At 70.6% G+C, this 57671-nt stretch carries 44 protein-coding genes and 1 pseudogene; 21 read left to right on the forward strand and 24 right to left on the reverse strand.

What is annotated here, in order from left to right:
• Window positions 1-133: 133 nt before the first annotated feature.
• The 3 genes from ABH926_RS39930 to ABH926_RS39940 form a co-directional block, all read right to left on the reverse strand.
• Window positions 134-2689 carry an FtsX-like permease family protein gene (locus ABH926_RS39930; protein ID WP_370371345.1) on the reverse strand — a complete coding sequence of 852 codons (2556 nt, stop codon included), beginning with the start codon at window positions 2687-2689 and terminating at the stop codon, window positions 134-136.
• 14 nt (window positions 2690-2703) lie between these two features.
• Window positions 2704-3519 carry an ABC transporter ATP-binding protein gene (locus tag ABH926_RS39935; RefSeq protein ID WP_370371347.1) on the reverse strand — a complete coding sequence of 272 codons (816 nt, stop codon included), beginning with the start codon at window positions 3517-3519 and terminating at the stop codon, window positions 2704-2706.
• Between the two features lie 137 nt (window positions 3520-3656).
• On the reverse strand, window positions 3657-5120 hold the full coding sequence (locus ABH926_RS39940; RefSeq protein ID WP_370371349.1) for an MFS transporter: 1464 nt from the start codon (window positions 5118-5120) through the stop codon (window positions 3657-3659).
• 340 nt (window positions 5121-5460) lie between these two features.
• Here ABH926_RS39940 and ABH926_RS39945 point away from each other — a divergent pair, with 340 nt between their 5' ends.
• Window positions 5461-5826: a nuclear transport factor 2 family protein gene (locus ABH926_RS39945; protein ID WP_370371351.1), complete on the forward strand. Its 366-nt coding sequence runs from the start codon at window positions 5461-5463 to the stop codon at window positions 5824-5826.
• A gap of 186 nt (window positions 5827-6012) precedes the next feature.
• Here ABH926_RS39945 and ABH926_RS39950 read toward each other — a convergent pair whose 3' ends face one another.
• Window positions 6013-7143 (reverse strand): NlpC/P60 family protein, encoded by a 1131-nt coding sequence (locus ABH926_RS39950; protein ID WP_370371352.1) that lies wholly within the window; start codon window positions 7141-7143, stop codon window positions 6013-6015.
• Window positions 7144-7396: 253 nt separating this feature from the next.
• Between ABH926_RS39950 and ABH926_RS39955 the strand changes: the two genes are divergently transcribed.
• The 6 genes and pseudogenes from ABH926_RS39955 (at window position 7397) to ABH926_RS39980 (ending at window position 14432) form a co-directional block, all read left to right on the forward strand.
• Window positions 7397-7732: a hypothetical protein gene (locus ABH926_RS39955; protein ID WP_370371569.1), complete on the forward strand. Its 336-nt coding sequence runs from the start codon at window positions 7397-7399 to the stop codon at window positions 7730-7732.
• Between the two features lie 147 nt (window positions 7733-7879).
• Window positions 7880-8788 carry a hypothetical protein gene (locus ABH926_RS39960; protein ID WP_370371353.1) on the forward strand — a complete coding sequence of 303 codons (909 nt, stop codon included), beginning with the start codon at window positions 7880-7882 and terminating at the stop codon, window positions 8786-8788.
• A complete protein-coding gene (locus ABH926_RS39965; RefSeq protein ID WP_370371355.1) occupies window positions 8778-10130 on the forward strand; it encodes a hypothetical protein in 1353 nt (450 codons plus the stop codon). The genes ABH926_RS39960 and ABH926_RS39965 overlap by 11 nt, the downstream gene beginning before the upstream one ends.
• 222 nt (window positions 10131-10352) lie before the next feature.
• Window positions 10353-11882, forward strand: a complete 1530-nt coding sequence (locus ABH926_RS39970) for an SCO6880 family protein (protein WP_370371356.1) — start codon at window positions 10353-10355, stop codon at window positions 11880-11882.
• A gap of 15 nt (window positions 11883-11897) precedes the next feature.
• Window positions 11898-13283 (forward strand): annotated as a pseudogene (locus tag ABH926_RS39975) (ATP-binding protein); the annotation flags it as partial.
• 231 nt (window positions 13284-13514) lie between these two features.
• A complete protein-coding gene (locus tag ABH926_RS39980; protein ID WP_370371358.1) occupies window positions 13515-14432 on the forward strand; it encodes an arginase family protein in 918 nt (305 codons plus the stop codon).
• On the opposite strand, the gene ABH926_RS39985 is transcribed toward ABH926_RS39980, so the two are convergent.
• Window positions 14421-15434: a GNAT family N-acetyltransferase gene (locus ABH926_RS39985; protein ID WP_370371359.1), complete on the reverse strand. Its 1014-nt coding sequence runs from the start codon at window positions 15432-15434 to the stop codon at window positions 14421-14423. The two genes, ABH926_RS39980 and ABH926_RS39985, sit on opposite strands and share 12 nt — an antisense overlap.
• Window positions 15435-15746: 312 nt before the next feature.
• Here ABH926_RS39985 and ABH926_RS39990 point away from each other — a divergent pair, with 312 nt between their 5' ends.
• The 11 genes from ABH926_RS39990 (at window position 15747) to ABH926_RS40040 (ending at window position 30796) form a co-directional block, all read left to right on the forward strand.
• Window positions 15747-16745 carry an aldo/keto reductase gene (locus tag ABH926_RS39990; protein WP_370371361.1) on the forward strand — a complete coding sequence of 333 codons (999 nt, stop codon included), beginning with the start codon at window positions 15747-15749 and terminating at the stop codon, window positions 16743-16745.
• A gap of 236 nt (window positions 16746-16981) precedes the next feature.
• Window positions 16982-17155 carry a hypothetical protein gene (locus ABH926_RS39995; protein ID WP_370371363.1) on the forward strand — a complete coding sequence of 58 codons (174 nt, stop codon included), beginning with the start codon at window positions 16982-16984 and terminating at the stop codon, window positions 17153-17155.
• 34 nt (window positions 17156-17189) lie between these two features.
• Window positions 17190-20339 carry an AAA family ATPase gene (locus ABH926_RS40000; protein WP_370371365.1) on the forward strand — a complete coding sequence of 1050 codons (3150 nt, stop codon included), beginning with the start codon at window positions 17190-17192 and terminating at the stop codon, window positions 20337-20339.
• Between the two features lie 232 nt (window positions 20340-20571).
• Window positions 20572-22158 carry a SpoIIE family protein phosphatase gene (locus ABH926_RS40005; protein WP_370371367.1) on the forward strand — a complete coding sequence of 529 codons (1587 nt, stop codon included), beginning with the start codon at window positions 20572-20574 and terminating at the stop codon, window positions 22156-22158.
• Between the two features lie 479 nt (window positions 22159-22637).
• Window positions 22638-23171 carry an RNA polymerase sigma factor gene (locus ABH926_RS40010; RefSeq protein WP_370371571.1) on the forward strand — a complete coding sequence of 178 codons (534 nt, stop codon included), beginning with the start codon at window positions 22638-22640 and terminating at the stop codon, window positions 23169-23171.
• 190 nt (window positions 23172-23361) lie between these two features.
• Window positions 23362-25008 (forward strand): ABC transporter substrate-binding protein, encoded by a 1647-nt coding sequence (locus tag ABH926_RS40015; protein ID WP_370371369.1) that lies wholly within the window; start codon window positions 23362-23364, stop codon window positions 25006-25008.
• Between the two features lie 15 nt (window positions 25009-25023).
• Entirely contained in the window at window positions 25024-26973 is a 1950-nt protein-coding gene (locus tag ABH926_RS40020) for an inner-membrane translocator (protein WP_370371371.1), read from the forward strand.
• Entirely contained in the window at window positions 26970-27809 is an 840-nt protein-coding gene (locus ABH926_RS40025; RefSeq protein WP_370371372.1) for an ABC transporter ATP-binding protein, read from the forward strand. The genes ABH926_RS40020 and ABH926_RS40025 overlap by 4 nt, the downstream gene beginning before the upstream one ends.
• Window positions 27809-28519, forward strand: coding sequence for an ABC transporter ATP-binding protein (locus ABH926_RS40030; protein ID WP_370371374.1), 711 nt, complete (start codon window positions 27809-27811; stop codon window positions 28517-28519). The genes ABH926_RS40025 and ABH926_RS40030 overlap by 1 nt, the downstream gene beginning before the upstream one ends.
• Before the next feature lie 95 nt (window positions 28520-28614).
• Window positions 28615-30279 carry a hypothetical protein gene (locus ABH926_RS40035; protein WP_370371376.1) on the forward strand — a complete coding sequence of 555 codons (1665 nt, stop codon included), beginning with the start codon at window positions 28615-28617 and terminating at the stop codon, window positions 30277-30279.
• Window positions 30280-30403: 124 nt separating this feature from the next.
• Complete coding sequence (locus ABH926_RS40040; protein WP_370371377.1) at window positions 30404-30796, forward strand: hypothetical protein; 393 nt, start codon at window positions 30404-30406, stop codon at window positions 30794-30796.
• 59 nt (window positions 30797-30855) lie between these two features.
• Here ABH926_RS40040 and ABH926_RS40045 read toward each other — a convergent pair whose 3' ends face one another.
• From ABH926_RS40045 to ABH926_RS40115, 15 genes are all read right to left on the reverse strand, one after another.
• Window positions 30856-32586, reverse strand: a complete 1731-nt coding sequence (locus ABH926_RS40045) for an ABC transporter family substrate-binding protein (RefSeq protein WP_370371378.1) — start codon at window positions 32584-32586, stop codon at window positions 30856-30858.
• A 56-nt stretch (window positions 32587-32642) separates the two neighbouring features.
• The gene (locus ABH926_RS40050) at window positions 32643-34796 is read right to left on the reverse strand and encodes a dipeptide ABC transporter ATP-binding protein (protein WP_370371379.1); all 2154 of its coding nucleotides are present in this window, start codon (window positions 34794-34796) and stop codon (window positions 32643-32645) included.
• Complete coding sequence (locus ABH926_RS40055; protein ID WP_370371381.1) at window positions 34793-35728, reverse strand: ABC transporter permease; 936 nt, start codon at window positions 35726-35728, stop codon at window positions 34793-34795. Before ABH926_RS40055 ends, ABH926_RS40050 begins: the two co-directional genes overlap by 4 nt.
• Before the next feature lie 58 nt (window positions 35729-35786).
• Window positions 35787-36770, reverse strand: coding sequence for an ABC transporter permease (locus tag ABH926_RS40060; RefSeq protein ID WP_370371383.1), 984 nt, complete (start codon window positions 36768-36770; stop codon window positions 35787-35789).
• A gap of 338 nt (window positions 36771-37108) precedes the next feature.
• On the reverse strand, window positions 37109-39133 hold the full coding sequence (locus tag ABH926_RS40065) for a dipeptide ABC transporter ATP-binding protein (protein WP_370371385.1): 2025 nt from the start codon (window positions 39131-39133) through the stop codon (window positions 37109-37111).
• Window positions 39134-39140: 7 nt separating this feature from the next.
• Complete coding sequence (locus ABH926_RS40070; RefSeq protein WP_370371386.1) at window positions 39141-40076, reverse strand: ABC transporter permease; 936 nt, start codon at window positions 40074-40076, stop codon at window positions 39141-39143.
• Window positions 40076-41023: an ABC transporter permease gene (locus ABH926_RS40075; protein WP_370371388.1), complete on the reverse strand. Its 948-nt coding sequence runs from the start codon at window positions 41021-41023 to the stop codon at window positions 40076-40078. Before ABH926_RS40075 ends, ABH926_RS40070 begins: the two co-directional genes overlap by 1 nt.
• A gap of 43 nt (window positions 41024-41066) precedes the next feature.
• On the reverse strand, window positions 41067-42998 hold the full coding sequence (locus ABH926_RS40080; RefSeq protein ID WP_370371390.1) for an ABC transporter substrate-binding protein: 1932 nt from the start codon (window positions 42996-42998) through the stop codon (window positions 41067-41069).
• A 459-nt stretch (window positions 42999-43457) separates the two neighbouring features.
• Window positions 43458-44429 carry a porphobilinogen synthase gene (hemB, locus tag ABH926_RS40085; RefSeq protein WP_370371392.1) on the reverse strand — a complete coding sequence of 324 codons (972 nt, stop codon included), beginning with the start codon at window positions 44427-44429 and terminating at the stop codon, window positions 43458-43460.
• Between the two features lie 105 nt (window positions 44430-44534).
• Complete coding sequence (locus tag ABH926_RS40090; protein ID WP_370371394.1) at window positions 44535-44993, reverse strand: DUF5709 domain-containing protein; 459 nt, start codon at window positions 44991-44993, stop codon at window positions 44535-44537.
• 54 nt (window positions 44994-45047) lie between these two features.
• Window positions 45048-46826 (reverse strand): uroporphyrinogen-III synthase, encoded by a 1779-nt coding sequence (locus ABH926_RS40095; protein ID WP_370371573.1) that lies wholly within the window; start codon window positions 46824-46826, stop codon window positions 45048-45050.
• A 5-nt stretch (window positions 46827-46831) separates the two neighbouring features.
• Window positions 46832-47785: a hydroxymethylbilane synthase gene (gene hemC, locus ABH926_RS40100; RefSeq protein ID WP_370371395.1), complete on the reverse strand. Its 954-nt coding sequence runs from the start codon at window positions 47783-47785 to the stop codon at window positions 46832-46834.
• Window positions 47782-49104, reverse strand: coding sequence for a glutamyl-tRNA reductase (locus ABH926_RS40105; protein WP_370371396.1), 1323 nt, complete (start codon window positions 49102-49104; stop codon window positions 47782-47784). The genes hemC and ABH926_RS40105 overlap by 4 nt, the downstream gene beginning before the upstream one ends.
• Window positions 49101-49871 (reverse strand): redox-sensing transcriptional repressor Rex, encoded by a 771-nt coding sequence (locus tag ABH926_RS40110; RefSeq protein WP_370371575.1) that lies wholly within the window; start codon window positions 49869-49871, stop codon window positions 49101-49103. The genes ABH926_RS40105 and ABH926_RS40110 overlap by 4 nt, the downstream gene beginning before the upstream one ends.
• 390 nt (window positions 49872-50261) lie before the next feature.
• Entirely contained in the window at window positions 50262-50549 is a 288-nt protein-coding gene (locus tag ABH926_RS40115; RefSeq protein ID WP_370371576.1) for a glutaredoxin family protein, read from the reverse strand.
• Between the two features lie 70 nt (window positions 50550-50619).
• Here ABH926_RS40115 and ABH926_RS40120 point away from each other — a divergent pair, with 70 nt between their 5' ends.
• The 3 genes from ABH926_RS40120 to ABH926_RS40130 all read left to right on the forward strand — a co-directional run bounded on the left by ABH926_RS40120 (window position 50620) and on the right by ABH926_RS40130 (window position 54100).
• Entirely contained in the window at window positions 50620-51438 is an 819-nt protein-coding gene (locus ABH926_RS40120; protein WP_370371398.1) for an HAD family hydrolase, read from the forward strand.
• 348 nt (window positions 51439-51786) lie between these two features.
• Window positions 51787-52644 (forward strand): ECF subfamily RNA polymerase sigma factor, BldN family, encoded by an 858-nt coding sequence (locus ABH926_RS40125; RefSeq protein WP_370371400.1) that lies wholly within the window; start codon window positions 51787-51789, stop codon window positions 52642-52644.
• A 256-nt stretch (window positions 52645-52900) separates the two neighbouring features.
• Entirely contained in the window at window positions 52901-54100 is a 1200-nt protein-coding gene (locus ABH926_RS40130) for a DUF5667 domain-containing protein (protein WP_370371402.1), read from the forward strand.
• Window positions 54101-54190: 90 nt separating this feature from the next.
• Here the strand turns inward: ABH926_RS40130 and ABH926_RS40135 are convergent, their stop codons facing one another.
• The 4 genes from ABH926_RS40135 to ABH926_RS40150 all read right to left on the reverse strand — a co-directional run bounded on the left by ABH926_RS40135 (window position 54191) and on the right by ABH926_RS40150 (window position 57462).
• The gene (locus ABH926_RS40135; protein WP_370371403.1) at window positions 54191-55204 is read right to left on the reverse strand and encodes a hypothetical protein; all 1014 of its coding nucleotides are present in this window, start codon (window positions 55202-55204) and stop codon (window positions 54191-54193) included.
• On the reverse strand, window positions 55201-55557 hold the full coding sequence (locus ABH926_RS40140; RefSeq protein WP_370371405.1) for a PadR family transcriptional regulator: 357 nt from the start codon (window positions 55555-55557) through the stop codon (window positions 55201-55203). Before ABH926_RS40140 ends, ABH926_RS40135 begins: the two co-directional genes overlap by 4 nt.
• Window positions 55541-56377, reverse strand: coding sequence for a hypothetical protein (locus ABH926_RS40145; protein ID WP_370371407.1), 837 nt, complete (start codon window positions 56375-56377; stop codon window positions 55541-55543). The genes ABH926_RS40140 and ABH926_RS40145 overlap by 17 nt, the downstream gene beginning before the upstream one ends.
• A 407-nt stretch (window positions 56378-56784) precedes the next feature.
• Window positions 56785-57462 carry a Crp/Fnr family transcriptional regulator gene (locus ABH926_RS40150; protein WP_370371409.1) on the reverse strand — a complete coding sequence of 226 codons (678 nt, stop codon included), beginning with the start codon at window positions 57460-57462 and terminating at the stop codon, window positions 56785-56787.
• Window positions 57463-57671 lie beyond the last annotated feature (209 nt).

Consider the following 57671-nt stretch of genomic DNA (forward strand, 5'->3'; position numbering starts at 1 on the left):
CCTGCTTATCCTATGTTTCTTCTGTGGGGCGGGGGGGGCGCCGCCCCGGCCCCCGCCCCCCCCGACTCGCTTTTCCGCCGCTGTGCGGACGCCCCCTCCGCGCCCGCCGCCCGGCGAAGCCGTCGACCGCCGCTCACTCCTGGGCGATCGCCGCCAGCAGGTCCAACCGGGCCGCGCGACGGGCCGGCCGGGCCGCGGCGATGACTCCGGCGACCGCACCGGCCGCCAGGATCAGCGCCAGCGTCGCCGGCGAGGCCGCGAAGCCGATCGCCGTCGAGCTGCCGGCGGCGCGGACCAGGGACCAGGCCAGGAAGGTGCCCAGGCCCACACCGCCGAGCGTCCCGAACAGCGCCACCAGCAGCGACTCCCAGCGGACCAGGGCTCGGGTCTGCCGCCGCGTCAGGCCGACCGCGCGCAGCAGACCGAGCTCGCGGGTGCGCTCGTGGACCGACAGCGCCAGCGTGTTCGCGATCCCCGCCAGCGCGATCACGATCGCCAGCACCAGCAGCACGTACGAGATGGTGAGGACCACGTCCACCCCGGACGCCTGCGCGTCCGCGTACTGCTGCCGGTCCTGCACGTCCGGGCTGCCGTAAGGCGCCACGGCGGCCGTGATCGCCGGGCGCGCCGCCGCGACCGGCGTCCCCGGCGCCAGCTTCACGATCACCGAAGTGTCGGTGACCTGGTTCGCGTGCGCGGACCAGGCCGCGGCGTCGATCAGGTAGGCGTCGAGGGAGCCGCGCGGTCCGTAGACGAAGCCGACCGGGAACGTGCCGGCGGTACCGTCCGGGAACACGACCGTCACGGAACTGCCCAGCGGATGCTTCTTCGCCTCCGAGGCCGAGACCCCGATCCCGCGGCCCCCGGCCAACGCCGCCGCCGAACCGCCCCGGACGTCCAGCGCCACCGCCTGGTTCAGCTTGCCCGTGTCGGCGAACGAGACGTCCGTCGCGGCGCCGCCGATCGAAGCCGTGCCCTGCCCGATGCCCACGGCGGCTGCGACCCCCGGGACCTTCCGCAGATCGGAGGCCAGCTGCGGGCTCAGTCCGCCGCCGCCGAAGGACGGCGAGGAGACGGCGAGGTCTCCGACGAACGACCTGTCCACGTCAGACTTCAGCGACGTCTTCACCGACGTGGCGAACACCGTCAGCAGCGTCACCACCGCGACGCCCACCATCAGCGCCGTCGCGGTCGCGGACGTCCGTCGCGGATCCCGGGCGGCGTTGCGGCGCGCCAGGACGCCGGTCGTCCCGGCGACCCGTCCGCCGCCGGTGACCAGGGGACCGAGCACCCGGACCGCCGCGCGCGCCGCGACCGGACCGAGCATCACCACGCCGACGGTCGTGGCCGCGGCCCCGGCTCCGACCACCGCGAGCGATCCGCCCGCGACGGCCAGCCCGATCCCGCCGGCCACCAGCACCGCGCCGATCGGCGTCCGGACGCGCCCGAACCCGGACTGCGTCTCCCCCACCGACGCCTCCCGCAGCGCCGCGAGCGGAGCGACGCGCGAGGCACGGACCGCCGGGGAGAGCGCGGCCAGGGCCGTCACGCCGACACCGACCAGCAGCGCCAGGGCGATCGTCGGCCCCGTCACCGCCAATCCCCCGGCGGGCAAAGCGAATCCGGCCGCGTCGAACAGCGCCTTCAGCGCTTGCGCGATGCCCAGTCCCCCGACGACACCGGCCGCCGATGCCGCGAGTCCGAGCGCCGCCGCCTCACCCAGCGACGAGCGCAGGACCTGGCCACGCGAGGCCCCGAGGGCGCGCAGCAAGGCGTTCTCCCGCGTCCGCTGCGCGATGAGGATCGTGTAGGTGTTGTGGATCGAGAACGACGCCACCAGCAACGCCACGGCGGCGAAGACCAGCAGGAAGCCCTTGAAGAAGGTGAGGAAGGCCGTCCCGATCGCGTCGGTGTTCGCCTTCGTATACGCCGCGCCGCTCATCGCCGTGACGCCCGGCGGAAGCACCTTCGACACCGCCGCCACGACAGAGTCCTGCGACACTCCCGGCTTGCCGGCGATCAGGATCTGCGATGCCTGGCCGGGGCGCGCGATGTACTTCTCCGCGACCGTCTGCGTGAACCCGGCGTAGGTCACCTGCCCGATCCCGCCCTGCGTTCCGAACCCGGCGATCCCGACGATCGTGACCCGCACCGGCAGCGGCGTCTGCACGGTCGTGGTGTCCCCGATCCTCAGGTGCCCGGAATCCGCCGCGCCTTTGTTGATGACCGCTTCCACCGGCTGCCCGGTCGGCACGTCGCGCGGCGCGCGCCCGGTCACCAGGTGATACGAGTTCAGCGCGGTGGACGGGATCCAGTTGCCGGCGGTGCGCGGCGGGCCGTTCCCGCCGACCGCCTTGCCGTCGGCGCCCAGCAGCTGGCCGTAGCCCAGGATGTCGGGCTGCGCGTCGGCGACGCCGGGGACCGTGCGCAGCGAATCAGCGAGCTGCGCCGGGACCGGGGCCCGCAGTCCGCCGAAACCGGAACCATGCTGGGAGATCAGCGTGTCCGAATGGACCACCGCGGCCATGCCGGTGTCGGCGGTCGCGAAGAGGTTGGCGAAGTTGCGGGACAGCGTCGCGTTCAGGGTCAGGGTGCCGGCCAGGAAGGCGACGCCGAGGAACACCGCGAGGAAGGTGCCGATCAGCCGGCGGCGGCGGGCGGTGAGGTTGCGCAGGGCGATGGTGAGCATGGCTGTCAGCCTCCTTATTCGCCCGACGTGCCGGACTCGCCGGACCCGTGGGATTCACCGGATTCACCGAACTCACCGAAGCGCTGCATGCGGGCCAGGACGGCGTCGCGCGTGGGCAGCTCCAGGCGGTCCACGAGGCGGCCGTCGCCCAGGAACAGGACCTCGTCGGCGTAGGCCGCGGCCGAGGGGTCGTGGGTGACCATCACCAGGGTCTGGCCGAGGTCGGTGACCATGGTCCGCAGCAGGCCCAGGACCTCCGCCGCGGACCGGGAATCGAGGTTGCCGGTGGGCTCGTCGGCGAACACCACCTCCGGGCGCGAGGCCAGGGCGCGTGCGACCGCGACGCGCTGCTGCTGGCCGCCGGAGAGCTCGGCGGGGCGGTGCTTCAGGCGGTCGGCGAGGCCGACGGTGCGCACGACGGTGTCCAGCCAGTCCCGGTCCGGAGCGCGGCCGGCGAGGTCCAGCGGGAGCGTGATGTTCTCCGCCGCCGAGAGGGTCGGGAGCAGGTTGAAGGACTGGAAGACGAAGCCGAGCTTCTCCCGGCGCAGGAGCGTCAGCTGCTTGTCGGAGGCGGAGCCGAGTTCGACGTCGCCGATGTACACCTGGCCCGAGGTCAGCCGGTCCAGGCCGGCCAGGCAGTGCATGAGCGTCGACTTGCCCGATCCGGAGGGGCCCATGACCGCGGTGAAGCGGCCGGCGGGCAGCGCGACCGTGACGCCGTCGAGGGCGCGGACGGCCGCGTCGCCGCCGCCGTACTGCTTGACCGCGGCCACCGCGCGGGCGGCGGGCGCCGTGAGGGTGCTGGAGGTGATGCCGGTCGTGGTGGTCATACCTTCGATTCCACCTTCGGGGCGCCTGCGGTGTAGTCGTACGACGGGAGTCACCCGGGCTACTTCGCGGGGAGACAACGAAACGGCGTGACCGCCGGGGCCTGGGCCCGACGGTCACGCCGTTCTGCGCGCCGGCACTAGTCCCTGTCGAACTGGAGCAGGACCGTCACCGCGACCGACACGGCGACCAGGAGTTCCAGCCCGGCGGTGAAGGCGTGGGCGTAGGCGGCGGGGGTGGTCGAGGAACCGAGGGCGGAGTAGAAGACGATCCCGATCACCGCGACCCCGACGGCCCCGCCGACCTGCATCACCGTCGACACCACGCCCGAGGCGGCACCGGTGTGGTGCGGCGCCACCCGGCCCATCGCCCCGGCGGCCAGCGGGCCGATCGCCAGGCCCATGCCCGCGCCGTCGCCGACCAGTGCCGGGACCATCCACAGCAGCGAGCCGTGGGTACCGGTCAGGTGGATGGTGACGATCAGGTCGACCAGGCTCAGGGCCATCAGCAGCGTCCCGACGGCGGCGGTCTGCCGGCCCAGCCGCTCGGTGACCTTCTGCGCGACCATCGAGGTGAGCAGGTACCCGACCCCGATCGGGGTGAAGATCAGGCCGGCGTGCAGGGCGTCCAGACCCCGGCCGAGCTGCACGTAGAGGGCGAAGACCAGGAAGAACGAGCCCTGGCCCATCCAGAACACGATCTGCGCGACGATGCCGCGGGCGAAGCCCTTGGTCCGGAACAGCGCCGGGTCGATCAGCGGCGACTTCTCAGCGGCGGCGAGCCGGCCCTGGTACCACCCGAAGACCCCGAACAGGACGAGCGCGGCGCCGAAGCTCAGCCAGGTCCACAGCGGCCAGCCCTGGCTCTGCCCCTGGATCAGCGGCAGCACGGTGGCCACCAGCGCGGCGCTGACCAGCGCGACCCCGGGCACGTCCAGCCGCGTCCGACCCTCGGCCCGCGACTCCGGCACCACCCGCGGCACCAGCGTCAGCGCCACCGCACCGACCGGCACGTTGATCAGGAAGCAGCTACGCCATCCCAGCCCGGAGAAGTTCATGTCGATCAGCAACCCGCCGATCAACTGCCCGAACACCGCGGCCAGCCCCATCGCCAGGGCGTAGGCGGTGAAGGCACGGACCCGCTTGGCCCCCTCGAAAGCGGTCCCGATGATGGCCAGCGTCTGCGGACTCAACAACGCGGCGCCGATCCCCTGCACCACCCGCGAAGCGATGAGCACGTTCGCAGTAGGCGCCATCCCGCACGCGGCCGACGCGGCGGTGAACAACGCCATGCCCAGCGCGTACATCCGCCGCCGCCCGAACATGTCCCCCAGCCGCCCGGCGGTGATGACCCCGGCGGCCACGGTGAGGCCGTACCCCGCGACGATCCACTGGATCGCGGCCGGCGAGGCGTGCAGATCGCGCTGCGTGGCCGGAATCGCGACGTTGACGATGAAGATGTCGAGGGTGGTCATGAAGACCCCCGCGAGCAGGACCAGGAGGGTCAGGTTCTGGGCCCGGGCGCTGTCGCGCCGGGTGCGCTCCGCCGGCGCCTCGTGCGCCGCGCTGGCCGGTGTCGCCGGCCGGATCTGTGTAGCGGTCATGGGGACAACGATCGGTGCGTGGGGGTCATGGTGACGATTACCTGGTAGGTAAGGCGGTGGTTGAGCTGGGGGTTCGGCGCGGATCACGCGGGGCGAGGTTTCGCTGACGTGGCCGTGGTGGCGGCGGGATCCCGACGACGAGATCCCTGGCCTCTCGCTCTGCTCAGCCGCGACGGCGAGCCGGAGCCGGATCCAGATGCCGCCGCGCAATCCAGATGCCGCCGCGCAGCCGCCGGCGCGATCATTACCTGCCGGGTAATCGCGAGGTCATGGCCCCGGGCCGCATCGTTGAGGGCACAGGCCGCCGGGCAAGCCGGAGGCCGCAACGGAAGGCTCAGCCATGACTGACATCAAGAACCTCGTCAACGGCTACATCGCCGCCTGGAACGCGACCGACGCCGAGGCCCGCGCCAAGAAGGTCGCCGAGGTCTTCGTCGAGGAGATCGAGTACACCGACCCGCTGGCCTCGGTGCACGGCCACGACGAGCTCAGCGCCCTGATCGGCGGCGCGCAGGCGCAGTTCGCCGGGCTGGCCTTCCGGCTCGCCGGGGAGCCGGACGCGCACCACGACGTGGTCCGCTTCACCTGGGAGCTGGCGGCGGGCGACGACGAGGCGCTGGTGGTCGGCTTCGACGTGGCGCTCATCGCCCCCGACGGGCGGATCGGGGCGGTCGCCGGGTTCCTGGACAAGGTGCCCGCGATGTGAACGGTGGCAGACGCGCCCGACACGGAAGCACGCCGGAGGGCGGCGGTCAGGAGCTTCGGCTCCGGCCGCCGCCCTCGGCGCGTGGGTGCACTGGGGGCGCGCAGGGGGCGCGAACAGCGGCTATACCTCAAAATCTCTTGAGCGGCCGCCCTTTGCCTTCCCGTATCAGCGCTTTGAGCCAAGCTCTCAGCGCTTTGAGCCCGGTGCCACCGCGGGATTCTGGTTGCCGGTCGGCGTGGGCGTCGTCGGGGCCGGGTTGTTCGGCGGGTTCTGCGACGTGCCGGCCGGGTTCTGGTCCGGGTTCTGGCTCGCCGTGCGCTTCGCCTGCGGCGTCGCGGCGTCCACGGCGGCGCCGACGACCAGCGGCTGCGGGCGGGTGGCGCCGAGGTAGTCGGCGGCGCCGATCGGGTCGAAGCGGATCACCGCGCCGGTGTGCGGGGCGTCGATCATCACGCCGCCGCCGACGTAGATGCCGACGTGGTGGATGCTGCCGGGGTTGGACAGGTCGGTGGCGTAGAAGACCAGGTCGCCGGGCTGGAGCTGGTCGACGGGGACGTGCGGGCCGGTGTACCACTGCTCGGAGGCGGTGCGGGGCATGGTGATGCCGACCGAGGTGTAGGCGGCCTGGACCAGGCCGGAGCAGTCGAAGCGGCCGTCGGTGCCGTCGCCGCCCCACTCGTAGGGGGTGCCGAGGCGGTTGTAGGCGTAGGCGATCGCGCGCACGGCCATGTCGGACGGCGCCAGCGTCGGGTCGGGGGCGCGGAAGGCCTGCTCCAGCGCCTCGATGTTCTTCACGTAGTTCTGGGTCTCCGCGTACGGCGGGATGCCCTGGTACTGCTCGACCGCGCCGGGCCCGGCGTTGTAGCCGGCCAGCATGTTCGCCACGGCGTCACCGCCTATCCCGGAGACCTGGCGGGCGATGGCACAGTCGTAGCGCGCGGCGGCCGGGATCGCGTCGGCCGGATTGCGCGGATCCTGTTTGCCGTCCCCGTCTTGCGGTGAAGACCAGTTGGGCCAGGTTCCGGGCATGAACTGGGCGATCCCGACGGCGCCGGCCGGGGAGACGATGGTCGGGTCGAAGCCCGACTCCTGATACAGCTGGGCGGCCAGCAGCGAGGGGGTCAGCGTCGGGCACATGTGGCCGACCTGGTCCATGATCGCGGCGTCGGCGGCCGGGACGGTGCCCTCGGCGATCCGGCCGACGGTACCCAGGCTGGAACTGCCGGAGGCCACGCTCATGGTCCCGACGACGATCGCGCCTACCAGAAGGAAGGGGGTGGCCACCAGCGACGCGCCGACGACGATCGATGTCTTCATCAGAACCCTTCCTCCCTTCAGTTGATCATCGGATCACCCGATAACCAAGGTGTGCCGCAGACTGATAGAGGAAAACGACACCATAGACAAGGTATCTGCCGTCCGCATCATCCTCGTAGACTGAGTTCCCTACGCTACCGGCAGCGACACCACCACATCGTGAGTACGACGAACACCACCGTTATAAACACAGGACTGGAGGCAGGCGGTCATCGTGTCTGCACTGCAAATTCTGCATGGCGCGGCGCACACCGTGGCCACGTTCCTCACCGACCCGACGCCGGCGCCCCCGTCCGCCGGCAACGACATCAACACGATCATCGGCGGGATCGCCCCGAACTGGGGCCCCTTCGGCAAGGTGGGCAACGAGGCCCGGGTGATGATCGAGGTCATCATGGCCACCGCGATCATCATCTGCCTGGGCATCGCGGTCTGGGGCGCGGCCAAGCAGCGCATCGGCGCCACGGCGCTGCGCGACACCTTCTCCGCCGAGCAGGGCAAGGGCCTGATCGTGGCCGGCCTGACCGGTGTGTTCATCATCGGATCCCTCGGCACCCTGTTCACCATCGTCTACGGCATGGCGATCTGACCGGCGGCCGCGGCCGACCGGAAGAGGTGCCGCCTCGCGCCGCCCGGCAAACCCGCACGAAGCCATCCGGGTATTTGTTAGGAACTGGTGGCCCGACACGACGACGATGTAACACGACCGGGGCGTCCGGGGTGGGGAGACTTGAACATGGTTATCGACGGCGGTAGCGGCGGTCCGGGCCGCACGGGCGACGGCGGCCCGCGCCGCGGCCGGCCCGGACGCGCACCGCGCATCGAGCAGCCGCAGACCGTCATCCGCCTCCCCAAGGACCCCTACGACGGCGAGTTCAAGGCCCCCCGCGCCCGCCGCGGCCGCGGCGTCCTGGCGCTGGCCGCGGTCGTCGTGGTGGTCGCGGCGGTGATCGCGATCAACAGCAGCAAGCACAACAGCGGCGCCGCGAGCCAGGGCGCCAGCACCGGCGTCGGCGGCGGGGTGCCGCCGGCGACGGCCACGGTGGGGCAGAGCGCCCCGGCGGGGGCGGCTTCGAGTCCTGCTTTTCCGGCGCAGTCCGGGGCGAACGGCGTGCTGACCGGGTATCAAGACACGCAGAGTGGGGCGGAGTCAGCGGCGACCAATTACGTGGCCGCCTACGTGTCCGAACCGATGGTCCACACCGACCAGCGGCACTCCATGATCCAGACCATCGCGGACCCCGCGATAGTGGCGCACCTCCAAAGCGAACTCGATACTGCTTTCGGTGCCGCCGCACGCGGGTATGGCCTAGATGCAAACGGGAATCCCCCTGCGGGCCAGACGCTTGTGTACCGCGGTGTACCGGCGGGAGTTCGAGTGGATTCGTACACGAACACCAAGGCCGTGGTCGACGTCTGGACCTGCACCATCGACGGTATCGCCGGCACCGGCTCGACCTTCCCGGTGAGCGCCACGTGGTCCACGCTCACGATCACCTTGACCTGGGTCAACAACGACTGGCGCTGGAACGACTTCAGACAGGCCGACGGACCGACACCTGTCGGGGGCACGCAGCAAGCCTCCACACCCGAAGATCTGCAGAAGGCTGCCCAGCAGTTCGCGAGGCTCCGCTATGCGCCTTGACATCGCACCGCTGCCGGCGGCGCCGTCAGACCCCTGCGCGCTTCTCTTCGGCGCGGTCAAAAAGGCCTGCGAGAACACCCAGCAGATGGTCAACGGCACCCCCACCGCCCCCGGCACCACCGGAGGCGGGGGCAACACCACCGCCGACTCCCTCACCGACCCCCTCGGCTCCATCGCAAAAGGCTGCGCCGAAGCCGCCCAGTGGGTCATCAACAACCTCTCGGACGCGATCTCCAAGACCGCGACCGTCAACTTCACCAACATGGGCTTCCTGAAGCAGTACGCGATCGTCTTCGCCGCCTCGGCGATCCTGACCGTCCTGCTCTGGCTGCTCTCCGTCATCAAGCGCGCGGTGCGGGGCGACTCCATCGTCACCGCCATAGGCGAGGCCACCGGGTTCCTGTGGATGGCGGTGCTGGCTTCCGCCTTCACGCCGGTGATCCTCGCCGGGATGGTCAAGATCACCGATAGTGTCTCCGATGCCATCGGCAATGGTTCCACCGCTGATCGGAACGGGTTCCTCGCGGGCTTCTCCAAGGCCCTGGATCCGAATTCCGGGCTGGGCGGGGGGCCGATCATGCTGATCTTCGTCTCCGTGCTGTCGATGATCGCCGCCGCCCTGCTGTGGCTGGAGCTCATCATTCGGGCCGCCATGCTCTACGTCGGCGCGGCGCTGGCCACGGCGGTGTACGCCGGCTTCGTCGACAAATCTATGTGGGGACACATTCGGCGGTGGGTGGGGCTGATGATCTCCATCGACCTCATCAAACCCATCATCGTCATCGTCCTTTCGTTGGCGACCGCTGTGTCGTCGGGGCCTCAGGACTCGTTCAGCGCCGTGCTCTCGGGGCTGGCCATCATGATCCTGTCGATCTTCGCCTCCGGGCTGGTCTACCGGTTCGTGCCGGCGTTCGGTGACGAGATGCTGACGCTGCAGAAGGAGCGGGCGGCCAAGATCGGGAAGGCCGCGATCACCAGTGCCGCCTTCACGTCGCCGGCCGGGACCATGCGCAACGGTATGGCCACGCACGCCAACCGGATCAGCGGTGCCTTCGCCGGTGGCGGGGGCGGCGGCAACATGGGCGGGGCCATCGCCGGGATGTCGGTGGGGGCGCTGGCCGGCGGGGCCGGGGCCGCGGCCGGGATCGCGGCGCACACCGGCCGGGCGCTGACCGTGCGGCCGGGGGCCGACGGCGGCCAGGGCGGCGGTGCCGGGGGTGCCGGGGGCGGTGGCGGCAACGCCGGCGGCAGCGGCGGCTCGGCCACCTCCGCCTCCCGGCTGCAGGCCACCCCGGCTCCCGTCATCCCCAAGACCCCGCCGCCTCCGCGCGGCGGTTCGTGACCAGGCCCGCGATCGGACCGGCGAGGGAGGCCAGGACGAGATGAGGCACACCGCCAGCGCACGCGTCAGCGGGTTCGCGTCCTGCGATCCCGCTGCCGGCCTTTCCCGGGTAGCGTCGAGAGCAGAACCCGGCCGCGCACCACGATCACCCGCTCCCCCGCTGGAAGGCACCGCCGTGAGCACCACGCCAAGCAGTGACGTCCGCCCCGAGGGGGCCCGGTTATGAGCACCACCCAGCAGGAGCCACCGCAGTACCGACGCGCCTATCTGCTCGGCAAGGCCAAGCCGAGCGCGCTGATCGGGCGCAACCGGGAGACCGGTGAGATCGGCGTCATCGTGATCTGCTGCGCCGTCTCGCTGCTGTCCGGGTTCTTCGTGCCCACCACGTTCCTGAAGGTGCTGGGGATCCTCGCCGGTCCCGCGCTGGCGCTGATCGTCGTGTTCATGCCCTACAACGGCCGGACCATCTACAAGTGGTTCGAGATCAACCGCTCCTACAAGCGGCTGCTGCGCTCGCCGCAGGCCGCCTGGCGGTCGCGCGCCATGGAGGCCGGGACGCGGATGGACGGCGCCGAGGTGGAGATCGGGCCGCCGCCCGGGGTCGGACGCCTGCGGTGGCTGCGCGCGCAGTTCGGCCCGGACGAGATCGCCGTCCTGATGCACCTCGACCGCCGGACCGTCACCGCGACGCTGGAGATCGAGGGCCCCGGCGTCGGCTCGCGGGACTCCGAGGACCAGGAGGCGCTGGTCGACCGGTTCGGCACGCTGCTGCGGCACGTGGCCAACGGCGACGGCTTCGTCACCCGGCTGCAGATGCTCGCCCGCACCCTGCCGGCCGATCCCGACGCGCACGCCAAGGACGTGGCCAGAAGGGGCGACGAGAACTCCCCGCGCTGGCTCCAGGAGTCCTACGAGCACCTGCTGTCCATGGTCTCGACCTCCTCCGAGCAGCACCGGGCCTATCTGGTCGCCTGCATGCCCTACACCAAGGACCTGGCCTCGGAGGCCTACGTCATCGGCCGCGGCGCCGTGGACGTGGGCCTGGGCATCATCATGGCCCGCGAGCTCGCCGACATCTGCGCCCGGCTGGCCGACGCCGACATCAAGGTGCGCCAGCCGCTGGGCCCGGTCGCGCTGTCCTCGCTGATCCACTCCATGTACGACCCCGACCACCCGATCGACCACCTGCACGCGATGTCGCGGCGCAACGCCTGGCCGGCCGAGCTGGACGCCACCCACCCGCAGTTCCTGCGCGCCAAGACCCGCGAGTCGGCCACCGCCGAGCCGTGGTGCCACGCCACCGCCTGGATCAAGGAGTGGCCGCTGACCCCGGTCGGCGTGAACTTCCTGGCCCCGCTGCTGGTGCACACCCCGGACGTGATCCGCACGGTCGCGGTGACGATGGACCTGGAGCCCACCGACGTGGCCATCGAGCGGATGCTCACCGAGAAGATCAACACCGACGCCGAGGCCGCCCGCCAGGCCAAGCTCGGCCGGGTCGACGACCCCCGCGAGCGGGCCCACGCCGGCCGGGTGGACCAGCGCGGCGAGGACCTGGCCTCCGGCGCCGCCGGGGTGAACCTGGTCGGCTACATCACGGTCTCCGCGCGCGGCCCGGAGCAGCTGAACCGGGACAAGCGCACGATCCGGGCCTCGGCCGGCAAGTCGTTCCTCAAGCTGGAGTGGTGCGACCGCGAGCACCACAGGGCGTTCACGAACTCCCTGCCGTTCGCGACCGGGCTGCGGAAGTAAGGAGGCTGACACATCATGGCCGGACGCTCCGTCACGGACTCCCTGATCGAGGGCTTCGCCTCGATGATCTTCGGCAAGGTCGAGACCACCCGACCGCCGGTGCGCACCTCCTCCTCGCAGGCGCAGGCGGTGTACCTGCCGACCGCGGCGCCGGGCCTGGGCGACAGCGGCGTCATCATCGGCCGCGAGGTGTACTCCGGCAAGGGCTACGTCTACGACCCCTTCCAGCTCTACGGCCAGCAGCTGCCGGCCCCGCACTGGCTGGTGCTCGGCGAGTCCGGCAACGGCAAGTCGGCGCTGGAGAAGACCTACGTGCTGCGCCAGCTGCGCTTCAAGGACCGCCAGGTGGTGGTCCTGGACGCGCAGGGCGAGGACGGCGTCGGCGAGTGGCACCTGATCGCCGAGTCCCTCGGCGTCACCCCGGTCCGCCTGGACCCGCACGGCGTGCGCGGCGACAGCATCCGGCTGAACCCGCTCGACCCGGCGATCGCCACCACCGGCCAGCTCGCCCTGCTGCGGACCATAGTCGAGGTGGCCCAGGGCCGGCCGCTCGACGAGCGCGCCGGCTACGCACTGAAGGCCGCGCACCTGCGGGTGGGCGAGGCGGCGCTGAAGTACGGCCGCCAGCCGATCCTGTCGGACGTGGTCGAGGCCCTGCGGACCCCGCTGACCAGCGCGGCCGAGGACATGAACGTGACCATAGAGGACGTGCAGGCCTGGGGCCTGGACGTGGCGCTGGTCCTGGACCGGCTGGTGGACGGCGACCTGGCCGGCATGTTCGACGGGCCCACCACCTCCGGCATCGACCTGGACTCGCCGCTGATCGTCTTCGACCTGTCGGCCATCGACCGCAACTCGATCGGCATGCCGATCCTGATGGCCATCGTCGGCGTCTGGCTGGAGCACACCTGGCTGCGCCCGGACCGGGTCAAGCGCATCCTGCTGGTCGAAGAGGCCTGGCACATCATCAACTCGCCCTTCGTGGCGCAGCTGTTCCAGCGGCTGCTGAAGTTCGGCCGCCGCCTGGGGCTGTCCTTCGTCGCGGTGGTCCACCACCTGTCCGACGTGGTGGACGGCGCCGCCGCCAAGGAGGCGGCGGCGATCCTGAAGATGGCCTCGACCCGCACGGTGTACATGCAGAAGGCCGACGAGGCGAGAACCACGGGCAAGGTCCTGGGCCTGCCGCGCTGGGCCGTGGAGATCATCCCCTCGCTGACCCCGGGCATCGCGGTGTGGGACGTCAACGGCGACGTGCAGGTGGTCAAGCACATCATCACCGAGCACGAGCGCCCGCTGGTCTTCACCGACCGCGCCATGACCGAGAGCTCCGCCGACGCCGCCCTCATCGCCAGCGCCGCAGCGGCCGCCCTGACGGCCGGGACGCCCGAGGAGACGGCGGCACTGGAAGCGGCCGAGGCGGACCGCCTGGCGGCCCTTCCAGCGCCCGCGACACCGGTGCGCGCCATCGCGGCGGGGAACCAGCAGCCCATGGACCGCCAGCGGCGGTGGGCGGTGGAGCCGATCGAGGCGGACGGCGACGACGAGCTGACGGCGATCGCCGGGACGCTGTTCGGGAAGAAGGCGGAGCTGCCGTACCAGGCGGAGACGCCCGAGGTCTGGGATCGCTGACCGGTGATCGCGCTGCTGTCCGCACCGAGCAATCTCGGCCTGCGCCCTCCCGAGCCGACCAGCGTCCCGGGCACCGCCAAAGCCCCCGAGGCCTTGCGCGAGGCGGGCTTGTTCGCCCGCTTCGCCGAGGCGGGCGCCCTCGACGCCGGCGTGGTGCTGGCCGGCCGCTACGTGGACGACGCGACGCCGGGACGGCTGCGCAATCAGGACGCGATCGTCGAGCACGCACGGCGGCTGGCCCGGCGCATCGCCGAGATCCGGTCCGAGGGCGGCTTCCCTGTGGTGATCGGCGGGGATTGCAGCCTGGTGGTCGGGGTCGGGCTCGCGCTGCGCCCTGCCGGCCGGTTCGGTCTCGTGCACCTCGACGGCCACACCGACTTCCGGAATCCCGGCAACTCCGAGTCCTGCGCGGCGCTGGCGGGCGAGGATCTGGCCGCGGCCGTCGGGCGCCACTGGCCGGCGATCGCGGACATCGAAGGGCTCGGACCGTACTTCGACCCGGCGGACACGGTGCACGCCGGGTGCCGTGACGACGACGCCGAACTGGACGAGGTCCGCGACGCCATCGGCCTGACGATCCGCGCCTCCGAGATCATCGCCGACGGCGCCGCGGCCACCGCCGGCCGGATCCGCGACCGCGTCGACCGGCCGGGGATCGACGGCTACTGGCTGCACCTGGACGTGGACATCCTCGACGCGACCGTGATGCCTGCGGTGGACAGCCCCGACACCGGCGGCCTGCACGCCGGCCAGCTGACCGGGCTGCTGGCCGCTCTCGCACCGCGCGCGATCGGCGCGCACGTCACGGTCTACGACCCCGATCTCGACCCGGACGGCCGCTACGCGCGGCTGCTGGTGGATGTTCTGACCGAGGGTCTCGGACGCCTGGGGACCGAACTGTCCGGACAATCAGGAGTCTGATCCGAGCGCCTTCTCGATGTCCGCGATCTCGGCCTCGATGTAGACGCTGTCGGACAGCACCTGGAAGCCGAGAGCACGGTTGATCGAGGCCATGTGGTCGAGGTCGGCGGTCTGGGTCATCACCTGTCGGGCAGCCGGGTGCTGCTCGACCAGCGCCCGGAGTTGCTCAGCCTTCATAGCCAGCCCCAGTCCCTGTCCCCGGTGCTCACGCCGCACCGCGGTGTAGCCCTGCTGCACGACCATGGGCCGGGCGGCGGCGATGGTGACGTCCGTGACGCCGGCGACCTCGCCGGTCGCCTCGTGGATCGCCACCACCGAGCGGAACTCACGGTTTATTGCCGCGTTCCGGGCCTCCTCCTCCCGGACCCGCGCGGGCGTCCATCGGGGCTCGTCCCAGCTCATGTCGCCCGACACCGAGTCGTCGATCGCCTGCCGCGCCACCGCGTAGGACGCGACCAGATCCTCCGGGGCGGCGCCGGTCCACGACTGGAGGCGGTAGCCGTCGGGGGCGGGACGGTCCCACAACGTTTGGTCCGTCTCGGCGAGCATCAGGTACTGCTGGACATAGCGCAGGGTCGGCACGAGTCCCACCGTCGCGCCCCAGGCCTCGCCCGAGCCTTGGAAGTCGGCGGACCCGATCACATGGGTCCGGCCTTCGGCGCGTGCCGCCGGAATCAGAATGCGGAGAAGGTCGGTCGCTATACCCCGGCGGCGCAGGTCGGGCCGGACCCGGATCTCGATGAGCGCGGTCCCTCGGTTCTCCGGCGACGGCAGGAACAACCAGCCGACAGCCGTGCGCGCCCCGTCGTCGGAGTCATGGCCGATCCAGAGGTGCGACTCGTACCTGCCGGTGCTGCCTCCGCGCATGAGGTATGCCATCTCGGGCCCCGACCGCAGCGGCCACCCCGGCCGATCCGCCGTGTCGAGGACCGCCAGGAAGGCCGCGAGCTCATCGAACTCTGATTCAGAAGCCTGATACTGATCGAATCGCCTGAACTCCATCCACCCCTTATAGCGTGAAGTCCAGTAATCGCGCCGCCTCGTTTTCGCTCTGGCAGGGCCACACGTCCCCGCAGGTGCAGAACGCAGGCCCCGGTTCCCCGTCCAGGCCCCGCACCTCCACCTTCTGATGCACCGCGAACAGCACCCCCACCCAGTTGCGGTAATCGGGGGCGACGTGATCGTCAAGACTTGCGACACTCATGTATGTCCTCCAGTCTCCGCGCTGTCCGGCGACACCGTCTTTCCAGACACGGTGTCCAACGATGCCGCCCGGCGCGGGTGACGGGTGAATTCTGTGATGGGAGTTGCTGCATGAAGTACCGCGTCCTCGGAAGTGACGGCCCGCGGGTCTCCGCGCTCGGACTCGGGTGCATGGGTATGTCGGACTTCTACAGCGTCACCTCCGAGTCCGAAGCCGAGTCGATCTCGGTGCTGCACCGGGCGATCGACGATCTCGGGGTGACGCTATTGGACACCGCCGACATGTATGGCAAGGGCGAGAACGAGAAGCTCGTCGGGCGGGCTCTGGCCGGCGGCCGGCGGGACAAGGTCGTGCTGGCGACGAAGTTCGGCATCCGGCGCGACCCGGAGACCGACGAGCGCTCGGTACGCAACGATCCGGAGTACATCCGCGCCGCCGTCGACGCTTCGCTGGGCCGCCTCGGCGTGGACCACATCGACCTCTACTACATGCACCGCCGCAACGCCGAGATCCCGGTCGAGGAGTCGGTCGGGGCGATGGCCGAGCTGGTGCGGGCGGGCAAGGTGCGCTACCTGGGCCTGTCCGAGGTGAACGCGGAGACCCTGCGCGCCGCGCACGCGGTCCACCCGATCACCGCGCTGCAAAGCGAATACTCGTTGTTCACCCGCGACATCGAGGAGGAGGTGATCCCGGCAGCGCGCGAACTCGGCGTCGGGATCGTGCCCTACTCCCCCGTCGGGCGCGGGCTGCTGACCGGTGCCATCAGCTCGGTGGAGGGGCTGGCCGCCGATGACTTCCGGCGCACCAACCCGCGGTTCGCCGACGGCAACCTGGAGGCGAACCTGAAGCTGGTCGCGGAGCTGCGCGCGGTCGCCGAGGAGTCCGGGCACAGCCCGGTGCAGCTGGCGCTGGCGTGGCTGCTGGCGCAGGGGCCGGACATCGTGCCGATCCCGGGCACCAAGCGGATCAAGTACTTGGACGAGAACTCGGCCGCGGCGGACATCGAGCTGAGCGCCGAGCAGCTGGCCCGGATCGAGGCCGCGGTGCCGCACGGCGCGGCGTCCGGGGAGCGCTACGCGCCGGATTCGGCGCGGCGGACGGAGCGTTAGGAAGGACGCCTTCGACCCCGGACAAGCCTCGGATAATCCCCGAATGAGACCCGGATAAGCCTTCGACAAACGCCCCGCGCTGTGCTGTAAGGGCTCCTGAGGTACCTGAGGGTCATACCTAAGGTACCTCAGCGCCCAAGGACTGGCCTGTTGCCTCATGTGTAGGGGGCACCTCCCGCCGGAGACTAGTACACGTCACCGAAGTGGGACTCGTCGAGAGGCTGGGAACCGGAACCATGAACAACACCGTCTTCACCCTGGAGATCGCCAACGCCCGCCGTACCGAGCTGATCGAGCAGGCCCGCCGCCACGGACTGGCCAAGCGCGCCCGCCGGACGCGGGACATATGCCCGGAGAAGGTACATACCGTGCACGCAGGATCACGTTCCGGTGAAAGGTCGATGACCTGACCCGGACCCCTGTGCGATGCTCGACCATGTGTCGATGCGCCAGGTGAGCCCCGTCTTCGTCGGCCGCGGGCCGGAGCTGTCCAAGCTCCGCTCGCTGCTGGCCAGCGCGTCCCGGGGCGAGCCCGCGGTGGTGGTCGTCGGCGGGGACGCCGGGATCGGCAAGTCCCGGCTGATCGAGGAGTTCGTCCGGCCGCTGCTGGACCTGGACCCCGCCGCCGCCGATCCGGGCGCGGCCCCCTTCACCGACGTGCGCGTCCTTATCGGCGGCTGTGCGGAACTCGGCGACGAGGGTGTGGCGTACGCCCCCTTCGCCGCCGCGCTGCGCCAGCTGCTGCGCGACTTCCCCGGCGCCTTCGGGGACGGCGACGGCGTGCGCCGCCGCGAGCTGGCCTGGCTGCTGCCGGAACTGGCCGAGGGCCTGTCCGGCGACGACTCCCCGCGCGGCGGCATGATGCGCCCGGCGGGCATGGAGCGCCACAGCGACGCGCTGCCGGCCGTGACACGCGCCGGCGAGCAGTCCGTGCGCGGGCACCTCTTCGACGCCGTCCTGGGGCTGCTGGAGGACCTCGGTTCGGCCGAGACGCTGCTGCTGGTCCTGGAGGATCTGCACTGGGCCGACCGCTCCACGCGCGACCTGCTGGGCTTCCTGTCCCGCTCGCTGCGCGACTCGCGGGTCCTGGTCGTGGGCAGCTACCGCACCGACGATCTGCACCGCGGCCATCCTCTGCGGCCGTTCCTGGCCGAGCTGGACCGGATCCGCGGCGTCCGGCGCATAGACATAGGACCGCTGACGACCGGCGAGACCGCCGAGCAGTTGGCGGCGATCTACGGAAAGACCGGACGGGACCTGCCTCCGGGTTTCGCCGAGGAGGTGTTCGCGCGCGCCGAGGGGAACCCGTTCTTCACCGAGGAGTTGGCGTGCGCGGCCGACGGCTCGAGCCTGATGCCCTCGGACGTCGGCGGCTTCGCGCTCTCCGACACACTGCGGGACCTGCTGCTGATCAAGGTGGAGCAGCTTCCCGAGCCCACACAGCGCATGCTGCGCCTGCTGTCGGCGGCGCTGCCGCCGGTGGACCACCGGTTCCTGCTGCTGGTCACCGGGGCCACCGACGACGAGCTCAACGAGCAGATCCGCCCGGCGTTCCAGGCGCACATCCTGATCCCCGGCGAGAGTCCGACCAGCTACCGGTTCCGGCACGCGTTGCTGCGCGAGGCCGTGCACAACGAGCTTCTCCCGGGCGAGCACTCGGCTTTGCACCGCAAGTACGCCGAACTGCTGGAGGCCGAGCCGTCGCTGGTCGCCGCGGAGGCGCGGGAAGTCGAGCTGGCGCACCACTGGTATTCGGCGCGGGACTATCCGCGTGCCTACGACGCGGCGCTGCGGGCGGCCGAGGCCGCGGACGCGCGGTACGCGTACGTCGAGGAACACCAGATGCTGGAGCGCGCGCTGGACCTGTGGGACCAGGTGCCCACGCCCGGCCTGGATTACGCCCGGCTGCTCTACAAGACCGCCTGCGCCGCGCATCTGGCCGGCGATCCGCACCGCGCGCTGTCCCTCACGGACAAGGCCCTCAAGCGGGTCGACCCCGAGCAGGACCCGGAGTTGGCCGCGCTGCTGCACCACCTGCGCAGCCGGGACCACCACATCCTGGGCCGCGGCGACGGGATGGCGGACATCTGGGCCGCGCTGGATCTGGTCGACGGCGAGAAGTGCCCGCAGGTGCGCGTGCAGATCACCAACAGCGCCTCGTTCATCAAGATGCTGACATCCGACGACATCGACGCCGCGCTGCGCTTCGCCGAGGAGACCGCGCTGCTGGCCGACAAGATCGACTCGGACCTGTACCGGATCGCGGCAGCCATCACCAAGGGCACGGTGCTGGCCGGGCAGGTCTCGCTCGGCACCCACGAGGAGGGCCTGGCGATCCTGCGGCAGGCCATCATCGACGGTCTGGGCTACGGCGATCCGGGCATCATCGGCCGCGGCTACATCAACCTGTGCAGCGCGCTGGAGACCCTGGACCGGCACCAGGAAGCCGTGCAGGTGGCCCGCGCGGGGCTGGCCGAGCTGAAGCGGCGCGGCGTGCGGCTGCGGGTCGCCGAGAGCATGCTGTGGCTGAACATGGCCGAGTCGCTGATCGCGCTCGGCGACTGGGAGGCCGCGGACGCCGCGCTGAACTCCAGCCTGGACCTGGACCCGCCGGGCATCCACGGCGCGACGACCCACGAGTACCTGGCCGACCTGGCGCTGCTCGGCGGCGACCCCGACCACGCGCGCAGCGAGCTGACGCTGGGCGCGCGCATCCCGAGCCGGACCTTCGAGCACCAATACGCGCTGCCGGGCATCCGCCGCGAGATCGAGAAGGCGGTATGGCTGACCCGCTCGATCGGCGAGGCCCGCACGGCGTTCCAGGTCTTCCTGGACAAGCCGCAGTTCCTGGGCGACGAGCGGTATGCCTGGCGAGTGCTGACCGCGATGGCGATGGCCGAGGCCGACCACGCGGAGCTCTGCCGGTCCACACAGCCCACGCGCGCCGCGGCCCGCTCCGGCGCCTCGGCCGTGGACACCGCGGGCTCGGCGATGGTGGCGGCGCTGGCCGAGCGGGCCGGCCGGCTCCCGGCCCTGACTCCGAGCCAGGCCGCGGCCGCCGCGCAGGTGGCGGCGGAACTGGCCCGCTGGCGCGGGGTCGCCGGCGCGGCGGAGTGGGCCACCGCGAGCGAGCTGGCCGCCCGCGAGGGGGTGCACGCGCATCAGGCCGCGTACATCAATTTCCGCGCCTCCGAGGCCTGCGCCGCCAACGGCGACCGCGACACCGCCGCCGAGCTGCTGCGCCGGGCGGTCCGGGCGGTCGCCACGCTTCCGGACGGCCCGCTGTGCCAGGAGGTGCAGGCCTTGGCCCGCCGGGCCCGGCTGGACATCAGCGACTGCATGCCGCAGGCCCCGGCGCCCGGCGGCGGCAAGGGGGCCGACTCCGGCGCCCCGCTGGGGCTGACCGCGCGCGAGCTGGAGGTGCTGGCGCTGGTCGCGCAGGGCCTGTCGAACCGGCAGATCGGCGAGCGGCTGTTCATCTCGACGAAGACCGCGAGCGTGCACGTCTCCAATATCCTGGCCAAACTGGGAGTTTCCGGACGCGGCGAGGCGGCGGCGGTCGCGCATCGGCTGCGGGTGTTCGAGCAGGCGTAAGGTTCGCCGCGCGCCGAGGGCTTTTGTCCTCGATATTCGTCCCCTGAGTCGCAGCCCGGACGCACAGTCACATCCCGCTGTCGGCCGCGGGCCCTCCGCGATCCCTCATTCGGATGGATCGCCCCGCGCCGTTCCCCTGAGGCGCCCCGGCAGAGGTCCACACTGACTGACATCGCGCGAGGTTCTTCGATGATCCCCAGCGCGTCGCCGCGCCGTCCGTCGAAAGGCCGCCATGAAGACACCGGTCATGCCCGCGATCGAGGAGCTGCTGCACGCGGCGTTCGACGCCGCGCCGATGCCGGCGGTCCTCGCCGAAGGCCCCGATCACCTGTTGCTGGCCGCCAACGACGCGTGCCAGGCCGACTTCGGCGCGCCGGTGCTGCACCGGCCGATCGGCGAGTCCCTGCCGGAACTGGCCGCCACCGGTCTGCCCGCGGCCCTGGACCAGGCCTATGACACCGGACGCGCGGTGCTGCTGCGGGACCGGCTGGTCCGGCGGCGCGGCGGGGACCGGTACTACACGCTGGTCTGCGTGCCGGCCAGCGGCGGCGTCGCGGTGTTCTGCCGCGACGAGACCGAGCGGGTGCGGCGGGCGCAGGCGCTGCTGGAGGAGGAGACCCGCAACCGCAACATGGCGGTGATGCTGCAGCGTTCCCTGCTGCCGCAACGGATCATCCAGCCGGACGAGATCCGGCTCGCGGCGTGCTACCTGCCGGCGCTGGTGCGCTACGAGGACTCCTCGCTGGACGACGAGCCGGTGCTGGAGGTCGGCGGCGACTGGTACGACGCGATCCCGCTGGGCGCCGGCCGCACCGCGCTGGTGGTCGGCGGCGTGACCCCGGAGGCCGGCGGCGTCGGGGTGCGCGCGGCGGCGGTGATGGGGCGGCTGCGCGCGGCGGTGCGGGCGTACGCCTCGCAGAACCTGCCGCCCGGCGAGGTGATGTACCACCTGGACCGGCACGCGCTGGACTTCGACGGCGAGCGCACCGGGTCCCCGGTCGCGACGCTGGTGTACGCGGTCCACGACGCGGACAGCGGCGCGCTGACGTACGCCAACGCCGGGCACCTGCCGCCGCTGCTGCGGCTGCCGGACGGCTACGTGGCGGTCCTGGAGGGGGCCTCGGGGCCCTCGCTGGGCAGCGGGGACTGGACGTGGCAGGAGGCCGCCGTCGCGGTGCCACCGGGGTCGTATCTGGCGTTCTACACCCAGGGGCTTCTGGAGCGCGGCACCGGCGATCTGCGGCGGGTGTTCGCCCGCGCGCCGGAGGAGGAGCCGCCCCGCCCCGGCGCCGGCCCGGTGGACCTGGTGCGCGACCACATCCTGGCCTCCATCGACCCGCTGTCGGTCTCCAGCGGCGGCCTGGACCCCACCGGCGCGGTGCGCACGGACGACGTGGCGCTGCTGGTGGCGCACGTCCCGGCCTGGACCGGCGCGCACGCCGCGCTGTTCCGCTCGGCCTCGGTGGAGCTGGTCGGCGGCCCCGAGATCGCCGCGCACGCCCGCAGCTACACCGCCGGCGTGCTGACCACCTGGGGCGTCGCCGGCGACCTCACCGACACCGCGGTTCTGGCGGTCAGCGAGCTGGTGGCCAACGCCGTCACCCACGGCACCGCCCCGGTGGTGCTCCGCCTGCGCCGCACCGACCGCCGGCTGATCATCGACGTCGCCGACCAGTCCGACCACCTCCCCCGCCGCCGCCTGGCCCGGGAGACCGACGAGGACGGCCGCGGGATCAGCATCATCGCGGCGGTGGCGGCGGCCTGGGGGGCGCGGCCGCTGCCGGAGGGGAAGTCGGTGTGGTGCGAGTTCGAGTTCTGAGGGCCGGCGGAAAGGCGACGGCGCGGCAGCGATGACGCGGCACTGTCACAGCTCCGAAACAGCGGGCGAACCGCCCCCTCACCCTCCGTGCTCACCACCACCCCACCCGCCCCTCTCCCCACACCCGCTTCGACGGCGCTCCCCACCGGCCCGTATATTGCAGTGCGGCCGTGACCGTCCCCTCAATACGGCCTGCCGTCCAAGGCGGGTCGAGCGATAGCATGGGGCCTCGGGTTGTCGGTCGCCGGCCTTCGTGCGGTCGGCGGGGGGACATCGATTTCAGGAGCTGACGGATGAGTGTGGCGGGCGCTGTCGCCTGGCCGGCGCGCACCATATGGTGGCCGCGCTGGCGTCGTGCGACCGTCGCGGGCGCTCCTGCGAACGGAGTCGCCGCCGTCGTGGCGGCGCTGCGGGAGGCGCTGAACACCCCGACCGAGGACGCCGACGACCTGTCCGCCAGCGGGAACCATCCGCTGGCGATGATCGGCGGGAGCACCGCGCCGCGCGGACACCGGGCGCTGCAGCCCGGGAACGGGCCGTCGCTGGCCGACCTCTACTACGCGCACCGTCTCTCGCTGGTCCGGCTGGCCATCCTGCTCGTGGACGACCAGGCCTCGGCCGAGGACGTGGTGCAGGACTCCTTCACCGGCCTGTGGCGCCGCTACGGCGACGACCTCATCGGCATGGAGAACCCGCTCGGCTACCTGCGCACCGCCGTGGTGAACAACGCGCGCTCGGTGCTGCGCCGCCGCAAGACCGCACGCGGCTACACCCCGCCGCACGTGCCGGACGCCGCCAGCGCCGAGTCCGTGGCGCTGCTGTCCGAGGAGCACCGCGAGGTGCTGGAGGCCATGCAGAAACTGCCGCCGCGCCAGCGCGAGGTCCTGGTGCTGCGCTACTGGTCCGACCTGTCCGAGGCGGACATCGCCGACGCGCTGGGCATCAGCCGGGGCACCGTGAAGTCGACGGCGAGCCGCGGGCTGGAAGCGCTCGGCAAGATTCTCAAGGGCTGAACATCCCGGATCCGGGAGCGCTCGAGGGCTGAAATGCCCCGCCACCGTCACTCTCAGGAGTGAATCAGTATCACGGTTTGCCAAATTCCGCCGTGAGACCCTCGTAACACTATTGAGTTCTCTGTTGAATTAGAGCACGCTGCCTTGCTACACCCAACGTTTCTGACGACCCGTCAGGTGGTAGCACTCGATGACCTCCGCGCGCTCTCCGCGATTCCCTATACGTCCTGACCGCCACAGCCACCAGATAGCCGCCGCGATCGTCGTCGCGGCCCTGTCGCTGTCCCTCGGCGCCTGCGGCGCACGCCTGTCCGCCGACCAGAAGGCCGCGGCCATCGCCTACGGCCAAGGCGCCCACGACGGCTCGCAGAGCGCCGACGGTTCCCAGAGCTCCAACGGCAACGGCACCACCGGCGGGACGACCGGCGGCAGCACCGGAGGCACGTCCGGGGGTGCCTCCGGCGGCAGCGCGTCCGGCGGCACCAGCGGCGGCTCGTCTGGTGGCGCATCCGGCGGCAGCGGCGGCACCTCCGGCGGGAGCACCGGGGGCAAGACCTCCGGCGGCACCACCGGCGGCAAGACCTCCGGCGGTGGTTCCGGCGGCTCCGGCGGCTCCGGCGGCACGACGGGCGGGAGCGGCGGCGGCTCGGGAGGGTCCGGCGGCACGGGCTCGGACACCTGCGTCGGCACCGCCACCGGCTCCAGCGCCCCCGGCGTCACCGCGACCAGCATCAGCCTGGGCAACGCCAGCGACCTGTCCGGCCCGATCGGCGGCCTGTTCAGCTCGGCGCCGCAGGCGGTCCAGGCCTACGTGGCCTACTTCAACGCCACCCACCCGAACGGCATCTGCGGCCGCAAGCTCACCGTGCACTCCTACGACTCGCAGACCTCTGACGCCGGCGACAACCAGCAGACACTCACCGCCTGCCAGGCCGACTTCGCCCTGGTCGGCTCGGTCTCCGCCTTCGACTCCGGCGGCGCGGCCTCGGCGGCCCAGTGCGGCATCCCGGACCTGCAGGCGGTCAGCACCACCCGGGTCCGGCAGACCTGCGCGGTCTGTTTCGGCACCGACTCCCAGCAGCTGCCGCTGGTTCCGCAGGTGCAGCCGGACTTCTGGAACAAGCAGTTCCCCGGCGCGAGTTCCAAGGCAGCGTTCCTGTACGTGGACACCGGAACCACCGCGCAGCAAGCGAAGTCCTGGGAGCAGGCCTACGCCAAGGACGGCTTCACCTGGGTCCTGGACCAGCCGATCGGCGTCTCGGAGTCGAACTACACGCCCTACGTCGTGAAGATGCAGCAGGCCGGCGTGCAGTACGTGCAGTTCCTCGGCGCCTACCAGGAGGCCGCGACCCTCGCGCAGGCCATGCAGCAACAGGGATTCACGCCGAAGGTCTTCGTCCTGGACCCGACCGGCTACGACCCGAACTACATCCAGCAGGCCGGTTCGGCGGCGAACAACACCTTCGTCTTCAGCAACGCGGCCATGTTCGAGGAGGCGGGTTCGAACCCTGAGCTCCAGCTCTACACCAAGTGGCTGCACCAGGTGGCCCCGGGCGCCGCGCCCACCTACTTCGGGATGTTCGCCTGGTCCTCGGCCGAGCTGTTCACCAGGCTGGCCAACCAGATCGGGCCGAACCTCACCCGGCAGGCGATGGTGAAGGCGCTGTCCGGTGTGCACAACTACACCGGGAACGGGCTGTTCGCGCCGCAGGATGTCGGCGGCAAACAGACCTCGCCGTGCGCGCTGTTCATGCAGTACACCGGGTCCGCGTGGAAGCGGGTCTCCCCGGGGTCGGGCTGGACATGCGGGAACCTCATCAACTCCGGCGTCAGCTGAGATCGGCGCCGCGGGATGAATGTCTTCCTCACGTACACCATCCTGGGCCTGGTCATCGGCGCCTCCTATGCGATCGCCGCGTCGGGCCTGGTCCTCACCTACGCCACCACCCGCATCTTCAACGTCGCGCACGGCGCCACCGCGATGGTCATGGCGTTCGTGTACTGGGAGCTGGCGTACAACCAGGGCCTGTCCAACTGGCTCGCGGTGCTGATCGTGGTGTTCGGGGTGGCGCCGCTGTTCGGAGCGCTGCTGGAGCGCTGGGTCATCCGCCGGGTCGCCGACTCCGGGTTCGGTGTCACGCTGGTGGTGACCTGCGCGGTGCTGGTCGGGCTGATCGGCGCCGCGGAGAAGATCTGGCCGCCGGGCGTGCACCAGGTGCAGCAGTTCTTCGCCGGGCACGGCGTCACGATGGGCATGGTGCGGATCAGCGGCAACGACCTGCTGACCGTGGCGCTGGCGGTGGTCGTCGGGGCCGTGCTGTGGGCGTTCCTGACGTTCACCCGGCTCGGCGTGGCGATGCGCGCGGCGGTGGACGACAAGGAACTGCTGGCGCTGCACGGCGGCCGGCCGAACCTGATGTCCTCGATCGCCTGGGCCATGGGCTCGGCGCTGGCCGCGCTGGCCGGGATCCTGCTGGTCTCCGCGCAGCCCAGTGAACTGAACTACATCTCGCTGACGCTCCTGGTGGTGAACTCCTACGCGGCCGCGATGGCCGGGCGGCTGACCAGCCTGCCCCGGACCTTCATCGGCGCGCTGGTCCTGGGGCTGCTGAACGCCTACGCCTCCGGATACCTGTGGACCGGCCCCGGCTGGACGGGCTTTCGCGAGGCGATACCGGCCATCTTCCTGTTGTTGATGCTGTTGCTGATGCCGCAGGCCCAGCTGCGCGTGGGACGGCTGGCCGGCGTGCCGGGAGTGCGGACGCCGGAGATGCGCCGGGTGGCGCTGGCCTCGGCGCTGCTGCTGCTAGCGGTGGTCTTCGGCAACGCGGTGCTCAGCGAAGTGAACGTGAACCGGATGGCACTGGGGCTGTGCTTCGCGATCCTGGCGCTGTCGCTGGTGCCGTTGACCGGGTTCAGCGGATACGTGTCGCTGGCCCAGTTCAGCTTCTTCGGCGTCGGCGCGCTCACCGTGGCGAAGATGCACTCCTCGGCCCCGACCGCGATCCTGGCCGGGGCGTTGCTGGCGGCGTTCGCCGGGGTCCTGGTGGCGCTGCCGTCGTTGCGGTTGCAGGGCTTGTATCTGGCGCTGTCGACGATCGCGTTCGCGCAGATCATGGACACGATGGTGTTCCAGAACCCGTCGCTCGGCGGGTTCGGCGGATCGCTGATGACCAAGCGGCTGGACATGTTCGGCTACCGCTTCACCTCCGACAAGGCCTACGCCGTATTGGCGGCGGCGGTCTTCTGCGTCCTCGGCGCAGCGGTCATCGTGCTCCGCAAAGGCCGGTACGGCAGGATCCTGATCGCCTTGCGCGACTCGCCCGCGGCCTGCGCCACGCTGGGCCTGAACCCGCGGACCGCGCGGGTGGCGGTGTTCGCGGCGTCGGCGGCCGTGGCCGGGCTCGGCGGCGGGCTCTACGCCGGGCTGCAGAACCAGGTCGGGAGCACCAACTTCCAGTTCTTCAACAGCCTGCCGCTGCTGCTGATCGTGGTGTGCGCGGGAGTGACGTCGGTGAGCGGCGCGCTGCTCGGCGGGATGCTGCTGATGGCGCTGAACAGCTATCCGAGCACGCAGGCCTACCTGTTCCTGATCCTGGCGGTCGCCGCGGTCGGGCTCGGGAAGCAGCCGAACGGGATCACCGGATGGCTGTTCTCCTTGCGGGACAACCCTTTGGGCGCGCGGCTCGGGATCGGGTCGGCGGGGATCGCCCGGGGTATCGCGAGCCGCTCCATGGCGGGTAAGGGTTCTGGGACCGACGGCCCGGTCATGGTCGGGGACGACGCGGAGGTCGAGGCGTGACCCGGTTGGATGTGAAGGACGTGACGGTCCGGTTCGGCGGCGTCACGGCGGTGGACAGCGCCACGATCTCGGCCGACGGCGGGCAGGTGACCGCGCTGATCGGGCCGAACGGGGCCGGGAAGACCACGCTGTTCAACGTCGTCACCGGCTTGCAGCGGCCGACCGCCGGCAAGGTGTTCCTGGACGGCGACGACATCACCCACACCCCCACGCATCGCCGCGCCCGGCACGGGATCGCGCGCACCTTCCAGCGCCTGGAGGCGTTCGGCTCGCTGACCGTCGAGGAGAACATCCGGGTCGCGGCCGACGCCGTGCGGGCGAAGAACGCCAAGCCGGCGCAGGTGACCCGGGGCCTGATCAAGCGGATCGGGCTGGAGCGCTACGCCGACGCGCGCGCCGACTCGGTGCCGACCGGCGTGGCGCGGCTGGTGGAACTGGCGCGGGCGCTGGCGATCGACCCGGAGCTGCTGCTGCTCGACGAGCCCTCCTCGGGGCTGTCGGAGGCGGAGACCGACGCGTTCGGCGAGTTGCTGCGGGACCTGGCGGCGCAGGGCCGGGCCGTGCTGATCGTGGAGCACGACATGGGGCTCATCATGCGGGTCTCGAACCTCATCCACGTGCTCGACCGGGGCAAGCTCATCGCCTCCGGGACGCCGGCGGAGGTGCAGGCGGATCCGTTGGTGCGTAAGGCGTATCTCGGCGAGGACGACGAGCCGGACAGCGAGGACGACGAGGGCGACGAGGGCGACGAGCCCGCCGACGCCACGCTCGTACTGCCGGCCGCCGAGAGCGCGGAAGACGAAGAGGAGCAGAAAGAGACCGGAGGCTGGTTCTGATGGCTCCGATCCTGGAGTTGACGGGCGTCCATGCGGCGTACGGCCGCATCGAGGTGCTGCACGGCGTCGACCTGGCGGTCCCGCGCGGCGCCGTCGTGGCCCTGCTCGGCCCGAACGGGGCCGGGAAGACCACGCTGATGAAGGTGTGCTCGGGACGTTTGCGGGCCACCTCAGGGCACGTACACCTCGGCGGCTCACATGTGAACGACGCCGCGCCGGACGCCCTCGCCCGGGCCGGCCTGTGCACGATCCCCGAGGGCCGCGGCATCTTTCCGAACCTGACGGTCGCGGAGAACCTGCGGCTCTCGGGACTGGCGGGGCAGTCCTCGGCGGCGGAGATCTACGAGACGGCGTTCAGCCGCTTCCCGCGTCTGGCCGAGCGCTACGACCAGTTGGCCGGCTCGATGTCCGGCGGCGAGCAGCAGATGCTCGCCATGGCCCGGGCGCTGGTGACCAACCCGGCGGTGCTGCTGGTCGACGAGCTGTCGATGGGGCTGGCGCCGCTGATCGTGAGGCAGTTGTACGACGTGCTCGGGCAGATCGCGGAGCAGGGGGTGACCGTGGTCGCGGTGGAGCAGTTCGCGGACATGGCGTTGCGGGTCGCGGACTTCGCGGCGGTGATGACGCACGGCAGGATCGTGGCCTTCGACGAGCCGGAGGTCATCCGGCGGGATCTGGCCGCGTTGTATCTGGGAGGTGCGGCAGCGTGAGTACTGGGCGTTCTATAAGAGCTGGGCGTTCTGGAAGAGCTGGGGGTTCGGGTGTCCGGCGCGGTGGTGCGGCCGCAGCGGCGGTGGCGCTCGGGGTGCTGACGGCGCCCGCGGTGTGGGCCGGTCCGGCCCCGGCGCCCAGGCCCGCGGACGGCGGGTCGTCGCCGGGGCTGGGCGGCTGGACGATCTCGGCCTCGGCCGCGCCGATCACCATGGAGATCTACGACCCGAAGATCCCGATCCCGGCCCAGCCGGGGCAGCCGAACCTGGAGCTCGACCTGTCCTACACGCGGGCCAGCTACGGGTCCGGGCCGACCGGGGCCGCGACGGCCAGCTGGCTGTGGCCCGGGGACGCGATCGCGTTCGGGCTGGGGCAGCTGTTCAACGCCCCCGACGTGAAGTACCCGATCCTGACGAACGTGCAGTATCCGGGCAACACCCCGGACGCGACGATGCAGCCGATCCCGGGCTCGTACATGCAGTCCCACACGGACGGCAACGGGTCCACCTCGGTGTCGACGTTCGGGCTGCCGCTGCCCGGGACCGGGCCGGCGCTGCCGGGGTCGTCGCCGACGAGCGCGCCGTCCTCGGCGCCGTCGTCCTCCTCAGGCGGCCTGCTCGGCGGACTGCTCGGCGGAGTGCTGCCGGCGCCGCAGCTGCCGGATCTGGGGACGCTCATCCAGTTCCTCACCGGCCAGTCGGCGCTGGTGGACGTGCAGGGCGAGCGATCGCAGTCCTCGGCGACGGTGACCAACGGCAAGGCCGTCGCCACCGCGGAGTCCGACGCCGGAAAGCTGCTGATCCTCGGCGGCCTGATCGAGTTCGACGGCCTGAATGTCACCTCGCAGAGCACGTCGGACGGCGTCAAGGGCGCCTCGACCGGCGACGTCGACTACGGCTCGATGTCGGTGGCCGGAGTGAACTTCGGCATCACGGCGAACGGGATCCAGACCCCCTTCGGGCTGATCGCGCTGCCGCAACTGCCGGACGCGATAAACCCGCTGCTGGCCCCGCTGGGCATCTCGGTGGCGCTGCCGGCGGCCGGCGACGTGTCGAAGGACACGGCGGGCGAGATGTTCAGCCACGGCCTGCAGATCACCATCGACACGGCGAAGCTGAAGGCGATGCTGCCGCTCACACCGGTGCTGAACCAGCTGTTCGCGCAGATCCCGCCCTCACTGACGCAGCAGCTGCCCCCGCAGCTGAGCCAGATCATCGGCATCCTGCCCCAGCTGGCCCCGAAGATCGTGCTGACCGTCGGCTCGGCGAAGTCGAAGGCGGACGCCTCGCAGGCCATCGACATGACCGGCGGCACCACGACCGGCGGCACCACCGGCGGCACGACCGCCGGCGGCGCGGCCAGCACGAACGGCGGTACCACCACCGGCGGCTCCACCGGAGGCACGACCACCACGGGCGGCTCCGGGACCAGCGGCACCACCGGCGGCACCGTGGGCGGCGGCACCACGACCGGCGGCACGGTCGGCGGCGGTACCACGGGCGGCAGCACGACCGGCGGCTCCACGGGCGGCACCACCGGCAGCATGGCCCCGCCGAACCCGCCACTGCAGAACACGGCCGCGAAGGTGACACCGGCGGCCTTCGGCGGCCTGCCGGGCCAGCTGATGCTGGGCGCGGCGGCGGTGGCGTGCCTGGCGGCGTGGGGGCTGCGCAAGTACAGCACGCTGCTGTTCGGCGGGGCGGGCTGCGAGGCGGGGCACTCCACCGGGGTGCCGGACCTGCGGGAGTTCGAGGAATGAGGGCAGCGACACAAGCCATCGCGGCACCGGCGAAAGTTACCCAGCCAGCAGCGCCGCGAGCAGCCGGAACAGCACCGCCACCGGCCCCGACCCCGGCACCCCAGCACGCTCAGGAGGGCGATCGATGAGCACCGCGAAGACCTTCGCCGGCCGCGCGATCAACGGCCAGCTCCGCGCCGCCGCCGTCGCGGCCCGCCCCAAGGCCCGCACCACCGAGTCCGAGCGGCTGATGCAGCAGGGCCTGTCGCTGGCCGGCAGTCTGCTGATGCCGCTGGGCCTGCTGGCGATCGGCCTGGGCTGGTACGGCGCGGCGCATACGCCCTACAGCTTCGAGCAGGTCGCCTACCTGGTGTCCGGGGGGATCGGCGGGCTCGCCCTGACCACGCTCGGCGGGTTCCTGTTCTTCGGGTCGTGGCTGGCGCGGATCGCGCATCAGCAGCGGCAGCAGACCGAGCTGCTGGCCGGGGAGATCGCGCGGCTCGCCGATGCGATCCTGGCGTTGGAGGCCGGCGACTGAACGCAGCGGCGCGGGCCCCGTTCCGCCAGAACGGGGCCCGCGCTTCACTGTGTCCTGGCTCAGCTGGTGAAGCCGACCTTGGTCCAGTCGTAGTCCTGGAAGCCGAACGCGCCGAAGTTGGCCAGCGTGGTCTTGGTGGCCCAGATCTGCGGGCGCTGGTACAGCGGGATCAGGCTGGCCTGGTCGGTGGCGAGCTTGTCCGCGGCGTTGGCGTCCGCGATGGCCTGGGTCGGGTCGGTGTCGGACAGGGCCTTGGTCAGGGCCTGGTCGACCGCCGGGTTGTTGTCCAGGCGGGGGTTGTTGTGGATGTTCTTCGGGTCCGTGACCGACTGGATCTGCGGGGCGCCGCTGCTGATCGGGAACGGGTTGCCGGTGTAGGCGAAGGCCGTGATGTCGAAGTTGCCGGTGTTGATGTACTTGTCGAAGAAGTCGTCGCTGTTGACCGGGGTCTCCTCCAGGCCGATGCCGATCTTGGCCAGGTCGGCCTTGACCATCTGAGCCTCGTTGGAGGTGGTCTTCACGCCCTGCGGCTCGATCCACTTCAGGTCCAGCTTGACGCCGCCCTTGGCGCGGATGCCGTCGCTGCCCTTGACCCAGCCGGCCGCGTCCAGGGCGGCGTTGGCGGCGGTCGGGTTGTAGGCGACGTCGGCGCCGTTGTCCTGGTAGCCGGTCTGGTTGTTCACGAAGAAGCGGTTGTTCAGGACCGTGGGCTTCCAGGTGCCCAGGTTCTTCAGGTCCACGTTCGCGATCTGCTGGCGGTCCAGGGCCTGGTAGACGGCCTTGCGGACGGCGTCGTCCTTCAGCGCCGGGCTCTGGGTGTTCATCGAGATGTGGCGCCAGTCCGGGCCGCCGGCGTAGTGCACGGTGCTGTCGGTGGTGTCCTTGATCTTCGCGTACAGCGCCGACTGCGGGCCGACCTCGAAGGCGTCGATCTCGTGGTTGTTGTAGGCGTCGGCCTGGGCCGAGGTGTCCTCGATCGCCCGGAAGACGATCTTGTCCAGGATCGGCTTGGTGCCCCACCAGTTCGGGTCCGCCACGACGGTGACGGTCTTGTTGGTCGGGTCCATGCCCTGGAGCTTGAACGGGCCGGCGGTGACCGGGATCGCGTTCATGTAGGCCTTGTTCCAGCCGTCGGCCGTGGAGATCTTCGAGGCCGGGTACAGGCCGGCGCCGTCGAACTGGTCGAACATGCTCTTCCAGTCCGAGAACGGCGTCTTGTAGGTCACCACGACGGTGAAGTCGTCGGCGCCGCGCACGACCGAGGCCATCTGGTCGTAGCCGGTGGAGCTGGCGACGTCGAAGCCGGCCGCCGAGCCCTCCTCGCCCTTCCAGGTGGCGACGAAGTCCTTGTAGGTGATCGGGGTGCCGTCCGACCACTTGGCCTTCGGGTTCAGCTTGTAGGTGACGGTCTGCTTGCCGCCCACCGTGCTCTCGTCGGCCGAGACCAGGTAGTCCGGGTTCGGGGTGGCCTTGCCGGTGGCGTCGAAGTGGAACAGCTGCGGCATCATCGTGGACAGCACCTTCTGGGTGTCCTGCTCGTTGCCGTTGTTGGTCATGCCGTTCCACTGCGACGAGTACTGGTCGATCGCGAGGGTCAGGGTGCCGCCCTTGAGGGTCGAGGCGTCCTTGGCGTTGATGTCGTTGGCCGTGGCGACCGGGATCGACTTGCCGCCGCCGGACGCGGAGCCGTTCGAGGACGAGCCCTTGCTGGAGGAGCAGGCCGACGCCGCGAGGGCGGCGGTCGCCAGGACCGCGAGGATCGCCGGCGACTTCTTGGTGATGCTGGACATTGTCGATTCTCCCGTAGTGGAACGCAGGGGTGAGTAAGTGAAGTAGGGGGACCTGGTCAGACCACTTGCAGCGCGTCCGCGAAGTGGCACGCGGTGGCGTGGTCGGCCTTGCCGGGACGCGCGAGGATGACCGGGTCCTCGTCGCGGCACCTGCTCTGTCCAGCAGCATCCAGCGACGCGTACTTGAAGCAGCGGTCGCGGAAGCGGCAGCCGGAGGGCACGTTCGCGGGCGAGGGCAGGTCGCCGGGCAGCAGGATCCGCGAGCGCTCGCGCTCCTTGCGCGGGTCCGGCAGCGGGATCGCCGAGAGCAGGGCCTGGGTGTACGGGTGCGACGGCGTGTGGAACACCGAGGACACGTCGCCGATCTCGACGATGCGCCCCAGGTACATCACGGCCACCCGGTCGGCGATGTGCCGGACCACCGACAGGTCGTGCGCCACGAACAGGTAGCTCAGCCCCAGCTTGGCCCGCAGCTCGTCCAGCAGGTTGATGACGCCGGCCTGGATCGACACGTCCAGCGCCGAGACCGGCTCGTCCAGGATGACGACCTTCGGGTTCAGCGCCAGCGCCCGGGCCACGCAGATGCGCTGCCGCTGGCCGCCGGAGAACTCCCGCGGGAAGCGCGCGGCGTGGTACGGCTCCAGGCCGACCAGCTTCAGCAGCTCCGCGACCCGCGCCGCCGCCTTGTCCTGGGACCAGCCGTGGGTGCGCAGCGGCTCGGCGATGGCCTCGCCGACCGGCATGCGCGGGTCCAGCGACGCCATCGGGTCCTGGAACACGATCTGGATGTCCTTGCGCATCTCCATGCGCTCGCGCCCGGACAGGTTCGCGGCCTGCCGCCCGAACACCGCGATCGACCCGGCCTGCGGGGCCACCAGCTCCAGGATCTCCAGCAGCGTGGTGGTCTTGCCGCAGCCGGACTCGCCGACCAGGCCCAGGGTCTCGCCCTCGCGGATCTCGAAGTCGATGCCGTCCACGGCCTTGACCGTGCCGACCCGGCGCTTGAACACCGCGCCGCGCAGCAGCGGGAAGTGCTTCTGCAGGCCGGTGACCGCCAGCACCGGCTCGCGCTGCTCGCGCGGCACGGTGTCCAACCGGGCCTCCGGGATGTCCGGGACCGGGTACACCTCGTCGATCGGGATGGTCCCGTTCTCCAGCTCCGCGCGGCGGTGGCAGGCCGAGGGGTGCGAGCCGGGGCTGGCCGGCAGCAGCTCGGGCTCGGCGTCGCGGCAGATGTCGGTGACGATCGGGCAGCGGTCGGCGAACGGGCAGGCGTCCGGCAGCCCCACCATCGAGGGCGGGTTGCCCTCGATCGGGGTCAGCGGCCGGCGGCCCTGCTCGGCCGAGTCGTCCAGGCGCGGGATCGAGCCCAGCAGGCCGATGGTGTACGGCATGCGTGGGCTGTAGTAGATCTCGTCGACGGCGCCCTGCTCGACCGGGCGGCCGGCGTACATCACCGCGACCTTGTCGGCGAAGCCGGCGACCACGCCGAGGTCGTGGGTGATCATCAGGATCGCCGCGCCGGTGAGCTCCTGGGCGTTCTTCAGCGCCTCCAGGATCTGCGCCTGGATGGTCACGTCGAGCGCGGTGGTCGGCTCGTCGCACAGGATGACCTTGGGGTCGTTGGCGATCGCCATCGCGATCATCACCCGCTGGCGCATGCCGCCGGAGAACTCGTGCGGGAAGTTCTTGTAGCGCCGCTCCGGGTCCGGGATGCCGACCACGTCGAGCAGCTCCAGCGCCCGCTTGCGCGCGGCGTCCCGGGACAACTTGCGGTGCACGGTCAGCGCCTCGACGATCTGGTCGCCGACGGTGAACACCGGGGTCAGCGCGGACAGCGGGTCCTGGAAGACCATCGCGATGTCCTTGCCGCGGATCTTCGACATCTGCTTGTCGTTCAGACCCAGCAGCTCCCGGCCCTCGAGCTTGATGGAGCCGGTGACCCGGGCGTTGTCCGGCAGCAGGCCCAGGATCGCCATCGAGGACACCGACTTGCCGGAGCCGGACTCGCCGACGATGCCCAGCACCTCGCCGGGGTGCAGGTCGTAGCTGACGCCGCGCACCGCGCGCACGTCGCCGGCCTCGGAGCCGAAGGTGACGTGCAGGTCCTGCACGGACAGCAGCGGCGTGCCGGCGGCAGCCGGGTTCTCGGGCTTCTTGGACTTCTCGGGCCGCCCGGAGGCGTCGGTCAGCAGCAGGTTCTGGCTCATCGCGCCGAGGCTCCCGTCGAGTTGGGGTCGAGGGCGTCGCGCAGGCCGTCCCCGATGAAGTTGACACACAGGATGATCAGCACCAGCACCGAGGCCGGGAACACGAACAGGTACCACTGGTCGGTGGAGGCGAACTGCGCGCCGTCGTTGATCACGGTGCCGAGCGAGACGTTGGGGCTGCGGATGCCGAAGCCCAGGAAGGACAGGAACGACTCGGTGACGATCGCCGCGCCCACGTTCAGCGTGAAGTCGACGATCAGGATCGAGGAGAGGTTGGGGATGATGTGCCGGCGGATGACCGTCCAGGCCGGGACGCCCATGTACCGGGCGGCCCGCACGAACTCCCGCTCCCGGATGGTCAGCGTCATGCCGCGCACCACCCGCGAGGTGATCATCCAGCTGAACAGCGCGATCATCGGCACCAGCACCAGCCAGTTCGCGCCCTGGAAGTACGGGGACAGGATGATCAGCATCAACAGCGAGGGCACGACCAGGAACAGGTCGGTCAGCCAGACGATGACCTTCTCCCACCAGCCGCCGAAGTAGGCCGCGGCGGTGCCCAGCAGGCCCGCGGACCCGGTGGACAGCAGGGCCACCAGCAGACCGATGATCAGCGACTTCTGCATCCCGTTGACGGTCTGGGCGAACATGTCGTGGCCGACGTCGTCGGTGCCGAACAGGTGGTCCCCGGTCGGCCCGGACTGGGTGTTGATCAGGTCGATGTCGCTGGGCGACCAGTGCGTCAGGAAGGGGCCGGCGAAGGCGAAGACGAACAGCAGCACCAGGCCGACCAGGCCCACCATGGCGAGCTTGTTGCGGCGGAACCGGCGCCAGACCAGGGCGGCGCGCCCGGAGCGCCCGGCGCCATCGAGGGCGGCGGCGAGCGGCTGGACGGACTCGACGGCGGTGTCGGCCGGGGTCGGAGCGGTCATCACAGGGCCCTTCGGTGGCTGGTCTGGCAAAGCGGTGCGGCGGGGGTCGACGGCGCGGTCACAGCCGGACCCGCGGGTCGAGCAGGGCGGTGATGACGTCCGAGAGCATCCCGGCGATGAGCACCAGCACCGCGGAGAACAGCGTGATCACCGCGACCGAGTTCACGTCCGAGTGGTTGGTGGCGTCGGTGAACCAGGAGCCCAGGCCGTTCCAGCCGAAGACCCGCTCGGTGATGATCGCGCCGGCGAAGGTCAGGATCGTGGAGTAGGTCACCAGCGTCATGACCGGGATGACCGCGGTGCGCACGCCGTGCTTGAGGATCGCCCGGCTCTTGCGCAGGCCCTTGGCCCGCGCCGTGCGCAAGAAGTCCGAGCCCAGCACGTCGAGCATCTGGCCGCGCTGGTAGCGGCTGTAGAAGGCGATCAGGCCCAGCGACAGCGAGATGGTCGGCAGCAGCAGGTGGTCGGCGCGGCTGAACAGCTGGCCGAAGAAGCCCGTGGCGTTCGGGTCGATCTCGCCCTGGTACTGCAGGAACGGGGTGTCGCCGCCGACCGCCTTGTTCACCTGGACCGCGATCAGCTTCAGCAGCGGCGCCAGCACGAAGACCGGCATCGCGAAGACGATATAGGAACCGAATGTGATCGCGTGATCGCTGAATCTGTATTGTCTGACCGCCTGGAACGAGCCGATCAGGATGCCCAGCAGAGCGGACAGCACGGCCGCGACGGTGACCAGGCGCACGGTGACCCACACGCTGATCGAGAAGTGCTTGTTGACCGAGTCCAGCTGCCAGGTCTTGCCGAAGTCGCCGTGCGCGACGCCGTCGACCCAGTGCGCGTAGCGCTCGAACACCGGCTTCTCCGGGTTCTCGTTGCGCTCGTTGAGCTCCTGGTACATCACGACGGGCTTGGTCGGAGGGTTCTTCTGCAGGTACATGTCCTTGGGATGGAAGGCCGTCGAGGCCCCCAGGTACGCCAGGGACGTGGCGACGAACACCAAGACCACATAGTTCAGAAGCCTGCGAACTATGAAGGCACCCATGCCTGACCCTCCGTGCTCTATGCCCAACGGTTAAGCGGGCGTAGATCGGTGAGGCAGTACAGATCGTGTCGAGCCCGTTGGTAACAGGTTCTCTGATGTTCACCGGGAAATCGATCACGAAAAGGACACAAAGTGATCTCTAGTTATAAACCCTGACACACTTCGTGAAGACCCAATAACGGGCAGTATGCGCATAAGGGTAAAAAAAGACACCGGGTACGCGGATGCTCACGCGTACCCGGTGTCCTCACCGTAGCGATCTTCGATTGTGTCCACAATTTGAGAGGGCGTCAGCCTCTCCGGACCCAGGGGTCCTTACCGCTACGGTGTGACCCGCGCTACTCCCAGATCGGGAAGTGGCACGCGGCCTGGTGCCCCTCGGTCCCGTACGGCACCAGCGGCGGCTCGACCTGCCCGCAGATCTCCTGCGCGGCCGGGCACCGGGTGCGGAACCGGCAGCCCGAGGGCGGGTTGATGGCGCTGGGCAGCTCGCCGGCGATGCCGCTGCTGGCCTTGGCCTTCTCCACCTCCGGATCGGCCACCGGGATGGTGTCCAGCAGACCCCTGGTGTAGTGGTGGATCGGCTTGGAGTACACCGCCTCGGCCGGGCCGATCTCGACCAGCTTGCCCAGGTACATCACGCCGATGCGGTCCGAGACGTAGCGGACCACCGACAGGTCGTGCGAGATGAACAGGTACGACAGCCCGTGCTCGGCCTGCAGGTCCTTCATCAGGTTCAGGACCTGCGACTGGATCGACACGTCCAGCGCCGAGACCGGCTCGTCGGCCACGATCAGCTTCGGCGCGGGCGCCAGGGCCCGGGCGAAGCCGACGCGCTGCCGCTGGCCGCCGGAGAACTCGTGCGGATAGCGCTCCAGCGCCGAGGCCGGCAGACCGACCTGCTCGAACAGCTCCTTGATCCGCGCGTCGCGCGTCTCCTTGTCGCCGACCTTCTGGATGTCCAGCGGCTCGCGGACCACCGTGCGCACCCGCATGCGCGGGTCCATGGCGGCGTAGCTGTCCTGGAACATCAGCTGGACGTCGCGGCTCTTCCGGCGCCGCTCGCCCGACTTCAGCGCGGCCAGGTCCGCCCCCTCCAGGCGCATCGCGCCCGCCGTGGTGTCCTCCAGCCCGACGATCAGCTTGGCCACCGTGGTCTTGCCGCAGCCGGACTCGCCGACCAGGCCCACGGTCTCGCCCTTGCGGATGCTGAACGAGACCCCGGCGACCGCGCTGACCGAGCCGATCTGCCGGCGCAGGAAGCCCTTGGTGATCGGGTAGTCCTTGACCAGGTCGCTGACTTCCAGCAGCACCTCGCCGAGCTCCGGGGTGGGCAGCTCGTGGGGCGTGGTGCCCTCGCTGAGGGTGACCGCCACCTCCTCGCCGGAGCGCTCCGCGGCGCCCACCGGATGGAAGCACGCGAACTCGTGGCCCACCTCGTCCACGCGCGAGGGCGGATCCTGCGCGCGGCAGTCGTCCTGCGCGTACCGGCAGCGCGCCGCGAAGCGGCAGGCCGCCGGCGGGTTGGTGAGGTCCGGCGGCATGCCGGGGATCGAGTACAGCCGGGTGCCGCTGTCGGCGCCGCGCTCGGGCAGCGAGTCGAACAGCGCCTCGGTGTACGGGTGCCGCGGGTTGGCGTACAGCCGCTCGGTGGTCGTGGTCTCCACGATCCGCCCGGCGTACATCACGTTGACCCGGTCCGCGCGGCCGGCGATCACGCCGAGGTCGTGCGTCACCAGGATGACCGCCATGCCCAGGCGCTCGCGCAGGCCGTCGATCAGCTCCAGGATCTGCTTCTGCACGGTCACGTCGAGCGCGGTGGTCGGCTCGTCGGCGATCAGCAGCTTGGGCTCGTTGGCCAGCGCCATCGCGATCATCGCGCGCTGGCGCATGCCGCCGGAGAGCTGGTGCGGGTAGTCCCGGGCCCGCTGCTGCGGGGAGGGCATGCCGACCAGCGAGAGCACCTCGACCGCGCGGTCCAGGCCCTCGGACTTGCTGGCCCCGCGGTGGATCCGCACCGACTCGGCGATCTGCTTGCCGATGGTCATGGTCGGGTTCAGCGAGGTCATCGGATCCTGGAAGATCATCCCGACGTCGTTGCCCCGGACCTTGGCCATCTGCTCGTCGTCCAGCTGCAGCAGGTCCCGGCCGTCCAGGAAGATGCTGCCGTCCGGGCTGGAGCCGCCGTTGGGCAGCAGCCGCATGATCGACATGGCGGTCATGGTCTTGCCCGAGCCGGACTCGCCGACGATGCCGATGGTCTCGCCGGCCTCGACGGTGAAGCTGATGCCGTCGACCGCTTGGACGACCGAGCGCTTCAGCTTGATCTGGGTGTGGAGGTTCTGGACCTCTAGAAGTGCCATGGCCGTCTCACCGCTTCTGGAGCCGGGTCTCGAAGGCGTCGCGCAGGGCGTCTCCGATGAAGTTGCAGGAGATGATGATCAGCACGATGGACACGCCCGGCGGATAGATCATCCACCAGTAGTTCTGGTCCAGGTAGCTGGATCCGTTCGCGAACATCCCGCCCCAGTCGTCGTTCGGCGCCTGCAGGCCCAGCCCGATGTAGCTGAGCACGGACAGCGCGAAGACCGAGTTGGCGATCGACAGCGAGGTGTTCACGATCGTGGTGCCGATGGTGTTCGGCAGGATGTGCCGGAAGATGATCCGCGGGCTGCGCCCGCCCATCATCCGGCAGGCCGCCACGTAGTCGCGCACCTTGATGGTCAGGGTGTCGCCGCGGGTCAGGCGGGTCAGGCTGAACCAGCTGGTCAGCGCGATCACCATGATGAACACCGTCTTGGTCCGGCCCAGTGTGGAGGCCAGGTAGATCAGCGCGAAGATCAGCGGGATCGACAGCAGCGCGTCGATGGTCCGCATCATGATCGAGTCGATCCAGCCGCCGACGTAGCCCGCGACGGCGCCGTAGAGCATGCCGATCACCGAGGCCAGCACGCCGGAGGCGATGCCGATCTCCAGCGAGATCTGGCCGGCCTTCATCAGCTTGCCGAGCTCGTCCACGCCGTTCTGGTCGGTGCCCAGCGGATGGCTGGGGCCCGGCGGCAGGGTGATCTCGTCCATCTGCACGTGCGAGGTGTTGCCGTGGTAGACCAACGGCCCGAAGAAGCACAGCAGGACGTAGAAGACCAGCACGCCGAAGGCGACCACGGCCAGCCGGTTCTCCAGGAAGACCTCCAGACCGCGGCGGAACATGGAGCGGGCCTTCTCGGTCGGCTCCAGGCCCAGCATCTGCTCGGTGGTCGGGACGTCGTCCCCCATCCCGGGGGCCTCAACGATGATCTCGTCCATCAGGTGAGCCTCACTCGTGGGTCCAGGGCGGCGTAGGAGATGTCGGCCACCAGCGACCCGATGACCGTCACCAGCGCCGTCAGCATGGTGGTGCCCAGGACGATCACGAAGTCGTTCTGCAGCGCGGCGTTGATGGTCAGCACGCCGATGCCCTGGATGTTGAAGATCTGCTCGACCAGCAGCGCACCGCCGACCAGGGTCGGCAGGGACAGGCCGATCAGGGTCACCATCGGGATCATCGCGTTGCGCAGCACGTGCCCGTAGAGCACGCGGCGCTTGGTCGCGCCCTTGGCGATCGCCGTGCGCACGTAGTCCTGGGTGATCTCGTCCAGCATCGAGGAGCGCATGTACCGGCTGTATCCGGCCACCCCGCTGACCACCAGCGTGGCCACCGGCAGGATCATCTGCGAGGGCTGGCTGAACGCGGCGTGGAAGGAGTCGATCTGGGTCGCGATCGGGATCACGTGGAACTGCACCTGGAACAGGTCACGCAGCACGACGCCGAGGAAGAACACCGGCACCGCGTAGGCGATGAAGGAGAACGTGGTGATGGTGTAGTCACTCGCCGAGTTGCGACGGGTCGCCTGCACCACGCCCAGCGGGACCGAGAGCAGGATGGTGAAGAACAGCGCCAGGCCGACGATGTAGATCGACTGCCCCAGCGTCTCCTTCAGCAGGTCGTTGACACTCTGGTTCTTCTGGTAGCTGTACCCGAGGTCGAAGTGGACCACGAGCCGGTCCAGCCAGTTCCAGTACTGCACGACCAACGGCCGGTCCAGGCCCAGCTTGTGGTTCAGCGTGGCCAGGCTCGTCGGGTTGTAGTTCTTCCCGAGCATCGCCCGCGCCACGCCGTTGGGCATCAGGTGCATCATGCCGAACGTGGCGATCGAGACGATGAACAGCGTGACGATCGACTGGAAGAAGCGGCGGATCAGGTAAGTGGTCACCGCGACCCCCCGCCGGGGGTCGCGGTGACGTCAGTGCGCTGTGTCACTGGGTGTAGTACCAGAACTCAGGCTCGAAGCCCTGGAACGCGTCCTGACCGGAGTCGTGGAAGTTCTTCGCCACAGCCCACGGCCAGATGTTGTTGTGCATCCAGATCAGCGGCAGGGAGATGCTCGAGGCGTAGGCCTCGTAGTCGTACCACGCCTGGGGGTCGCTGCTCTTGATGGTCTTGGCCACCGCGGCGTCGAACTTCGGGTCCGAGAAGGAGAAGATGTTCGAACCCGCACCGGTGGTCAGCAGCGAGTCGGTCGTCGGCTGCAGGGAGAACACCCAGCCGCCGTACAGGATCGCGTCCCACTGGCAGCCGGCCGGGGTGCTCGTCGAGCAGCCGACCAGCTCGCCGCCCAGGGTGTTCTGGGTCTTGGTCACCACGTTGACGGCGATACCGGAGCCGGCGGCCGCCTGCTTGTAGGCCGCGAGCACGGTGTCCAGGGCCGGGTGGGCCGACGGGTACTCCAGCGTGAACTCGGCCTTGTCGCCGGCGTTGATGCCCGCGCCGCACTGGTTGTCACCGGTACCGGGGCTCTTGCAGGTCGCCGGGTTGGTCGACAGGTCCCAGCCGTGCGCCTGCATCAGGGACTTGGCCTCGGAGGGGTCGTACTTCGCCGCGGCGGCCTTGGCGGCCGGGGACAGCGTGTTGCCGTCCGGGTAGCCTGGGACGACGCCGGTCGTCGGGTAGCCCCAGCCGTGGTACGGGCCGTCGATGGCGCCCTGCTGGTCCATGTCGTCCTGCAGCGCCTTGGTGAAGTAGGCCTGCTTGAACAGGTTCCCGTGGGCCTTGGACCCGAAGTTCACCTGGTAGTAGCCGATCGAGTCGAGCAGCGCGCCCTTCTCGACGTTGTACCCGGCAGAGGCCAGCGGGTTGCCCGCCTGCAGGTCCTTGCCGTTGTACTGCGGGGTGTCGGCGCTGGGGTAGACGCCGATCTGCAGCGCGTTCGCGGCGCTGGAGCCGGCCTTCAGGGACGTCCACTCGGCGTCCGGGCTCTGGAAGGCCTCGAAGTCGACCTCGTCCAGGTAGGGCTTGTGCTCACCGGTGAACTTGGCGTTCGGGACGATGGAGAAGGCGCCGGAGGTGGCGTTGAAGTCCTTCAGGACCCACGGGCCGTCGACGATCTTCCACAGCGGGTTGCTGGCGAAGGTCTTGACGTCCTTGCCGGCCGTGTTCAGGTACTTGAAGACCGCGTCGCAGTCGGCCTGCAGCGTCGGGGACGTGAGGGTGTCCGTCGAGCACTTGCCCTTGGTTCCGTTGCCGTCGGTGACGTCCCAGGCCAGCGGCATCGGCGTGACCGTCTGCAAGGCGTTGCCGACGATGTAGTTCTGGTTGTACTGCTGGTCGAACGTGATGCTGATGCTCGAGTCCGAGACCGTCGTGGACTTGATGTTGTCCGGGAGGTAGTTCACGCCGGCGGCCTGGTTCGGCGGGCTGTAGTAGCCCGACTGCTTCTCCTCGGCCTTCAGCATGTTCAGCCAGAACTGGACGTCCTGGCCGGTGACCTTCTCACCGTTGCTCCAGCCCCACGTCGACTTCAGCGGGACCGTGACGGTCAGGCCGTCCGCGCTCCAGGTCGGCTTGTCCGCCGGACCCATGTCGTAGTTGACGGCCAGCTTGTCGTTCAGACCGACGAAGTACAGCGGGCGGTAGAAGAAGTACTGGAACTGGCCGGCGTTCGAGGTGCTCAGCTGGTCGCTGGTCATGAACGGCCAGATGGCGTCCGGGCTGGTCCCCGGAGCCCACTCCGCGACGTGCGCGACGCCGCCCTGCTTGGCCGGCGCGCTGGAACTGGTCGCCGTGGTGACCGGGTTCGTCGCGTTGTTGTCGCCGCTGCTCTTCTTCGAGCTGCCGCAGGCGGCGGCAGTCGCGACGACAGCGAGCACGCCCGCTATCGCCACGATTTTTCGGGTATTTCTGACGGCCATGGAGCCCTCCCCTTCGACGGAGCCGGCTCGGTGTGTGGATCCGGGCCGGTCGCGGTTTGTGAGCGCGCCCGACAGCACGACGAAGACAGGCAGTGGCGCCGAGGGTGGCTCACGACCACTCCTGCATACAGTGGCCTAACAAGGGGGGAAAAGCGATCACGGATCGGCAACAAAATCGATGTCAAATGACCTACGGACCTGCTACGGGCGTATGTCCGGGGGAATTAACAAGATCGATACCGATAGCCAAAGGATCTTCGTTTTTCAAGATCCTTTCGGCGTTACCGCAGGTAAACCGGCACTGCCGGAGACCCTGTCGATATCCACCTATTACCATCGGGGGAACCGTGCCGTAAAAGTATACGAACCCCCGCATCCTCTCCACCGGGGCCCGGCAAGGGTCCGGCAAGGGATGAGGGGGTTCGAGGGAGGGGATGTCCCGAGGCGGGACACTTGTCCCTAAAGCATCCGCGAGGCCTCCACGGCCCAGTAGGTGAGGACCGACGTGGCCCCGGCCCGGCGCACGGAGGTCAGCATCTCCATGATGGTCCGCTCCCGGTCCAGCCAGCCGTTGGCGGCCGCGGCCTCGACCATCGAGTACTCGCCGGACACCTGGTAGGCGACCACCGGCACCTCGGACATGTCCGCCACCTGACGCACGATGTCCAGATAGGACATAGCGGGCTTGACCATGACCATGTCCGCGCCTTCCTCGATATCGAGGCGGACTTCGCGAAGGGATTCGCGGGCATTGGCCGGATCCTGCTGATAAGAACGCCGGTCACCCTGCAGGCTGGACTCCACGGCATCGCGGAACGGACCGAAGAAGGCACTGGCGTATTTCGCGGAATAGGCGAGGATGCCGGTGTCCTGCAAGCCCGCTTCGTCCAATGCGCGCCGGATATAGGCGACCTGTCCGTCCATCATCCCGCTCGGGCCGACCATATGTGCGCCGGCCTCTGCCTGCCGGACACCCATTTCCGCATAGCGTTCCAGGGTCGCGTCGTTGTCGACCGTGCCGTCTTCCCGGATCACTCCGCAATGTCCGTGATCGGTGAATTCATCCAGACACAGGTCCGACATGATCACGGTACGGTCCCCGACCTCGTCGCGGACCTCCGCGATGGCGCGCTGCAGGATCCCGTCCGGGTCGGTGCCGGCCGTGCCGTGCGCGTCCTTCTCCGCCGGGACGGCGAAGAGCATGACGCCGCCGATCCCCTCCGCGGCCGCCTCGGCCGCGGCCTTCCGCACCGACGCCAGGGTGTGCTGCAGGACGCCGGGCATCGACGCGATCGGCGTCGGCTCGCTCACCGTCTCCTTGACGAACAGCGGGAGGATGAAGTCGGCGGGATGCAGCCGGGTCTCGGCGGCGAGGCGGCGCATGGCCGCGGTGGTACGCAGGCGACGGGGGCGGTCCAGCGGGAAGCTCATACATTTGAGGGTACTCGCGGTTTTTCGGCCACGAGGCACGACTGCGTGCTCTGTGCGGAATCAGACACAGAGCACCCGGGATATCAAAAGAGCGCGGCGGCCGACTCAGTCGACGGCGTCGTCGTACTCCTCGTCCAGTTCCTCGTCGTCGACGATGTGCATGGCCGCCTCCTCCGCGGAGGCCGCGCCGCCGTCGATGCCGACGTCCTGCGCCGACAGATCGGCGTTGCCGCCGGAGTGCGACCCCTCGTCCGGCGCCATCAGCCGGCCCGAGCGCCGGCCGCCGACCTGGTCGCCCATCAGCTCGCCGTCGCCGCCGGCGTAGTCGCCGAGGCCGTCCCAGTCCTCCGGCAGGTCCGCGACGTCCGGCAGCTCCTCGGCCAGACGCTCGTCCATGGTCTCCGGATCGCGCAGCGCCATCGGCCGCTCCGGCGGCGAGTAGCCGGTGTCCAGCTCGTCCGGACCCGAGATCAACGTGTCGGAGCCGTCCAGCTGCTCCAGCGGGTCCTGGGCGTCCGGATCCGGCTGCGGCAGGTAGACGTCGTCCGCGAAGCCACTGCTCATGCGACTACCTGACCACTTCCGCCCCACGGGCGCAACTCATTGCCGCGAGGCTTCTCAGCGCGCGGAGCGCCGCCGTCCCCCGGGCCTGCGCTCGGAGGGCCGGTAGAGCGGTTCGCCCGCGCTCAGCGCGGAGACCCGGCGGGACTCGCCGAAGGCGGCCAGCGCGTCGGCCAGCGCGGTCACCGACGCCGAGGGCGCCATGACGTCCACGCGCAGTCCGTGTTCCTCCGCGGTCTTCGCGGTCTGCGGGCCGATGCACGCGATCACCGTCGCGGCGTGCGGCTTGCCGGCGATCCCGACCAGGTTGCGGACCGTGGAGGAGGAGGTGAACAGGACCGCGTCGAAGCCGCCGCCCTTGATCGCCTCGCGGACCTCGGCCGGCGGCGGCGCGGCGCGCACCGTCCGGTAGGCGGTCACGTCGTCCACCTCCCAGCCCAGCTCGATCAGGCCGGCGATCAGGGTGTCGGTCGCGATGTCCGCGCGCGGCAGGAAGACCCGCTCGATCGGGTCGAAGACCGGGTCGTAGGCCGGGAAGTCCTCCAGGAGCCCGGCCGCCGACTGCTCGCCGGAGGGCACCAGGTCCGGCTGCACGCCGAAGGCGACCAGCGCCTGCGCCGTGGCCTCGCCGACCGCCGCGACCTTTATCCCGGCGAACGCGCGGGCGTCCAGGCCGTACTCCTCGAACTTCTCGCGGATCGCCTTCACAGCGTTCTGCGACGTGAACGCGACCCACTCGTAGCGGCCGGTCACCAGGCCCTTGACCGCGCGCTCCATCTGCTGCGGGGTGCGCGGCGGCTCCACGGCGATGGTCGGCACCTCGTGCGACACCGCGCCGTAGGTGCGCAGCCGGTGGGACAGCCCCTCGGCCTGCTCCTTGGTGCGCGGCACCAGGACCTTCCAGCCGAACAGCGGCTTGGTCTCGTACCAGGACAGCGCGGCCCGGTCGGCGACGGCGGCGCCGACCACCACGACCACCTCGCCGCCGGCCGCGATCAGCGCGGAGGCCTCGATCGCGACCCGGGCCAGGGTGGAGACCACGGTGCGCTGGGTGGTCATCGAGCCGTCGGCGGTCACCGCGACCGGGGTGGTCGCCTTGGCCAGACCGGTGGCCTGCAGGGCAGCCGCGGCCGCCTCCAGCAGGTGCGCCGGGCCCACCATCACCAGGGTCTCGTGCGCGCCGAGCGGTCCGGCACCGGGCTTGCCCGCGGAGTCCGCGACGTCGGCCAGCGAACGGATCCGAACGCCGCCCTGGCCCGAGGAACGGCCCAGCGGGATGCCGGCGTACAGCGGGACCGCGGTGGAGACCGCGACGCCCGGGACTATCTCGTAGACCACGCCGGCCTTGGCGCACAGCGCGGCCTCGGCCGCGACCACGCCCGACAGGCCCGGGTCCCCGGAGGTCAGCCGGACCACGCGGCGGCCGGCGGCGACCTCGGCGAGCAGGTTCTTCATCCGCGAGGCCGGGGTCAGCGAGACCGTCGCGTCCCCGAGCTCGCCCAGCTCGCCCCGCTCGTTCTCGGCCACCGGCACCAAGGTGGCGTCCGGGTTCAGGTGTGGCGCCAGCCGCTCCAGCAGCACGGCCTCGGCGGCGATCACGTCAGCGCCCCGCAGCAGCGCCACGGCGCGCAGGGTCAGCAGCTCCGGGTCACCCGGGCCGGCACCGACGAAGGCCAGCAGCGCCGTCGTCGCACAGGAATCGAGCGCAGAGGCCGAACCTCGCTGTGTAGTCGTCACCATGCCTGCCTCACCCCCACCGTCCGTCTTGTCATTTTGCGCGGAAACCCCCGGCGCGCCGCCTACAGCGCCCTCCAGGACTTCGAGCACCTTCACCATCTCCGTCACGCGCCGGCCTCCATGAGCTCGGCCGCGCCCTCGGCGAGCAGTGCCTCGGCGACCCGGCGTCCCAGTGCTTCGGGCTCATCGACTTCACCGGTCCGGGAAAGCCGCAGGCCGCGGGACCCGCTGACGGTAGCAACCACTCCGGTCAACGACAAAACGTTGTCATCCAAGGCGATCGCGTGGCCACCCACCGGAGCCGAGCAGCCGGCCTCCAGCACCGCCAGCATCGTGCGCTCGGCGACCACCGCGGCGCGGGTGGCCGGATCGTCCAGGACCGCCAGCACGCCGGCCAGGTCCGGGTCCGCGCACTCCACGGCCAGCGCGCCCTGCCCCGGCGAGGGCAGCATCACGTCCGGTCCGAGGACCTCGGTCGCCTCCTCGGCGCGGCCCAGCCGCTGCAGGCCGGCCAGCGCCACCACGACCGCGTCCAGGTTGCCGGTGCGCACGTGGTTCACGCGTGTGTCGACGTTGCCGCGGATCGGCACGACCTCCAGGTCCGGCCGGATCATCTTCAGCAGCGCCATCCGCCGCGCCGCGCCGGTCCCGACCTTCGCGCCGGCCGGCAGGTCGGCCAGTTTCAGGCCGTCCCGCGCCACCAGCGCGTCGTTCACCGCCGCGCGCTCGGTCACCGCCGCCAGGTGCAGCCCGACAGGTGCCGCGGTCGGCAGGTCCTTCAGCGAGTGCACCGCGAAGTCGACGGTGCCGGCGTACAGCGCGTCCCGCAGAGCGTTGACGAACACGCCGGTACCGCCGATGACGGACAGCGCCTCGCGCGAGGTGTCTCCGTACGTGGTCACGTGGACGAGCTCCACGGGGCGCCCGGTGGCCGCGGTCAACGCCTCGGCGACCATCCCGGACTGGGCCAGGGCCAGGGCGCTGGCCCGGGTACCCAGCCGCAACGCCCGATCAGGACCGGGGGAAGGCGACCCTTGGTCGCCCGGACTCCCGCTCATGCTGACACCTCATTCGTCGTGCCCGCGGCGTTCGCCGCGCTGACGGCCTCCACCGAGGCCGGATCGAGGCCGAAGAGCTCACGCAGCGCCTCGGCGTAGGAGGACCCGCCGGGAGCGCCGGCGAGTTGTTTCACGCGCACCGTCGGCACGTGAAGAAGCTTGTCGACCACCCGCCGCACGGTCTGCTCGACCTCGGCGCGGTCCTTGTCGCTCAGGCCCGGGGTCTTGCCCCGCAGCCGGTCCAGCTCGGCCCGGACCACATCGGCGGCCATCACCCGCAGCGCCGCGACGGTGGGCGCGACGGCCTCCGCCCGCTGCGCGGCAGCGTATGCCTCGACCTCGCCGAGCACCAGGTCGCGGACCGCGCCTATCTCCTGGGCGGCGCCGGCGGCCTGCGCGCTGCCGTCCTCGGCGACCCGCTCCAGGTCCACGACGTGCACGCCGGCCAGGTCCCGGACCGCCGGATCGACGTCGCGCGGCAGCGCCAGGTCGACCAGCGCCACCGGGTGGCTGTGCGCGGCGCGGTTCAGCATCTCGCCGCTGATCACGTAGCCCGGCGCGCCGGTGCAGGCGACCACCAGGTCGGCCTCCCCCAGCGTCGGCACGATCTCCGCCAACGGCACCGCGACGCCGCCGTACTGCGCCGCCAGATGATCGGCGCGCTCCTGAGTCCGATTCGCCACGACCATATGACGAACCCCGGCCCGATTCAGTGACGCGGCCGCCAGCGCGGCCATCGAACCGGCGCCGATGATCAGCACCCGCAGATCGTCGGGGCCCTGGACCCCGAGCGCCTGGTAGGCGGCGTCCAGCGCGACCGAGACCACCGACTGCCCGGCCCGGTCCAGGCCGGTCTCGCTGTGCGCGCGCTTGCCGACGCGCAGCGCCTGCTGCATCGCGTCGTTCAGCGCGCGCCCGGCGGTGCCGTGCTCCTGGGCGGTGGCCAGGGCGGTGCGGATCTGGCCGAGGATCTGCGGCTCGCCGACCACCATCGAGTCCAGGCCGCAGGCCACGGTGAACAGGTGCTGCACCGCGCGGCCGTCGTAGTGCACGTACAGGTGCTGCGTCAGCTCGGCCGGCTCCACGCCGGTGTGCAGCGACAGCAGTTCGGTGATCTCGGTCACCGCGGCGTGGAACTTGTCGACGCCGGCGTAGACCTCGATGCGGTTGCAGGTGGCCAGGGCCGCGGCCTCGTGCACGTTCGGGGACGCGGCGAGGTCGGCCAGGAGTTTGCCGGTGCGCTCGGTGCTCAGGGCCGCGCGCTCCAGAAGCGCGTGCGGTGCGGACCGGTGGGACAGTCCTACGGCTAGAAGGCTCACGAGGGGATCCCGGTGTCGATCAAGGAGTCGAGGGCTGGACGGCCGGAGGAGGAGGCCTTGGAGGATCCGCCGGCGGTCTTCCCGCCGCCGTCGGACTCCGCCGGCTCGCTCCCGGCCTGCGGCAGCGCGTGCCCGCCCTTGCGCTGCTCGTGGAAGGCGAGGATCTGCAGCTCGATGGACAGGTCCACCTTGCGCACGTCCACGCCCTCGGGCACGTTCAAGACCACCGGCGCGAAGTTCAGGATCGAGGTGATCCCGGCCGCGACCAGACGGTCGGCGACGGGCTGGGCGGCGGCTGCCGGAGTCGAGATCACGAAGATCGAGATTCCAAGGCCGCGGATCGCCGATTCCAGTTCGTCCGCATGCCGGACGCGCACCCCGGCCACCACCGAGCCGGTGAGGGCGGGGTCGGCGTCGAACAGGGCCGCCACCCGGAAGCCGCGGGAGGCGAACCCCCCGTAGTTGGCCAGCGCGTGGCCCAGGTTGCCGATGCCGATGATGGCCACGGCCCAGTCCTGGGTCAGGCCCAGCTCGCGGGAGATCTGGTAGACGAGGAAGGAGACCTCGTAACCGACCCCGCGCGTCCCGTAGGAGCCCAGGTAGGAGAAGTCCTTGCGGAGCTTGGCGGAATTGACCCCGGCCGAGGTCGCCAGCTCCTCGCTGGAGACCGTGATGATCCCCCGCTCCTGCATGCTGATCAAGGCCCGCAGGTAGACCGGCAGCCGCGCGACGGTGGCCTCCGGGATGCCCTGCCGGTGGGAGCGCAGCGAGGAACCGTTGCCGGAACGGGAGTCCGAACCGGTGCCGCCCGACGCGTTGCTGCTCGTGCTGGCCACGCTGCTCCTCATCGCGCTCGCGCCCGGCGTTGCCGTCGTGCTGTGGATCTGCATAATCCTGGCCGCACCGGTCTCAGGCCCGAAAAGCGGTGCCCTGGCCACGACGGCCGTGGAGGCGTCCGCGCAGTGCTTGCGCGCTTGTTCCTCCTGCCATGCACGATAGGCGTTTGTGAACGCACGCACAAAGTCTCGTGGGTCACCCGGGGCCGAGATGTCCCAATTGTCAGCACAACTGAAGGCCGAATAGTTACCAAACCGGGCACGCCAGTGCTGTGGATCACTCTGCTCCAGAGCTTTCTCCGCCCCGGCGCGGCCCGGCGCTCAGCCCTTCGCGGCCTGTCCGATCGCCTTGCGGAGCCGATCGGCGTCGACCCGCCAGAAGTCGTGTCGCGCGCCGTTCACCAAAGTGACGGGGATCTGTTCCCAGTATTCGGCTTTCAGCGCCGGGTCGAAATCCTCGGCGGTGATGTCGAGCTCCTCGACGTCGGCACCGGTCTGGGCGGCGACCGCGAGCACGGTCGCGCGCGCGTCGTCGCACAAGTGGCACCCCGGCTTGCCGACGAGGGTCACGGTCACGGGGGCGCCGCCGGAGCGCTTGAAGAGTCTCATCACAGCAAAAGCCTACGGAGAACACGCACACGACATCTAACAGTCACGCAGGGGGCTTAGGCTTGGCACCATGGGCACCGAGACTGCTGGGCGCACTGTGACTGCCGGGCGCACTGTGCACTCCGCGGCGTTCTTCGACCTGGACAACACCTTGGTCCAGGGCGCGTCCCTGTTCCACCTCGCCCGCGGCCTGACCGCGCACGGCATGGTGACCAAGCGCGAGATCGCCGGCCACGCCCTGCGCCAGGTGCGCTTCCGGGTCTTCGGCGAGCAGTCCGGGCTGCTGGACGACGTCCAGGAACACGCGCTGGACTTCGTCAAGGGCCACGAGGTGGCCCGCATGGAGAAGATCTGCGAGGCGGTCTTCGACGACTACCTGGCCGACAAGATCTGGCCCGGCACCCGCGCCCTGAGCGAGGCGCACCTGCTCAACGGCAAAGAGGTGTGGCTGGTCACCGCCGCGCCGATCGAGCTGGCCCAGGTGATCGCCCGGCAGCTCGGGCTCACTGGCGCGCTGGCCACCCAGCCCGAGGCGGTCCAGGGCGTCTACACCGGCCGCATCGCCGGCCCGCTGCTGCACGGCCCGGACAAGGCCCGCCAGGTCGCCCGACTCGCCCGGGAACGCGGTCTGGACCTGGCGCACAGCTACGCCTACAGCGACTCGGCGAACGACCTGCCGCTGCTGTCTCTGGTGGGGCACCCGGTGGCGGTGAACCCCGACCGCGCCCTGCGGCGACACGCGCGGCATCACGACTGGGCGATCGTCGACTACCGGACCACCCGGCGCGCGCGGCCCGGTCTGCCGGTCGCCGGTGCCGCGGCCGCGGTGGGCGCGGTGGCCGCCGGCGCCGCGGCGGCCGCGGTGCACTGGGCCGGCGAGCGTGACTGACGGCGACTGAGAGCTACGGCTCGTCACCGTCCGTCGATCGAGGTGCGCATGCCCTCCGACCTCCCGAAGGTCCCCTGCGCAACCCTTGCACGAGACCCCTCGAAGTCCTCTAAAGTCCTCCGGACACACGTGGTCCAGTGAGCGGACCTAAACCGGACTTCCTGTACAAGAGGGCGTTTCCTGTGGGTGTAATAGCCGGAATCACCCGCACGGGTCCACCCTGATTCCGTACGATGGGGAACCCTACGATCGGTGATCGGAGCGGAACACTCTGCTACTAAGGGTTTCTCAATGAGCTACAAGGCCAGCTGAACCAGGCCCGCTATAGAACCGAGCCACGGGAGACACGTGTACCGGGACAACTTCGGACTCAACGGATACAGCGCGAAGGTGGGTGGCGACCCGTTCGCCCGCACCGGCTCGCTGTCCACGCAGGTGCTGTCCACGCACGTACCGATGCCGATGCCGACGCCGGCGCCGCTGCTGGACCGCCAGGAGCGCGGCCTGCTCATGCTGCGCGAGGCCATCCGGGTCGTGGCAGGCGACGGCGGCGGGCGCGGCGCGCACGCCGCGGGCACCCGGTCGGGAAGCGGCGCCCGCCACGGCGGGGGCTCGGGCACCGCGGACCGCGCCGGCGGCCCGGTCGCCGGCGACGGCGAGTCCGAGGCGATGGTGCACCTGGTCCGCCAGGCCCAGGAGGGCAGCGCCGACGCCTTCGGCGAGCTCTACCGCATCTACTGCGACACGGTCTTCCGGTACATCTACTACCGCGTGTCGACCCGCGCCCTGGCCGAGGACCTCACCAGCGAGACCTTCGTGCGCGCGCTGCGCCGCATCACCACCTTCAGCTGGCAGGGCCGGGACTTCGGGGCCTGGCTGGTGACCATCGCCCGCAACCTGGTGGCCGACCACTTCAAGTCCAGCCGCCACCGCATGGAGGTCTCCACCGGCGAGATGCTCGACTCCAACGAGGTCGAGGCGTCCCCGGAGGACTCGGTGCTGGAGCACCTGTCCAACGAGGCCCTGTTGGACGCCGTCCACCGGCTCAACGACCAACAGCGGGAGTGTGTCACGCTCCGTTTCTTACAAGGACTCTCCGTAGCGGAGACGGCCGACATCATGGGCAAGAACGAGGGCGCGATCAAGACGCTCCAGTACCGCGCGGTGCGCACGCTTGCGCGACTCCTGCCGGCCGAAGCCCTCTAATACTCCTAAACCAGGACCACCCGTATGCGGGACACGCCGTAACCCCCAAACTGGGACGGTCGTTTTCCCAGTAGCGGTCCAACAACTCACTCTGAAGGGTGAATGGGGGGCCGAAAGACATGCCGGTGGAAGCCGGGGGCACAACCTTTGTCGTCTGTCGGTGTCTAACACTGCGGCGAGCATCGTCACCTACTGACGAAGGCGGCGGTGGGCGACGGGTGGGGCTTCCCTGCGAACGGGACAGGAAGGATGACACATGGCCGCAGCATTCGGCGAGCGCCAGCGGGCCGAGCAGTTCGCCAGGCTGCTTGACGGTCTCGACGGCTCGCGGGACGGCGGCTCGGGTGTCGCCACGCTCATCCCGCCCCAGAAGGCCGACCCCGAGCTCACAGCGATGCTGCGGGTGGTCGAGAGCGTCATCGACGAGGGCCGCGCGCACGCGCCCACGGTGCGCCCGGCGTTCCGCGAACAGCTCGGTGCCCGCCTGCACCGCGACTTCCTGGTCCTGTTCAACGCGGACGTGGACGGCGGACCCGGCGACGGCGACGTGCTGGTGCGCGGCCGCACCCCGTGGCGGCGCCGGCTGATCGGCGGCGGCGTGGCGTTCGGCGTGCTGTCCGGGGGCCTGGGCGGCGTGGCGTGGGCGGCATCCAGCGCACTGCCCGGCGACCCGCTGTACGGCGTCAAGCGCAGCCTGGAGAACATGCGGGTCTCGGTCTCCGGCTCCGACCTGGAGCGCGGCGAGCAGTACCTGGGGCAGGCCAAGACCCGCCTGGAGGAGATCCACAAGCTGCTGGGCCGGCATGACTCGAACGTGGACGGCTCCGACTCCAGCAAGCTCATCGCCGAGACCACGGACAACCTGTACAAGGACGTCGACAGCGCCGGGCAGCTGCTGGCCCCGCTGGCCGAGTCCGGCGACACCGAGGCGCTGACCAACCTGCAGAACTTCCTGACCGTCTACCAGCCGCAGGTCCAGGACCTGGAGACGCTGCTGTCGCCGGACACGCAGGACGAGGCGCGGCGCGTGGTGGCGCTGATGGACTCGCTGGACGCCCGGCTGACCACCGCCCAGGCGAACCTGGCCAGGCAGCGGGCCGCCCAGCAGCACCCGACCGGCTCGGACACCGGCGCGCACCGCGGCGGCGCCCTGCCGTCCACGCCGATGCCGACCGGGACGCCCTCCTCGCACCCGGCGCCGGGCCAGCACACCCCGAGCCCGGGCGGCCCGACCGGCACCGACTCCGCGGGCCCGACGACGGCGCCCAGCGCCAGCCCCTCCAGCGACCCGTCGAGCGTGCACGTCTCGGTGCCGATCGGCTCCAGCGGCACCACGCTGAGCGTGCCGCCGCTGATCAGCGGGCTGCCGCCGATCGGGATCACGCTCGGGAACACGGCGCCGGCCACCGGGCCGACCACCGGCGGGCCGCCGAACACCGACCCGAACCCGAACTAGACCGCCGGGCGGGCTGCGGGGTCGAAGACGTGATGAGCGGCCGGGCGCGATGCGCACCCGGCCGCTTCGTGTTTTCCCTGTTCCCGGTGGTCAGCTCGTCGAGACCGGCAGCTCAGGGCGCCCAGAGCGCCCTGAGCGCCCTGAGCGCCACTCCTTGAGCACGGCCAGACCGGCGACCAGCACCAGCGCGCAGCCGAGGAAGGCCAGCGGGATCTGGTCGCCGCCGCCATACACCGGACGCGCCGCGGCCCGGATGAAGACCGGCACGAGTGCGGCGACGGCGACCACGGCGAGCGCCACCGGCCAGACCGCGGACCGGTAGGCCATGATGCCGACGGCGGCCGCCCCGAGCGCGGCCAGGACCATGGCGTGGCGGTTCTCCGTGGTTCCGAGCGCCTGCAAGGCCCAGAAAGCCTTCATCAACGGCTCTCGATGTCCCTTGTAGTACCAGAAGGCGACACCGGCCGCGGTGAGCATCGAGACGATGCCGGGGACGACCACCGGCCGGGCGCGGACCCCGCGCACCGCGAACAGCGCGGCGGTCACGATGCCCGCGAGCAGCACTTCCTCCTGAAGCACTCTCTCTGTCCCGTCGCTCAGCGACAACGAGACCAGGAACACCCCCAGGGCCAGCGTCCTGGCGGCCCGCCACCAGCCGACGGTGATCAGCGCCAGGACCAGCAGCCAGAGTGCCGGTACTTCGGCCTCGAAGATGCTGCGCTGATAGTTGGGGGCGTACTTCACCACCGTCGGGTCCGTCCAGTCCCAGTAGGCGAAGGGGCTGTCCCGGACCGGCGCCAGGTACATGGCCAGCTGGGCCAGGCCCATGAACGCCAGCAGCGCGGTTCCGGCGATCGCCACGGCCCGCACCATCTCGCCGGCCCGTGTACTCGCCGGGGAACCGCCGTCGACGGCGGAGCCCAGCCGGACCCGCATCCCGAGCCGCGCCAGGCTCAGCGCCTCCCGGAGCTCGGGCCACCGGCGCCCCTCCGCCGCGCCGTCCATCAACGCACTGAGGAGCTCCTCCTCCCGCGCGGCTCTATAGGACTTCGGCAGTATGCGCAGAAGCCCCCTATAGCGTCGCTCCAACTGTTCGCCGCTCATGCCGTCCCTCCCAGGGACGCACGCGGCACCCCCCGTTTCCGCAGCCGCTCGAGCGCCACCGCCGCCTGCCGCGCGAGCCGCTCCGCCTCGCCGGCGAGCACCTGCGCGCCGGCGTCGGTGAGGCGGTAGTAGCGGCGCAGGCGGCCCGAGACCGTCTCCTCGCGGTCCAGGACCAGCAGGCCCTCGCCGGACAGCCGGTCCAGTGCGCCGTAGAGCGTGCCCACGCGCAACTCGGTCCGGCCGTCCGACAAGCGGGCGACCTCCTGGATGATCCCGTATCCGTGCAGCGGTCCGTCGACGAGCGCGGTCAGGATCTGGAACGTCTGCTCCGTCCGGCTACTCGATGAACTCATGGTCGATATATATCGGCTGCCGAGCTATCGGGGCAAGCCCCGCGGCCAGCCCGGCCGCCCCGCCGACCAGGACCACGGTGCGCACCCCGAGGCCGGCCAGTTCGTCCAGCAGCGAGGCCTCGTCGGCGAGCAGGACCGCCACCGGGCCGTCCTCGCCGCGTCCGCGCCCGCCGACCGGCTCCCTCCCGGGCTCGGTTTCCGGCTCCATTCCCGACTCCAACGCCGGCTCCACCCCCGGCACAGACCGCGCCACCTGGCGCGGCACCGGCAGAAGCGCCCCGGCGCCGAACAGCTGGATCCAGCCGGGCACGTCGGCGGACTTCACCTGCACCCGGACCCGCTCGAAGGCCGCGGCGTCCAGGCCGCCGTAGCCGTGGCGCAGCACCCCGTCGTGCACGCCCTCGGACACGATCAGTCCCACCGACGCCGCGCTGTGCTCCAGCGCCTCGCGCAGCGGCCGGGCGTCGACCAGGCGGAAGGCCAGGTTGACGTCGTACCCGGCGTAGCCGTGCGCGTCGTGGTGCACCTCTCCGGCGTGCACCACCACGCGCAGCCGGAAACGCTGCCGCGCGCTGCGCTTGGCGTTGCCGCGCTCGAGCAGTTCGGCCAGCCGCGCCGGCATCCGGCCGAGCAGCAGGACCTTGGAGACCTCCGCCGAGACGAAGATCAGCACACCGTCGCCCCGGTCCTCCCGCACGGTCTGCCGCCACGGGATTCCGGAATCCTCGAATGCGTCGCGCAGCGTCTCGTAAAGCGCGGCGCGAATAGCCAGTTGATCGACGTTGTCCCTGTCCGGCCGCGTGAACGAGACCACGTCCACGACGACGATCGACCGGTGGGTGGGCAGATTGGTGACGGCTTGGGGAAGTGGCTGGTGGCTGATCGGTTGCGCATACCGCCCGTGGAAGCTGCGTGGTGTCCTACCAGCGCGACTACGCGGTTCCAGCGACGGATTCATGAGAACAGGTCCTTGATGACGACCCTCCGTGCCCCCCGACATGTATCGCAAGATACTCCGATGCGCAAGATCTCCGCACCAGCTATTTTACTAGTGCGGAAACGGATCCGTTAAGCATTAAAGCTATCGGCCGGCACTGACAAAAACCGGCCTCGAAGGACCCGCACATGCGGTTTCACGAAGTCACAAGTACGCGGTGCGAACTGCGCCCGGGGCGCGGCACCGGCCGGCGGCCCCGAAAAAGCCGGGAGAGCGTTGCCGGATAGTTATCAGTCGGCTACGCGACCGTTTTGCGCGACCTCGCGCAGGGCCTTTTCATCGAGCACGACGATGCGCTGCCGCGCGCTGCGGATGACGCCGGCCTCGCGGAGCGTGCGCAGGGAGCGGGCCAGGGCGGGCACGCTGACCCCGGCCCAGCACGCGACCTCCTCCTGGGTGAACACAGGACGGTCCTGCCCGGAGTCGGCGTAGGAGTGGATCTCCAGGAGCTTGTCGGCGACCGCGCCGAGCGCGACGGAGCCGTGCAGCTGGGTGCGGTGCCGGTCGGCGTCATGGAGGCGTTCGGCCAGAGTGCGGAGCAGCGCCCGGGCTATGGAGGGGGTGCGCTCCGCGAGGTCCATGAAGGCCTCGCCGCTCATCCCCCGCGCCTCGACGGTACTGCGGGCCCTGACGGTGGCGCTGCGCGGCCGCTCGGACAGGCTGGCCAGCTCCCCCACCACGTCCCCGGGCCCGCGGACCGCGAGGATCCGGGTGGCCCCGACGGTGCTGTGCTGGATCACCGAAACCCACCCGGACTGGATGAAGAACACCCGATGGGTGTCCTCCCCCTCGCCGGTCAGCGAATCCCCGGCCCGGAACACCTGGTAGACGGTCCGCGAGCGGATCTCCTCGGCTGCCATAGCGTCGAGGAGATCCCAGAACCGCCAACCGTCTTCGTCACGCACCATTCCCCGCAAACTAGCCGAGCCCGGCCCGTAGGCAAAGCTCGGCCTGAGGAACAGCACCCGGCGTGCACAAGAATGTGCCCCCGTGACCCCCGTGTACCCCCCGGCATCCCCCACGGATCCCGAGTCCCCCGTGACCCCCCGGCCGCGCCCGCAGCTCCCCCCGGAGCTTCCCCCCTCCGCAGGCGCGACGCGGACTATCCTCGGGTTTT

The sequence above is a fragment of the Catenulispora sp. GP43 genome, from assembly GCF_041260665.1.
In the GTDB taxonomy this organism is placed as follows: Bacteria; Actinomycetota; Actinomycetes; order Streptomycetales; family Catenulisporaceae; genus Catenulispora.

Coding starts and splice junctions, on each gene's coding strand:
- ABH926_RS39930 (WP_370371345.1), bottom strand. CDS start 2,689: ATGCTCACCATCGCCCTGCGCAACCTCACCGCCCGCCGCCGCCGGCTG.
- ABH926_RS39935 (WP_370371347.1), bottom strand. CDS start 3,519: ATGACCACCACGACCGGCATCACCTCCAGCACCCTCACGGCGCCCGCC.
- ABH926_RS39940 (WP_370371349.1), bottom strand. CDS start 5,120: ATGACCGCTACACAGATCCGGCCGGCGACACCGGCCAGCGCGGCGCAC.
- ABH926_RS39945 (WP_370371351.1), top strand. CDS start 5,461: ATGACTGACATCAAGAACCTCGTCAACGGCTACATCGCCGCCTGGAAC.
- ABH926_RS39950 (WP_370371352.1), bottom strand. CDS start 7,143: ATGAAGACATCGATCGTCGTCGGCGCGTCGCTGGTGGCCACCCCCTTC.
- ABH926_RS39960 (WP_370371353.1), top strand. CDS start 7,880: ATGGTTATCGACGGCGGTAGCGGCGGTCCGGGCCGCACGGGCGACGGC.
- ABH926_RS39965 (WP_370371355.1), top strand. CDS start 8,778: ATGCGCCTTGACATCGCACCGCTGCCGGCGGCGCCGTCAGACCCCTGC.
- ABH926_RS39970 (WP_370371356.1), top strand. CDS start 10,353: ATGAGCACCACCCAGCAGGAGCCACCGCAGTACCGACGCGCCTATCTG.
- ABH926_RS39985 (WP_370371359.1), bottom strand. CDS start 15,434: ATGGAGTTCAGGCGATTCGATCAGTATCAGGCTTCTGAATCAGAGTTC.
- ABH926_RS39990 (WP_370371361.1), top strand. CDS start 15,747: ATGAAGTACCGCGTCCTCGGAAGTGACGGCCCGCGGGTCTCCGCGCTC.
- ABH926_RS39995 (WP_370371363.1), top strand. CDS start 16,982: ATGAACAACACCGTCTTCACCCTGGAGATCGCCAACGCCCGCCGTACC.
- ABH926_RS40000 (WP_370371365.1), top strand. CDS start 17,190: ATGCGCCAGGTGAGCCCCGTCTTCGTCGGCCGCGGGCCGGAGCTGTCC.
- ABH926_RS40005 (WP_370371367.1), top strand. CDS start 20,572: ATGAAGACACCGGTCATGCCCGCGATCGAGGAGCTGCTGCACGCGGCG.
- ABH926_RS40010 (WP_370371571.1), top strand. CDS start 22,638: ATGATCGGCGGGAGCACCGCGCCGCGCGGACACCGGGCGCTGCAGCCC.
- ABH926_RS40015 (WP_370371369.1), top strand. CDS start 23,362: ATGACCTCCGCGCGCTCTCCGCGATTCCCTATACGTCCTGACCGCCAC.
- ABH926_RS40020 (WP_370371371.1), top strand. CDS start 25,024: ATGAATGTCTTCCTCACGTACACCATCCTGGGCCTGGTCATCGGCGCC.
- ABH926_RS40030 (WP_370371374.1), top strand. CDS start 27,809: ATGGCTCCGATCCTGGAGTTGACGGGCGTCCATGCGGCGTACGGCCGC.
- ABH926_RS40040 (WP_370371377.1), top strand. CDS start 30,404: ATGAGCACCGCGAAGACCTTCGCCGGCCGCGCGATCAACGGCCAGCTC.
- ABH926_RS40045 (WP_370371378.1), bottom strand. CDS start 32,586: ATGTCCAGCATCACCAAGAAGTCGCCGGCGATCCTCGCGGTCCTGGCG.
- ABH926_RS40050 (WP_370371379.1), bottom strand. CDS start 34,796: ATGAGCCAGAACCTGCTGCTGACCGACGCCTCCGGGCGGCCCGAGAAG.
- ABH926_RS40055 (WP_370371381.1), bottom strand. CDS start 35,728: ATGACCGCTCCGACCCCGGCCGACACCGCCGTCGAGTCCGTCCAGCCG.
- ABH926_RS40060 (WP_370371383.1), bottom strand. CDS start 36,770: ATGGGTGCCTTCATAGTTCGCAGGCTTCTGAACTATGTGGTCTTGGTG.
- ABH926_RS40065 (WP_370371385.1), bottom strand. CDS start 39,133: ATGGCACTTCTAGAGGTCCAGAACCTCCACACCCAGATCAAGCTGAAG.
- ABH926_RS40070 (WP_370371386.1), bottom strand. CDS start 40,076: ATGGACGAGATCATCGTTGAGGCCCCCGGGATGGGGGACGACGTCCCG.
- ABH926_RS40080 (WP_370371390.1), bottom strand. CDS start 42,998: ATGGCCGTCAGAAATACCCGAAAAATCGTGGCGATAGCGGGCGTGCTC.
- hemB (WP_370371392.1), bottom strand. CDS start 44,429: ATGAGCTTCCCGCTGGACCGCCCCCGTCGCCTGCGTACCACCGCGGCC.
- ABH926_RS40090 (WP_370371394.1), bottom strand. CDS start 44,993: ATGAGCAGTGGCTTCGCGGACGACGTCTACCTGCCGCAGCCGGATCCG.
- ABH926_RS40095 (WP_370371573.1), bottom strand. CDS start 46,826: ATGGTGAAGGTGCTCGAAGTCCTGGAGGGCGCTGTAGGCGGCGCGCCG.
- hemC (WP_370371395.1), bottom strand. CDS start 47,785: ATGAGCGGGAGTCCGGGCGACCAAGGGTCGCCTTCCCCCGGTCCTGAT.
- ABH926_RS40115 (WP_370371576.1), bottom strand. CDS start 50,549: ATGAGACTCTTCAAGCGCTCCGGCGGCGCCCCCGTGACCGTGACCCTC.
- ABH926_RS40120 (WP_370371398.1), top strand. CDS start 50,620: ATGGGCACCGAGACTGCTGGGCGCACTGTGACTGCCGGGCGCACTGTG.
- ABH926_RS40130 (WP_370371402.1), top strand. CDS start 52,901: ATGGCCGCAGCATTCGGCGAGCGCCAGCGGGCCGAGCAGTTCGCCAGG.
- ABH926_RS40135 (WP_370371403.1), bottom strand. CDS start 55,204: ATGAGCGGCGAACAGTTGGAGCGACGCTATAGGGGGCTTCTGCGCATA.
- ABH926_RS40140 (WP_370371405.1), bottom strand. CDS start 55,557: ATGAGTTCATCGAGTAGCCGGACGGAGCAGACGTTCCAGATCCTGACC.
- ABH926_RS40150 (WP_370371409.1), bottom strand. CDS start 57,462: ATGGTGCGTGACGAAGACGGTTGGCGGTTCTGGGATCTCCTCGACGCT.